56 protein-coding genes, 1 pseudogene and 1 other annotated feature (2 of these 58 running past the window's edge) are annotated in these 57,671 nt (G+C 36.8%); of the genes and pseudogenes, 1 reads left to right on the top strand and 56 read right to left on the bottom strand.

Translation table 11 applies throughout. The features are described 5' to 3' along the window. Window positions 1-2, bottom strand: a 2-nt sliver of a protein-coding gene (locus tag TEPIDINF_RS05590) for a DMT family transporter (protein WP_421691509.1). It extends 892 nt beyond the left edge of the window; just 2 of its 894 coding nucleotides fall inside the window; only part of the start codon is in view: it crosses the left edge, with 2 bases visible at window positions 1-2; its stop codon lies beyond the left edge, outside the window. A 4-nt stretch (window positions 3-6) separates the two neighbouring features. Beyond that, on the bottom strand, window positions 7-942 hold the full coding sequence (locus tag TEPIDINF_RS05595) for a TIGR01777 family oxidoreductase (RefSeq protein ID WP_421691510.1): 936 nt from the start codon (window positions 940-942) through the stop codon (window positions 7-9). 672 nt (window positions 943-1,614) lie between these two features. Between TEPIDINF_RS05595 and TEPIDINF_RS05600 the strand changes: the two genes are divergently transcribed. Further along, entirely contained in the window at window positions 1,615-1,821 is a 207-nt protein-coding gene (locus TEPIDINF_RS05600; RefSeq protein WP_421691511.1) for a hypothetical protein, read from the top strand. A 48-nt stretch (window positions 1,822-1,869) separates the two neighbouring features. On the opposite strand, the pseudogene TEPIDINF_RS05605 reads toward TEPIDINF_RS05600, so the two are convergent. From TEPIDINF_RS05605 to fdhF, 54 genes and pseudogenes are all read right to left on the bottom strand, one after another. Next, a pseudogene (locus TEPIDINF_RS05605) lies at window positions 1,870-2,010 on the bottom strand (peptide-methionine (R)-S-oxide reductase); the annotation flags it as partial. A 212-nt stretch (window positions 2,011-2,222) separates the two neighbouring features. Further along, window positions 2,223-2,306 (bottom strand): putative holin-like toxin, encoded by an 84-nt coding sequence (locus tag TEPIDINF_RS05610; RefSeq protein WP_220126426.1) that lies wholly within the window; start codon window positions 2,304-2,306, stop codon window positions 2,223-2,225. A 606-nt stretch (window positions 2,307-2,912) separates the two neighbouring features. Then, window positions 2,913-3,419 (bottom strand): GNAT family N-acetyltransferase, encoded by a 507-nt coding sequence (locus tag TEPIDINF_RS05615; RefSeq protein ID WP_421691512.1) that lies wholly within the window; start codon window positions 3,417-3,419, stop codon window positions 2,913-2,915. Between the two features lie 329 nt (window positions 3,420-3,748). Continuing rightward, a complete protein-coding gene (gene pyrE / locus TEPIDINF_RS05620; RefSeq protein ID WP_421691513.1) occupies window positions 3,749-4,330 on the bottom strand; it encodes an orotate phosphoribosyltransferase in 582 nt (193 codons plus the stop codon). Window positions 4,331-4,383: 53 nt separating this feature from the next. Further along, the gene (pyrF, locus tag TEPIDINF_RS05625) at window positions 4,384-5,166 is read right to left on the bottom strand and encodes an orotidine-5'-phosphate decarboxylase (RefSeq protein ID WP_255421887.1); all 783 of its coding nucleotides are present in this window, start codon (window positions 5,164-5,166) and stop codon (window positions 4,384-4,386) included. After that, window positions 5,163-6,113 carry a dihydroorotate dehydrogenase gene (locus tag TEPIDINF_RS05630; RefSeq protein WP_421691514.1) on the bottom strand — a complete coding sequence of 317 codons (951 nt, stop codon included), beginning with the start codon at window positions 6,111-6,113 and terminating at the stop codon, window positions 5,163-5,165. The genes pyrF and TEPIDINF_RS05630 overlap by 4 nt, the downstream gene beginning before the upstream one ends. A 1-nt stretch (window position 6,114) precedes the next feature. Beyond that, window positions 6,115-6,924, bottom strand: a complete 810-nt coding sequence (locus tag TEPIDINF_RS05635) for a dihydroorotate dehydrogenase electron transfer subunit (protein WP_069798251.1) — start codon at window positions 6,922-6,924, stop codon at window positions 6,115-6,117. Further along, window positions 6,924-10,133, bottom strand: coding sequence for a carbamoyl-phosphate synthase large subunit (gene carB / locus TEPIDINF_RS05640; protein WP_421691515.1), 3,210 nt, complete (start codon window positions 10,131-10,133; stop codon window positions 6,924-6,926). Before carB ends, TEPIDINF_RS05635 begins: the two co-directional genes overlap by 1 nt. Beyond that, window positions 10,126-11,223, bottom strand: coding sequence for a carbamoyl phosphate synthase small subunit (locus tag TEPIDINF_RS05645; protein WP_421691516.1), 1,098 nt, complete (start codon window positions 11,221-11,223; stop codon window positions 10,126-10,128). Before TEPIDINF_RS05645 ends, carB begins: the two co-directional genes overlap by 8 nt. Further along, a complete protein-coding gene (locus TEPIDINF_RS05650) occupies window positions 11,216-12,511 on the bottom strand; it encodes a dihydroorotase (RefSeq protein ID WP_068724619.1) in 1,296 nt (431 codons plus the stop codon). The genes TEPIDINF_RS05645 and TEPIDINF_RS05650 overlap by 8 nt, the downstream gene beginning before the upstream one ends. Further along, window positions 12,457-13,437 carry an aspartate carbamoyltransferase catalytic subunit gene (locus TEPIDINF_RS05655; protein ID WP_069798242.1) on the bottom strand — a complete coding sequence of 327 codons (981 nt, stop codon included), beginning with the start codon at window positions 13,435-13,437 and terminating at the stop codon, window positions 12,457-12,459. Before TEPIDINF_RS05655 ends, TEPIDINF_RS05650 begins: the two co-directional genes overlap by 55 nt. A 337-nt stretch (window positions 13,438-13,774) precedes the next feature. Next, on the bottom strand, window positions 13,775-15,100 hold the full coding sequence (gene uraA, locus TEPIDINF_RS05660; RefSeq protein WP_069798240.1) for a uracil permease: 1,326 nt from the start codon (window positions 15,098-15,100) through the stop codon (window positions 13,775-13,777). 178 nt (window positions 15,101-15,278) lie between these two features. Then, the gene (pyrR, locus tag TEPIDINF_RS05665) at window positions 15,279-15,824 is read right to left on the bottom strand and encodes a bifunctional pyr operon transcriptional regulator/uracil phosphoribosyltransferase PyrR (RefSeq protein ID WP_421691517.1); all 546 of its coding nucleotides are present in this window, start codon (window positions 15,822-15,824) and stop codon (window positions 15,279-15,281) included. Window positions 15,825-16,038: 214 nt separating this feature from the next. After that, a complete protein-coding gene (locus TEPIDINF_RS05670) occupies window positions 16,039-16,968 on the bottom strand; it encodes an RluA family pseudouridine synthase (protein ID WP_421692145.1) in 930 nt (309 codons plus the stop codon). Window positions 16,969-16,972: 4 nt separating this feature from the next. After that, window positions 16,973-17,431, bottom strand: a complete 459-nt coding sequence (gene lspA, locus TEPIDINF_RS05675; protein WP_069798267.1) for a signal peptidase II — start codon at window positions 17,429-17,431, stop codon at window positions 16,973-16,975. An 80-nt stretch (window positions 17,432-17,511) separates the two neighbouring features. Beyond that, window positions 17,512-19,077, bottom strand: a complete 1,566-nt coding sequence (putP, locus tag TEPIDINF_RS05680) for a sodium/proline symporter PutP (protein WP_421691518.1) — start codon at window positions 19,075-19,077, stop codon at window positions 17,512-17,514. A gap of 346 nt (window positions 19,078-19,423) precedes the next feature. After that, window positions 19,424-20,185, bottom strand: coding sequence for a TraR/DksA C4-type zinc finger protein (locus TEPIDINF_RS05685; protein ID WP_421691519.1), 762 nt, complete (start codon window positions 20,183-20,185; stop codon window positions 19,424-19,426). A 9-nt stretch (window positions 20,186-20,194) separates the two neighbouring features. Continuing rightward, on the bottom strand, window positions 20,195-20,512 hold the full coding sequence (locus TEPIDINF_RS05690) for a DUF5665 domain-containing protein (protein WP_068724652.1): 318 nt from the start codon (window positions 20,510-20,512) through the stop codon (window positions 20,195-20,197). Window positions 20,513-20,633: 121 nt separating this feature from the next. Then, the gene (gene ileS, locus TEPIDINF_RS05695) at window positions 20,634-23,402 is read right to left on the bottom strand and encodes an isoleucine--tRNA ligase (RefSeq protein ID WP_421691520.1); all 2,769 of its coding nucleotides are present in this window, start codon (window positions 23,400-23,402) and stop codon (window positions 20,634-20,636) included. A 117-nt stretch (window positions 23,403-23,519) separates the two neighbouring features. Then, window positions 23,520-23,738 (bottom strand) — a binding site (T-box leader). Between the two features lie 63 nt (window positions 23,739-23,801). Then, window positions 23,802-24,290 (bottom strand): DivIVA domain-containing protein, encoded by a 489-nt coding sequence (locus TEPIDINF_RS05700; protein WP_068724657.1) that lies wholly within the window; start codon window positions 24,288-24,290, stop codon window positions 23,802-23,804. A gap of 70 nt (window positions 24,291-24,360) precedes the next feature. Next, window positions 24,361-25,143 (bottom strand): YlmH family RNA-binding protein, encoded by a 783-nt coding sequence (locus TEPIDINF_RS05705; protein ID WP_421691521.1) that lies wholly within the window; start codon window positions 25,141-25,143, stop codon window positions 24,361-24,363. Between the two features lie 36 nt (window positions 25,144-25,179). Further along, window positions 25,180-25,446 carry a YggT family protein gene (locus TEPIDINF_RS05710; protein ID WP_068724662.1) on the bottom strand — a complete coding sequence of 89 codons (267 nt, stop codon included), beginning with the start codon at window positions 25,444-25,446 and terminating at the stop codon, window positions 25,180-25,182. Between the two features lie 3 nt (window positions 25,447-25,449). Further along, window positions 25,450-25,854 (bottom strand): cell division protein SepF, encoded by a 405-nt coding sequence (locus tag TEPIDINF_RS05715; RefSeq protein WP_068724665.1) that lies wholly within the window; start codon window positions 25,852-25,854, stop codon window positions 25,450-25,452. A 24-nt stretch (window positions 25,855-25,878) separates the two neighbouring features. Continuing rightward, window positions 25,879-26,565: a YggS family pyridoxal phosphate-dependent enzyme gene (locus TEPIDINF_RS05720; protein WP_068724667.1), complete on the bottom strand. Its 687-nt coding sequence runs from the start codon at window positions 26,563-26,565 to the stop codon at window positions 25,879-25,881. Window positions 26,566-26,568: 3 nt separating this feature from the next. Next, complete coding sequence (gene pgeF, locus TEPIDINF_RS05725; RefSeq protein WP_069798221.1) at window positions 26,569-27,399, bottom strand: peptidoglycan editing factor PgeF; 831 nt, start codon at window positions 27,397-27,399, stop codon at window positions 26,569-26,571. Between the two features lie 149 nt (window positions 27,400-27,548). After that, window positions 27,549-27,839: a YlmC/YmxH family sporulation protein gene (locus tag TEPIDINF_RS05730; RefSeq protein WP_082732409.1), complete on the bottom strand. Its 291-nt coding sequence runs from the start codon at window positions 27,837-27,839 to the stop codon at window positions 27,549-27,551. A 194-nt stretch (window positions 27,840-28,033) separates the two neighbouring features. Then, window positions 28,034-28,813 (bottom strand): RNA polymerase sporulation sigma factor SigG, encoded by a 780-nt coding sequence (sigG, locus tag TEPIDINF_RS05735; RefSeq protein ID WP_068724669.1) that lies wholly within the window; start codon window positions 28,811-28,813, stop codon window positions 28,034-28,036. A gap of 64 nt (window positions 28,814-28,877) precedes the next feature. Beyond that, a complete protein-coding gene (gene sigE / locus TEPIDINF_RS05740; protein ID WP_068724672.1) occupies window positions 28,878-29,600 on the bottom strand; it encodes an RNA polymerase sporulation sigma factor SigE in 723 nt (240 codons plus the stop codon). Window positions 29,601-29,629: 29 nt separating this feature from the next. Further along, window positions 29,630-30,541 carry a sigma-E processing peptidase SpoIIGA gene (gene spoIIGA / locus TEPIDINF_RS05745; RefSeq protein WP_421691522.1) on the bottom strand — a complete coding sequence of 304 codons (912 nt, stop codon included), beginning with the start codon at window positions 30,539-30,541 and terminating at the stop codon, window positions 29,630-29,632. Between the two features lie 257 nt (window positions 30,542-30,798). Continuing rightward, on the bottom strand, window positions 30,799-31,893 hold the full coding sequence (gene ftsZ, locus TEPIDINF_RS05750) for a cell division protein FtsZ (protein ID WP_421691523.1): 1,095 nt from the start codon (window positions 31,891-31,893) through the stop codon (window positions 30,799-30,801). 42 nt (window positions 31,894-31,935) lie between these two features. Beyond that, a complete protein-coding gene (gene ftsA, locus TEPIDINF_RS05755; RefSeq protein ID WP_421691524.1) occupies window positions 31,936-33,171 on the bottom strand; it encodes a cell division protein FtsA in 1,236 nt (411 codons plus the stop codon). 136 nt (window positions 33,172-33,307) lie between these two features. After that, window positions 33,308-33,664, bottom strand: coding sequence for a small basic family protein (locus tag TEPIDINF_RS05760; protein ID WP_068724681.1), 357 nt, complete (start codon window positions 33,662-33,664; stop codon window positions 33,308-33,310). Further along, window positions 33,664-34,386 carry a DUF881 domain-containing protein gene (locus TEPIDINF_RS05765; protein ID WP_069798213.1) on the bottom strand — a complete coding sequence of 241 codons (723 nt, stop codon included), beginning with the start codon at window positions 34,384-34,386 and terminating at the stop codon, window positions 33,664-33,666. Before TEPIDINF_RS05765 ends, TEPIDINF_RS05760 begins: the two co-directional genes overlap by 1 nt. 13 nt (window positions 34,387-34,399) lie before the next feature. After that, window positions 34,400-35,131: a DUF881 domain-containing protein gene (locus TEPIDINF_RS05770; protein ID WP_084818734.1), complete on the bottom strand. Its 732-nt coding sequence runs from the start codon at window positions 35,129-35,131 to the stop codon at window positions 34,400-34,402. Then, the gene (locus TEPIDINF_RS05775) at window positions 35,121-35,885 is read right to left on the bottom strand and encodes a cell division protein FtsQ/DivIB (protein ID WP_421691525.1); all 765 of its coding nucleotides are present in this window, start codon (window positions 35,883-35,885) and stop codon (window positions 35,121-35,123) included. Before TEPIDINF_RS05775 ends, TEPIDINF_RS05770 begins: the two co-directional genes overlap by 11 nt. Window positions 35,886-35,964: 79 nt before the next feature. Then, a complete protein-coding gene (murA, locus tag TEPIDINF_RS05780) occupies window positions 35,965-37,224 on the bottom strand; it encodes a UDP-N-acetylglucosamine 1-carboxyvinyltransferase (protein WP_069798209.1) in 1,260 nt (419 codons plus the stop codon). Window positions 37,225-37,238: 14 nt separating this feature from the next. After that, complete coding sequence (murB, locus tag TEPIDINF_RS05785) at window positions 37,239-38,144, bottom strand: UDP-N-acetylmuramate dehydrogenase (RefSeq protein ID WP_421691526.1); 906 nt, start codon at window positions 38,142-38,144, stop codon at window positions 37,239-37,241. An 80-nt stretch (window positions 38,145-38,224) separates the two neighbouring features. Continuing rightward, on the bottom strand, window positions 38,225-39,334 hold the full coding sequence (gene murG / locus TEPIDINF_RS05790; protein ID WP_421691527.1) for an undecaprenyldiphospho-muramoylpentapeptide beta-N-acetylglucosaminyltransferase: 1,110 nt from the start codon (window positions 39,332-39,334) through the stop codon (window positions 38,225-38,227). Window positions 39,335-39,346: 12 nt separating this feature from the next. Continuing rightward, window positions 39,347-40,444 carry a stage V sporulation protein E gene (gene spoVE, locus TEPIDINF_RS05795; protein ID WP_068724698.1) on the bottom strand — a complete coding sequence of 366 codons (1,098 nt, stop codon included), beginning with the start codon at window positions 40,442-40,444 and terminating at the stop codon, window positions 39,347-39,349. A 38-nt stretch (window positions 40,445-40,482) separates the two neighbouring features. Beyond that, window positions 40,483-41,847, bottom strand: a complete 1,365-nt coding sequence (gene murD / locus TEPIDINF_RS05800; RefSeq protein WP_069798201.1) for a UDP-N-acetylmuramoyl-L-alanine--D-glutamate ligase — start codon at window positions 41,845-41,847, stop codon at window positions 40,483-40,485. Between the two features lie 15 nt (window positions 41,848-41,862). After that, the gene (mraY, locus tag TEPIDINF_RS05805) at window positions 41,863-42,825 is read right to left on the bottom strand and encodes a phospho-N-acetylmuramoyl-pentapeptide-transferase (protein WP_068724703.1); all 963 of its coding nucleotides are present in this window, start codon (window positions 42,823-42,825) and stop codon (window positions 41,863-41,865) included. Window positions 42,826-42,872: 47 nt separating this feature from the next. Next, complete coding sequence (locus TEPIDINF_RS05810) at window positions 42,873-44,246, bottom strand: UDP-N-acetylmuramoyl-tripeptide--D-alanyl-D-alanine ligase (protein WP_421691528.1); 1,374 nt, start codon at window positions 44,244-44,246, stop codon at window positions 42,873-42,875. Continuing rightward, a complete protein-coding gene (locus TEPIDINF_RS05815) occupies window positions 44,243-45,730 on the bottom strand; it encodes a UDP-N-acetylmuramoyl-L-alanyl-D-glutamate--2,6-diaminopimelate ligase (protein ID WP_069798197.1) in 1,488 nt (495 codons plus the stop codon). The genes TEPIDINF_RS05810 and TEPIDINF_RS05815 overlap by 4 nt, the downstream gene beginning before the upstream one ends. 143 nt (window positions 45,731-45,873) lie before the next feature. After that, window positions 45,874-47,802, bottom strand: a complete 1,929-nt coding sequence (locus TEPIDINF_RS05820; RefSeq protein ID WP_069798195.1) for a stage V sporulation protein D — start codon at window positions 47,800-47,802, stop codon at window positions 45,874-45,876. Window positions 47,803-47,869: 67 nt separating this feature from the next. Further along, window positions 47,870-49,978 carry a penicillin-binding protein gene (locus tag TEPIDINF_RS05825; RefSeq protein WP_421691529.1) on the bottom strand — a complete coding sequence of 703 codons (2,109 nt, stop codon included), beginning with the start codon at window positions 49,976-49,978 and terminating at the stop codon, window positions 47,870-47,872. Window positions 49,979-49,999: 21 nt separating this feature from the next. Beyond that, the gene (ftsL, locus tag TEPIDINF_RS05830) at window positions 50,000-50,371 is read right to left on the bottom strand and encodes a cell division protein FtsL (protein WP_069798191.1); all 372 of its coding nucleotides are present in this window, start codon (window positions 50,369-50,371) and stop codon (window positions 50,000-50,002) included. Window positions 50,372-50,383: 12 nt separating this feature from the next. Further along, entirely contained in the window at window positions 50,384-51,316 is a 933-nt protein-coding gene (gene rsmH, locus TEPIDINF_RS05835; RefSeq protein WP_068724711.1) for a 16S rRNA (cytosine(1402)-N(4))-methyltransferase RsmH, read from the bottom strand. 17 nt (window positions 51,317-51,333) lie between these two features. After that, entirely contained in the window at window positions 51,334-51,765 is a 432-nt protein-coding gene (mraZ, locus tag TEPIDINF_RS05840; protein ID WP_068724714.1) for a division/cell wall cluster transcriptional repressor MraZ, read from the bottom strand. Between the two features lie 173 nt (window positions 51,766-51,938). Beyond that, window positions 51,939-52,895, bottom strand: a complete 957-nt coding sequence (locus TEPIDINF_RS05845; RefSeq protein ID WP_069798189.1) for a cation diffusion facilitator family transporter — start codon at window positions 52,893-52,895, stop codon at window positions 51,939-51,941. Window positions 52,896-53,128: 233 nt separating this feature from the next. After that, entirely contained in the window at window positions 53,129-53,932 is an 804-nt protein-coding gene (fdhD, locus tag TEPIDINF_RS05850) for a formate dehydrogenase accessory sulfurtransferase FdhD (RefSeq protein ID WP_069798263.1), read from the bottom strand. 2 nt (window positions 53,933-53,934) lie between these two features. After that, entirely contained in the window at window positions 53,935-54,396 is a 462-nt protein-coding gene (locus TEPIDINF_RS05855; RefSeq protein ID WP_421691530.1) for a formate/nitrite transporter family protein, read from the bottom strand. Between the two features lie 104 nt (window positions 54,397-54,500). Continuing rightward, entirely contained in the window at window positions 54,501-54,776 is a 276-nt protein-coding gene (locus TEPIDINF_RS05860) for a heavy-metal-associated domain-containing protein (protein WP_069798187.1), read from the bottom strand. A gap of 18 nt (window positions 54,777-54,794) precedes the next feature. Continuing rightward, entirely contained in the window at window positions 54,795-55,301 is a 507-nt protein-coding gene (locus tag TEPIDINF_RS05865; protein ID WP_069798185.1) for a helical membrane plugin domain-containing protein, read from the bottom strand. After that, window positions 55,276-57,671: the 3' portion of a formate dehydrogenase subunit alpha gene (fdhF, locus tag TEPIDINF_RS05870; RefSeq protein ID WP_421691531.1), read on the bottom strand. 586 nt of this gene lie beyond the right edge of the window; the window shows 2,396 of its 2,982 coding nt (coding positions 587-2,982); its start codon lies beyond the right edge, outside the window; it ends in the stop codon at window positions 55,276-55,278. Before fdhF ends, TEPIDINF_RS05865 begins: the two co-directional genes overlap by 26 nt.

Raw genomic sequence — 57,671 nt, forward strand, 5'->3', positions numbered from 1 at the left:
ATCCCTTCACCTCTGCTTACTCATGATATTCGTTTTCATTATATCGATGAGAGCTGATTCAACACTTGCAAATTGAAATTGAAATCCGCTGTCAAGTAATCTCTTAGGCAATACCTTTTGCCCTTTTAAAACCATGTCAGACATTTCCCCCAATGCTAAACGTAAAAAAAGTGCAGGTGTATACATCCAATAAGGTTTATTCATCGCCTTTGCTAAATATCTGTAAAAATCGCGCATTCTGACTGGATTAGGCGCTGTCGTATTGATCGGACCATCGATGGTGTCATTTTTAAGTAAAAATTGAACGGCTTTTATCAGGTCACTTAAGTGAATCCAAGAAAGCCAATGATCTCCTTTTCCAATGGGGCCACCAATATAAAATCTAAATGGTAATCCCATCTTTTCTAGGGCTCCACCATTCCCCAGCACAACCCCAATGCGCAGGATAACCACTCTAACCCCAAATTCCTTTGCTCGAATCGCTTCTTTTTCCCAGGCATTACTTACCTTTGCCAAAAAGTCTTGCCCAACACCATGATCCTCTGTAATCTCTTCATCTTCGTGCGCACCATAATAGCCTACTGCAGAGGCATTAATAAGTCCTTTAGGCTTCACTTGTAACTTTTCGATGAAGTCAACCAGTGCCCTTGTTGTTTCCGTTCTACTTTTTATAATTTCTTCTTTTCTCCTTTGCGTCCAACGGCCACTGCCAATCGATTCACCAGCGAGATTGATGATATAATCAATTTGATATGTTTTTAACAACGATGAGTTAGCTGCGATGATAGATTCCCATTGTAGGAGTTTCACTTGTTCACCTAACAAAGTCCTTGCTTTTGCTATATTTCTGGTTATAACACTAACATGATGGCCATCTTTTAATAGGGATTTGATCAATTCCTTGCCAACAAATCCCGTACCTCCAACAATTAAAATATTCATTAAATCAACTCACTCCCAAATTATTAAAGTTTCATCTATACAAAAAAGCTTAGCCATCTATAAAACCCGCGATGAACTAAGCTAATCTGTCTATTTCCTTATGTGGAATCGCTTGCTCCAAAACGACTAATCCAAAAATAGTTCACAATACGCTTGGCAAAAATCCATAGTAACAAACTTAAGAAGAAAAGAATTATTGGTCAACTTAATCGTTTGAAGTTGTGGTATGATGGAGCTGTAAATGCGATATCTTTTACCCCACTTTTCCTTTTTTATCATTGTATCATAAAGCAACTCATTATTGTCTAAATGATCTATTTTTTCTTTTAAAGTTTCTATCCATAAACACAGTAATAGCTTTATATTTTTCGTTCAACATATTTCTGTCATAAAAATTTTCGATAAATTTCTACAGATTAAATTTTATTTTTAATAGGAATATGAAGTTTAATATCGGGTTCATCAACTAAAGGATTAAAACTTCAGGATATTCTTCCAGATGCTCTAACGTTTCTTGGTATTTTCTTCTATCCATATTGGGGTTAATTGCATTAGCAATAATTTTTTTCAATCTTTACTTCCATAAAAACAACCTTTCTCTTTTTTTCTTCATGACAAAGTTGATAAAATTTTACTAATGATGATAAAATTGATTAAGGAGAAGGGATGTTGATGATAATGCAGGGATGGCTTGCTTTGATTATCTATGTGATATTAGTGATTTCTTCAATTGCTGCCTGGATAAACACCAAAATTATTTTAGAAGAAATTGATAAAATCAAAAAGCATATAGGAATGCCAGAAGAAAAACCTATTGATTCTCTAATTTCATACGATAACTTGAATGATGATAAAAAAAAAGGTAATGAAAAAATTTGACTATAACGAAAGATTGGTATTTAGCCAAGCTTTCAGCGTTTTCTATTCCTAATTTCTAAACAAAATAAGTAAATCTCCATATCCTTCACGTCCCATATCTTCTTTTGGGATAAACCTTAATGCCGCTGAATTAATACAATAACGTAGTCCTGTTGGAGCTGGCCCATCATTAAATACATGCCCTAAATAATAGTTCTATTTAATAAAATACAAATGTTTACCTTTTCATAACAAAATATATATGTTAACATTGTATTAGAAAATAATTTTTTGAATAAACTTGTAAAGACCGTAAATGTTAATAGCATCTACGGTCCATACAATAGATTGCCTCAAGGGCGATCGGCATAAATTTTAAGCATAGAAGTTAGACCTCTTAGGCTGCTACGCTCAAGGGAGGTCTACTTCTTTTTTAAGTAGGAAAGTAAGGCAAGGATGAACATTCCAAACATAAACATCAAAGCTAAAGCATCCTTAACTTCCATAGCATCACCTCCTTTCCGGAGATGAGCCAACCGCCCTTGAGAGCCGATTCTATTGCAACCATATTATACCATACAATTTAATACGAACATATGATTTTCTTTATTTTTTATCTTTATGTTTTTCTTTATAATTAAGCTTTATGGTTCAGCTGCTACAAATAAATAGTATCTCATTCTTTTCATTTCTTATAATTGCTACAACACTTGGCATAAATACTAGATCAATCCTATTTTATCTCTCAATTTTTATAGTATTCTGACATTGGCAAATACTATCCCCCCTACTTCATCCATGGTTTATAATATGTCTTATTCCTTTTATTTCTAAAAACCAATTTCATGGAACTGCTTATGGCTTAATTTGAAAAAGTTCTCTACAATCCAGATTAGTCTACTCTCAGTTAAATGAATATTGTATTCCCATGATTACTACAAAATCTATTATTTCTGTTGGAATTTTTTCATTCTCATGAAAATTAACTTGGATCATATTAAATCACCCAACTTTCAGAAAATGTTACTCCACTTAAACTTACCATACCCATCAAAAAATGCTTCATAGTCCATTTTTGTTTGAAAAAATACATTGGCTTGAGCCTTATCTCATTAAATTCCTACATCTCCTACTATTTTGCTTCTACGTTCAAGTAGAATTACATCACGCCAAATTCCATTTTTCATCTTACCAAGTTTTTCACGTCTACCAATTTCACGAAAACCACATTTCTTATGTATGGTTATACTTGCCACATTCTCTGGAAAAATACTAGCCTGTAATGTCCAAAAACCGTGTTTTTCAGAACACTTAACCAAATGCTCCAAAAGAGTTTTTCCAATCCCATTACCTCTGTGTTCTGAGGAAATATACACACTTACTTCGGCTACTCCAGCATAAACAGATCTACTGGAAACAGGACTCAATGCCACCCATCCAAGAACCTTATCTTTCAAACTAGCAACCAATCTACAGGTACTTATATGCCCTAAGTCCCATTTTTCCCAACTTGGAGCTTCGGCCTCAAATGTGGAGTTTTCCGTCTTAATCCCTTCGACATATATAGCTCTTACCTCATTCCAATCACTTACAGTCATCTCTCTAATTTCAAAATTCATTTACAGTTCTCCTTTTCTCGATAGATCTTCTAGTTCTTTTCCAGTATTTTCGGGTATAAAGTAACGATCGATTTGATAATCTACATATACGATATAATAATCTCCTTCTTTTTTCAAAACAGCGTACAAGTCCTTATCTTTAAATCTGTAAAATGATTCTTGTGATTTTAACTCATCTGGAAAAAGTTCTATCAGTCATTATTGGTTGGAAAGTCATTGAAAGTAATATTAAGACAGGAAAAAAAATGGCCAGATAATAAAAAAACTTCTTTTATTAACCAATTCTATATTCGAATGAATTTTTCCTTCATCGTAATCTACGATTACAATTATTTCAATTCACGACTACCTGGTTTTATTGCGGGATGCTTTCCTTCAAGACAAAGAGGGCATGATTCTTTTGAAAAAGATTCAACTTCCATTGAAAGCAGGGCATGAAAAGGATAACCAAAATCTACGTTTCCATTGCTTCGATCAACGAGTACTCCTACACCGACGACTTCCCCTCCTAATTGCTCTACAACAGAAATGACTTCTTTGACCGATCCACCAGTGGTAACCACATCTTCTACAACTAAAACGCTTTGACCAGGTTCAATTTGAAACCCCCGTCGTAATGTCATCTTCCCATTTTCTCTTTCACAAAAGATATTTTTGACACCTAATGCTCGTGACACCTCATAACCTACCAATATCCCTCCAACTGCTGGAGAGACGACGACATCAATTTGTTTATCTTGAAAAGGATCAGCTAAACTACTACATAGTTTTGCTGTAATCTGTGGGTATTGCAATACCTGTGCCATCTGCATATAATGTTTAGAATGACGGCCTGAGGTTAACAAAAAATGTCCTTCTTTTATTACCCCTGTCTCTTGAAAAATGGTTAGAATCTCCTCTTTTGTCATCATTTTATACCTCCTAATATTATTTAATGAAATTCTACTGTCTATCATCTAGTATCTTAGTATCTATCTTTTCTTCCTTTTAATCTTTTAATGATGGTGGCAAATACTTTCGCCGGATTTTCAGCTTCTGTTACAGCTCGGCCAATCACAATGTAATCTGCTCCCAATTGAAAGGCTTTTTCAGGAGTTGTGACTCTTTTTTGATCATGGGTTAGTCCTTTTACTAAACGAATACCGGGTGTAACCGTTAAAAAAGATAACCCAGATTGTGCTTTTATTTTTTTAACTTCTAATGGCGAAGAAACAACACCATCAAGGCCAGCTAGTTGAGCCAATTTGGAATAATGGAGAACAGATTCTTCTACTGTTGAAGGAATACCTATTTCATTTTGGAGCATCGATTGATCTGTGCTTGTCAATTGAGTAACACCGATAAGAAGTGGACGTTTTTGTCCAACCGCCAATGTGTTCTCCATTTGATTTCGTGCAGCTTCCATCATCTTCATACCACCAGCAATATGAAGATTAAACATATCTATCTCTAATCGAGTCAATTGAGCTGCTGTTTTTCCCACTGTGTTAGGAATATCGTGCATTTTTAAATCTAAAAAAATATTTAATCCTTGTTTTTTCAATTTTTCTATCAAAGGATAACCTGTTGCATAAAAAAGTTCCATGCCTACTTTAACATAGCGTAATTGTCCTTCAAAGCGAGAGATAAGCTCTACCGCTTCTGTTTGATTTTTGACATCAAGGGCGACAATCATTCGTTTTCTATAATCTTCCTCTTTCAAAGAGCCGATTTCCATTCTATCAACATCAGTCTGCTCTATCTTCATGCTAGATTCCACCCTTCTCCAGTAAGTTCTGAGATGTAACGAACACCCATTTCATCTAAGACACGATCTAAATCTTGAATCACTTTAGGCATAATATATGGATCGATGAAGTTTGCGGTACCAATAGCAACTGCAGAAGCACCAGCTAAGAAAAATTCCATTACATCTTCTGCTGTCATGATTCCTCCCATACCAATAATTGGGATAGACACATGTTTATAGACTTCGTAAATCATTCGTAAAGCAACAGGCTTAATGGCAGGTCCTGATAATCCTCCCACTTGGTTGGCCAAAATCGGCTTTCTGGTTTTTAGATCAAATCTCATCCCTATTAAAGTGTTTATCATACTTAATCCATCTGCTCCTGCTGCTTCAACTGCTTCTGCCATAGAGACAATATCTGTTACATTAGGTGATAATTTAACAAAAACCGGTACCTGACTAACTTCTTTCACTGCTTTTGTTAGATCATGGGCTGTTTTGGGATCCGTACCAAATGTTATCCCGCCACATTTTACATTAGGACAAGAGATATTGAGTTCGATCATGGCCACTTCAGTTACTGCAGAGATTCTTTTTGCTACCTCCACATAATCCTCTGTCATAGTTCCTGCTACATTCACAATAATCGGTACTTGGTACTTTGCTAACCAAGGTAATTCTTCCTGAATAACTGCATCGATTCCAGGATTTTGCAAACCGATTGAATTCAACATTCCGCTTGGTGTTTCAGCAATTCTTGGTGTAGGATTTCCTAGCCTTGGTTCTAAGGTTGTCGCTTTAACAATCACTGCCCCAAGTTGACTCAAATCATATAACTTTGCATACTCTCTACCAAAGCCAAAACAACCAGAGGCAGGCATAATCGGGTTTTTTAATTCAATCTTACCAAGCTTTACTTTTAAACGGGAATTCGTTTGATGATTTCTATCTGATGATAATTCCATCTTACAATTTCACCTCCCGGAAGGAAAAAACAGGTCCATCAGCACAAACTTTTTTATATCCTCTAAGATCTACAGCTTGGTCTACTTTAACCACACATCCATAGCAAGCTCCAATGGCACAACCCATTCGTTCTTCTAATGAGAGATACCCTTCGATCGGCTTATCCATCCATTTTTGTTGAATGGCTTTCATCATCGCTGTTGGACCACATGAATAAAATAGATCCCAATGCTCTTCTTCTTTGATCAGATCTAGAACTGTTCCTTTAGAACCCAAACTTCCATCCATGGTAGCCACTCGAATTTCGCCAAAGCTTGAGAATTGTTCAAGCAAAAAGATATCCTGTTTTGATTGAAAGCCTAGCAATGTTGTGATTTGATGTCCTGTATGCTTTAATTGCTTTGCCAGATAGTAGAGTGGAGGAATGCCAATCCCACCACCTATAAGTAAAAACTGTTGTTTATCTGTTTTGGAAACTGGGAATCCATTTCCTAATGGTCCAAGAACATCAACGATTTCGCCTCTTGTCTTTTGAGTTAGCCTTTTGGTTCCTTCTCCATTCACTCGATAAATCATTGAGATTCGCAGTGTATTTGGGTCAAAATCATGAACACTAATCGGTCTTCGAAGAAAAGGATGATTGGAATCATTTACCCGAATATGGAAAAATTGTCCTGGTTGAGGATACCATTCATTTAGAAAGTCCTCAAAATTTGTATTTGCTTGTAATGTTTTTGGTTCTATCACGATCTGGTAGATTTGATGTGCAATCTCTTTGTTCTCTAACACTTTCATCAGCGATTGTTTCATCAGGAGATCAACTCCCCTTTCCGAACCATCGGTTGAGTAGTTAAAGCAAGCGATTCAAGAACATGCAATAGGGCATAAGCGGTATCTAATGAGGTAAAACAAGCAATCCCATATTCCACTGATTCTCTACGAATACGAAACCCATCCCTTGCTATATCCCTTCCCCTGGTTAAGGTATTGATTACAAACTGAATGTTTCCTGAATGAATTTCATCGATGATATTGGGTTTACCTTCTCGTAGTTTTTTTACTTCGATCACTGAAATTCCATTCTCCTTTAAAAATTGAGCTGTTCCCCTTGTTGCTTTTACCTGAAATCCTAGTTGGACAAAACGACGTATTAAGCTTAAGGCTTCATCTTTATCTTTATCAGCAATCGTTGCTAAAATCGTACCCGATTCAGCAACCCTTACTCCTGCAGCGATTAATCCTTTATATAATGCTTTGGCAAAATTTTGATCGATACCAATCACTTCCCCGGTTGACTTCATTTCTGGACCTAATGTCGTATCTACCCTTCTTAATTTGGAAAAGGAAAAAACAGGAACTTTTACAGCCACAAGATTTGTTGTTGGCGTTAAATAACCAGTTTGATAATCCAAAGACTGGAGTGTTTCACCTAACATGATTTTTGTAGCCAGATTAGCAATCGGAACTTGGGTGACTTTGCTTAGAAAAGGTACAGTCCGAGACGACCTTGGATTTACTTCAATTACATATACTTCATGCTCATGAATGACGAATTGGATATTAAGCAATCCTTTTGCTTGAAGTCCTAATGCCAGTTTTTCAGTGATAGTTACAATTTGTTTCATTTCCGATTCTGTCAATGATTGAGGAGGATATACAGCGATAGAATCTCCTGAATGCACACCTGCTCTTTCGATATGTTCCATAATCCCGGGAATAAGTACTTGCTTCCCATCACAAATGGCATCAACTTCTACCTCTTTACCGATGAGGTAGCGATCAATCAAAACAGGATGTTCAGGTGAAACTTGGACAGCTTGTTCCATGTAATGTGTCAATTCTCCCTGATTATAGATGATCTCCATCGCCCTTCCACCTAGAACATAAGAGGGTCGAACTAAAACAGGGTATCCAAGCTTTTCTGCTACTTGTAACGCTTCTTCTTGTGATAAAACGGTTGTCCCGAGGGGTTGTTTAATTTGTAAATCCTTTAAAAGCTGTTCAAATCGCTTCCGATCTTCTGCTTGATCAATCCGATCTAGTGAAGTTCCGAGTATCAGTATTCCTTCATTTGCGATTCTTTCTGCTAAATTGATTGCCGTTTGGCCACCAAATTGTACAATCACTCCAACCGATTGTTCTTTTTCGATCACATGAAGCACATCTTCAATAGTAAGTGGTTCGAAATAGAGCCGGTTTGACACATTAAAGTCGGTAGAAACTGTTTCTGGATTGTTATTGATAATCACTGCATCATACCCTGCCTCTTGAATCGCCCAGACGGCATGAACGGTGGAATAATCAAATTCTATTCCTTGACCAATTCGAATAGGACCAGAACCGATGACGATTACAGATGGTTTTGTTCCTCTTATCACTTCATCTTCTAGCTCATAAGTAGAATAATAATAAGGGGTATAGGATTCAAATTCTGCTGCACAAGTATCCACCATTTTATATACAGGTTTGATATGCCAGTTTTCCCGTAATGTTCGAATTCCTTTTTCATCTTCTCCTCTCAATAGGGCAATTTGCTGATCGGAAAAGCCGAGTTTTTTCCATAAGTAAAGCTGATCTTTTGTGATTGGTTCTTGACGAATTTCTTGTTCGATTTCTACTAAACCTTTGATTTTTACTAAAAAGAAAGGATCAATTTGTGTCCATTCATGAACCTTCTTCCATTCCCCACCCCTTCGAAACCATTCAGCAATCAACCACAAACGTTGATCATCTGTTCGCTTGATTCTCTCTTGGATTTGTTCATCATCAAGTTGATCTAAATGTAAGGAGGGTGAAAAAAGACCCACATGTTGATCTTCCATAGAACGAATCGCTTTTTGTAGGGACTCTTCAAAATTCCTCCCTATCGCCATCACTTCGCCTGTTGCCTTCATTTGTGTTCCTAATTTACGATTTGCTGCTTGAAATTTATCAAAGGGCCAGCGAGGAATCTTTGTTACCACATAATCTAAGGCTGGTTCAAAACAAGCATAAGTTGTCTTAGTGATAGGATTTTTTATTTCATCCAAGGTATAACCTAAAGCAATTTTAGTCGCTATCTTCGCAATTGGATAACCTGTAGCTTTTGAAGCTAAGGCACTAGAACGACTTACTCTTGGGTTCACTTCAATCACTTCATATCGTTCACTGTTTGGATCTAACGCGAATTGAACATTACAGCCCCCTTGAATTTGAAGAGCCTCTACAATCTTTAAAGCCGATGTTCTAAGTAATTGGTATTCTCGGTCAGATAACGTTTGACTAGGGGCAACGACGATACTATCACCAGTATGAATGCCCACTGGATCTAGATTTTCCATATTACATACGACAATCTTATTGCCATGCTGATCTCGAATCACTTCATATTCAATTTCCTTATAACCTAATAAACTTTGCTCAATCAGAACTTGATGAATAGGGCTTGCTTCCAACCCACTTTGTACAATTTCCTCTAATTCTTCTAGATTATAAGCAATACCTCCTCCTGTTCCACCAAGTGTGTAAGCAGGGCGAATAATCACTGGATAACCTACTTGCTCAACAAATGTATAGGCTTCCTCTAATTGATAAATAATTTGACTCTCTGGAACAGGTTCCCCGATTTGTTTCATTAGTGAACGAAATCGACTTCGATCTTCAGCATCTTGAATCGCTTTGATGTTTGTTCCAAGCAATTGAACTCCTACTTCGCTTAAAACACCATCATTCTCTAGCTCTACTGCTAAATTCAGTGCGGTTTGTCCACCTAATGTTGCAATGATTCCATCTGGTCTTTCCATCCGAATAATTTTTTTCAAAAAATCAAGGGTTAGCGGTTCCATATACACTTTGTCAGCTATTTGTGTATCAGTCATGATCGTAGCAGGATTACTATTGACTAATATTACTTCCATTCCTTCCTCTTTGAGTGCCTGACAAGCTTGTGTACCAGCATAATCAAATTCTGCGGCCTGACCAATGGTAATCGGACCTGATCCTATCACCAAGACTTTTTTAATTCCATATCGTTTAGGCATACTGTTTCTCCTCCTTTTCCTTTCTCATCAGTTGAATAAATTGATCGAAAAGATAACGACTGTCATTAGGACCTGGTGAAGCTTCTGGATGATATTGTACGGAAAAAGCGGGTACATTAGTATGAGCCAAACCTTCAATCGTCCCGTCATTTACTGCAATATGAGTCACTTTCAATGGACAGATGGCTATGGACTTCGTAGTAACGGTAAAACCATGATTTTGTGAAGTCATGTAGATCCGGTTTGTTGCCAACTCTTTTACTGGATGATTTCCACCTCGATGGCCAAACTTCATTTTCTCTGTATTTGCCCCATTAGCTAAAGCAAACAATTGATGACCTAAACAAATTCCAAATAAAGGTATTCTTTCCTGCATTAAACCCTGTATCATTGGAATGGCTTCTATCACCTCTTTTGGGTCACCAGGGCCATTGGATAAGAGGACCCCATCTGGATTTAAAGTATTAATTTGTTCAACCGTTGTCGTATAAGGAACGATGGTCACTTCGCATTGTCGTGCTAATAGTTCTCTTAAGATCCCTTGTTTATAACCATAATCGACTAAGACGACACGTTCGCCTCTCCCTGGAATGGTGAAGGGCTGTTTAATTGAAACCTGCTTAACTTGATCATTGCTTAAAGGAGATTCTAAACGCTTCAAGGCCTCTTCCCTTGTCAAAGAATTTGTGGTTAACAGAGCTTTCATCGTCCCTTTTTCCCTTATTTTCTTCGTGATCATCCTCGTATCGATCCCAGCAATTCCTAAGATTCCATGTTGTTGCAAATAAGAAGTAAGACTCTCATTTTTACGCCAATGGGATGGGAAATCTGCCACTTCTTTAACAATAAATCCAAACACCCTTGGTTGGACTGATTCAAAATCCACGTGATTAATTCCGTAATTCCCGATTAAAGGATAAGTCATCACCACAAATTGTCCATAATAAGAGGGATCTGTCAAAATTTCTTGGTAACCTGTCATACCCGTATTGAAAACAATTTCAGCGATAGATTCTCCAGTACTGCCAAATGATACACCTTCAAAAGAAGTTCCATCTTCTAAAAATAATGTGGCTTTCTTCTTATGCATAGCGGTTCTCTACCTCCTGCTCCCATGAAATCTTACCCTCTACGATGGTCATGACTGGCCATCCATACAAATTCCAACCTGTAAATGGCGTATTTTTCCCTTTTGAAGCAAATGTTACTGGGTCAACCGATTTGGATTGTTCCAGATCAATCACCGCAAGATCTGCTGGTAAACCCACCGCAATTTCCCCAACTTGCAAGCCAAAAATTTCTGCCGGTTTTCTTGTAACCCATTCAATCAATTGTTCTAATGATACGAGCTTCTTCATTACAAGATGGGTGTATAACAAGGGAAAAGCGGTCTCAAGTCCAACAATTCCAAATGGTGCATCCAATAATCCCCTTTGTTTTTCATCCTCAGTATGTGGCGCATGATCCGTTGCAATTACATCGATCGTTCCATCGATCAATCCTTCTATAAGAGCGAGGCGATCTTCTTCGGTTCTAAGTGGCGGATTCATTTTATAATGACCATAGGGTGGTTGGATATCCTTTTCTGTTAACAGCAGATGATGTGGGGTAACTTCTGCGGTTACGTTAACCCCTTTTGCCTTTGCATTTCGAATAAGCTGTACTGATTCCTTTGAACTTACATGGCATACATGGTAATGAACACCAGTGCTTTCTGCTAACATTAAGTCCCTTTCTAACTGCAGATACTCTGCTTCAGATGGGATTCCTTGTACCTGCAATTGTTTGGCTGTTTCACCCATGTGAATAACCCCTTTTCCAGCCAAATGATGATCTTCCACATGTGCAATGATTGGCATGTCTAAAAGCTTGGCCGTTTCCATCGCTTTAATCATCAAGCTAGTTGATTGGACCCCTTTACCATCATCAGAAAACCCAACCGCACCTTGTTTTTTCATCCCTAACAGATTAGCTAATTCTTTTCCCTCTTGCTTATGAGTAATCGCACCAATCGGATAGACCTTTACATATCCTAATGCTTTACTTTTTTCTTTGAGAAAAGTAATTAGGTCAGGACAATCCATGACAGGATTTGTGTTTGGCATCGCAAAAATCGTAGTAAAGCCACCCTTTGCTGCAGCTTTTGTTCCTGTTTCAATGGTTTCTTTTTGCTCAAACCCCGGTTCTCGTAAATGAACATGAATATCGATTAACCCCGGGATTATTATTTTTCCTTTTGCATCAATCACTTGATGGAGGTGATTTTTATTGTCAAGCTTTTGCTCGATTGCTTGGATCATTCCTTTTTCAATCAAAAGATCCCCTATAAACCACTGATTTTTACTCCAAATTTTCCCATGTCGAATGATGATTCCCATTTTGCTTCCCCTCCTAAGGCTCTCTCTATCACTGCCATACGAATCCATACACCATGACGAATTTGTTCGAAGATTTTCGATTGAGGATGCTCAACAACAAGATCATCCATTTCTATCCCTCGATTTACTGGTGCAGGATGCAAAATAATGGTTTGTGGTTGTAAATAACGAAGTCTCTCTTCCGTAAAGCCAAATTCTTGACGATATTCTTCAATTGGATATAAAGATTCCCCCTGTATCCGTTCAAATTGAACACGTAACATCATGACCACATCTGCATGTTTTATCGCCTCATCAATTGGTAAATAGTTACCTTCTAGTGAAAAATCCATATATTTTGCTGGGCCGCTAAACAGGAGCTTGGCACCCATCCTTTTCAATAATTGCACATTGGATCGAGCGACTCGGCTATGGGCAATATCACCGATTATAGCGACATTTAATCCTTTGATCTCAGAAAAATATTGCTGAATCGTATAAAAATCGAGAAGGGCTTGAGTAGGATGAGCCTTTTTACCCTCACCAGCATTGATGATCTTTATAGAAAGTTTTCGTAACAATGGTTTTAGCAGATCTTCCTCTTGTAGACGAATTACAACAGCTTCTATACCAAGAGATTCGAGAGTCTTTAAGGTATCAAAAAGCGATTCTCCTTTTTGCATACTTGATACAGAAGGTTGAAGATTGACCACTTCAAGACCTAACTTCTTTTCAGCTACTTCAAAAGATATTCTCGTTCTTGTACTTGGTTCTAAAAACAAATTAGCGATAAATGACTTGTGATATTGCTTGTTTGAAAAGAATAACCATGAATCGTTCTCAAGTGAACTGGTTTCTTCTATCTTTTGAAAATAATGAGCCCTAGCTATTAATTCTTTGATTTCTTCCAATGTTAACTCTTGAATGGATAACAAATGCTTTCCCATTTCTCTCATCCTCTTTTTCCAATGGAATTCTTAATAAACTCACAAAAGTGACAACTTGTTCGTAGCTCATTCCGATTACTTTTGTGGGGAACTATGGAACTGTGAATAATGAATACAAAAAAGGTCTTCCTACCGTTCGATAAGAAGACCTTCTAATTCCTTACACCATTTTTCTAATGGTTCCCATTTCATTTGCATGCTTAGAAACTAGTACCATTTTCTGGCCCTTGCGGCTAGCATTTGAAGATAAAACCGTCATTAGAAGATATCCTTATCAGACTCACGGGACTGATTTAAAGGATTCTATTCTTTTGTACTTCTTTATTGTTGAGGCTACTTAAACCCCTACTTTGACAGTTTTTCTTTTAACCTCTTTTGTTTGTTTAGTGACAATTTCCATTTCTAATTCTTCACTTTCTTTTGCTTGCTTAGGCAATACTAGGTTTAGGATAATACCAACGATTGTAGCTAAAGCCATTCCTTCGATATCAACATGAATTCCTTTTAATTTTAATGCTGCATTTCCAACACCAATCACCATGATGACAGATGAGATTACAAGGTTTCTTTTGTCACTATAATCAATGCCATTATCAACAAGCATTCGTAAACCAGCTGATGCGATGATGCCGAAAAGTAGAATAGAAACACCACCCATGACTGCTGTAGGAATCGTGCTAATTAAGGCACCTAATTTTCCAATGAAGGCAAAGCTTGTAGCAAAGACCGCTGCCCCAGCAATCACATAAACACTATATACTCTTGTAATAGCTAACACACCGATATTTTCTCCATAGGTGGTATTAGGTGGGCCACCAATTAAAGCAGCGATAGATGTAGCAACACCATCACCTAAAATTGAACGATGCAATCCAGGATCCTTTACCAAATCTCGTTCCATAATACTACTGGTTACCATTAAATGGCCAATATGTTCAGTGATGGTCACTAATGCTACAGGAAGCATGACAACAGCAGCTTTCCATGACAATTCTGGTGTTGTAAAAATAGGCAATGCAAACCAACTTGCTTCTTTTACAGGTGTTAAATCAACGATTCCTACGATTAAGGAGATGATATAACCACCAATGATTCCTAAAAGAATGGGAATCACTCCTAGAAAACCTCGGAAGACAGTACTTGCTATGACAGCAATCGCTAAAGTACTTAAAGCCACCATGAAATGTTTTAAAGAATAAACGGTTTGACCATCCACTTTAATATTCATTGCCATATCTACTGCAACACTTGCCAGCCCTAATCCAATCACAATTACGACAGAACCAATCACAACAGGTGGCAAAATTTTATTTAACCAATCTGAGCCAAATTTATAGATCATTAATGCGATCACACCGTATAATACCCCGGCTAGGAAAGAACCAAACATGGCTGCTCCTAATCCCTCTGATTGAGAGAGGGAAATAATCGGTGCGATGAAGGCAAAAGATGAACCTAAATAGGCAGGGATTTTTCCTTTGGTAATCAGCAAATAAGCAATCGTCCCTAACCCACTGCTTAATAAGGCGATTGAAGGACTTAACCCTGTTAAGATCGGGACTAGAATAGTTGCCCCAAACATAGCAAACAAATGTTGAAAACTTAATGCAATCCATTTCATTCCCTTTGGCATTTCATTGACATCCATCACTTGTTGTTTCATTTTTGTTTTCCTCCTCTTTATTTTTCCACCAATGATTCGGTTTTTTTAAGATCAAAAAAACCTCCTGGCTTCAGCTAAGAGGTTCGCTAGTGAAAGAGAAGGATTAAATGAGACACCATATTTATTCTCATTCATTTCTCTTATCCTATTGAACCCTTGCCAGCCTCTCTGGACTGAGTTAAAGGGTGGTTTTTGGTTGAATGGTCACTTGTTCTTTTTGGTCACACTCTTTTAATTGAACGGAAATCATTTCTTGCTTAGAGGTTGGTACATTTTTCCCTACATAATCAGGTCGGATTGGAAGTTCCCTATGTCCACGATCGATTAGTACTGCAAGTTGAATCAGTTGCGGTCTACCCATATCTATAATGGCATCTAAGGCTGCTCGAACGGTTCTCCCTGTGTACAATACGTCATCGATAAGAACAATTTTTTTCTTCTTGATCTCAAAGGCAATTTGACTTCCCTTTACAAGAGGTTGATCGCTCTTTTCCGTCAAGTCATCACGGTATAAGGTGATGTCTAGTTCCCCAACAGGAATATCATGTCCTTCAAATTGTTTAATTTTATCTGCGATTCTTTGAGCTAAGTAAATTCCACGAGTTTTAATCCCAATGATCACTAAATCTTCAATTCCTTTGTTTTTTTCCAGGATTTCATGGGCAATACGGGTCAACGCTCGATTGATTGCTGTTTCGTCTAATAAAACCCTTCCTTGTTCCAACCTAGGTTCACCTCCTTAAGAAATGAAAGAATAAAAAAGCTTTTACCTAGAGGCAAAAGCGAATCGATATTGCTTGAATAGAATTTAACCTATTCAATACCCGTTCACCTTGTTAGCCTCTCTGGACTACATTTAAAGGACATTTAAATTTTCTATTTCATTATGGATGAAAGTGAATCCAATGTCAACCATTTTCTTCACTTTATTCGTTCCTTTATCTGTTTGCTCGTAACTCTTCAATGAGCCCTTGCATATCTTCTGGCAATTCAGAGTCAAATTCCATATATTCGTTAGTTCTTGGATGCTTAAATCCTAAAGTTTTGGCATGCAGCGCCTGTCCATCGATTTTTAACGTCTTTTTCAGACCATATAAAGGATCTCCTACAAGGGGATGGCCGATGTATTGCATGTGGACTCGAATTTGATGAGTCCTGCCTGTTTCTAATTTACATTCCACCAATGTAAACCCTTGGAAACGCTCTTTCACTACAAAATGGGTAACAGCATGCTTACTATTTTTATGGATCACCGTCATTTTTTTACGATCATGAGGATCACGGCCAATAGGTGCATCGATCGTTCCAAGATCATGAGGGATTTCTCCATGAACTAAGGCCAGATATATTCGATGCACATCATGATCCTTGAGTTGTCTAGCAAGAGATTCATGAGCCAAATCATTTTTTGCAGCCATCAATAATCCAGATGTATCTTTATCAATGCGATGAACAATTCCTGGTCTTAAAACACCGTTTATTCCAGATAAATCTTTACAGTGATAAAGTAAAGCATTAACCAAGGTACCAGAATAGTGCCCTGATGCTGGGTGAACCACCATTCCTCTTGGCTTATTTATCACAATTACATCTTGGTCTTCATATACGATGTCAAGAGGAATCGATTCAGGCTCAATGTTCAATTCTTTTTGTGGTGGAACCTGAAGCACAACCTCATCGTCTTCTTGTATTTTGTAATTTGCTTTCACCATTCTACCATTGACTGTTACATTTCCTTCTTTGATCCATTGTTGTATTTGTGATCTAGACCATTCTTCGAACTGTTCAGAAAGAAATTTATCAATTCTTTCTGTTGCCTCCTCTTCTTCAATGATCCAATCATATTTTTCAAAAGCTTCCACTGCAATTCTCCTATACTTGATCTTTTTTTGCTTCTTTAGAAAAAAACATTTCCCAGATCATTAAAATGACTCCAACCACAATCGCTGAATCAGCAAGATTAAAAATGGGATAGTTAATAATCCTTACATCTATAAAATCTACTACTTCCCCAGTTGTTATACGGTCAATCAGGTTACCGATCGCCCCACCTAAAATAAAAGATAGAGATAAGGCAAACAGTTTTTGTGCTTTATGGATCTTGTAAATGTAATAAATAAGAAAAAGAATGACAATCAATGTTAAGATGATAAAAAACCATTGCTTATTTTGTAAAATTCCAAAGGCGGCGCCTCTATTTCGACTAGAGGTAATATGAAACCAACCCTTAACAATAGGGATGCTTTCATATAAATCCATATACTGCACAATCGCCCACTTACTTAATTGGTCAAGAAAGATTATGAGTAATGAAATGAAGTAATAAATCAAACTGTCTCCTCCTTGTGCTTCTTCTCTTGCCCATTGTAGCATACGTTCATCCAAATAAAAAGAGCAATGGGAATGACCCATTACTCATTTACTAAAGCTTTTTGTGATTGCTCAAATTCATTCAAAATCTCTTGGCTCGGTTTATTATCAATTAAGCTCACAATGAAAATGGTAAGGGCTGAAAGAATGAAGCCAGGGATAATCTCATACCATCTTGCAAAATTAAAGTTAGGAAATAAGGAATTGAGTCCAAAACTAGTATAGTTTTTCCAAACAATAACCGTTAAACCACCAACGATCATACCAAAGAGAACGCCATTTCTTGTGGTTCGGTTCCAGAATAATGAGAAGATAATGGCTGGCCCAAAGGCTGCTCCAAATCCAGCCCAAGCATAAGCCACCAAATCTAATACTTTTCCACCACTCATCGCAAGGTAAATCGCAATGATTGAAATTAAGATAACCGCTCCACGGCTAACCCAGATCAATTCTTTTTGACTCGCATTTTTTCTAAATAGTGCTTTATAAAAATCTTCTGCCAAGGCACTAGATGAAACTAATAATTGAGAATCAATCGTACTCATAATGGCTGCTAAAATCGCAGCAAGTAAGATCCCTGCAACCCATGGGTTAAATAGAATTTGTACCATTTGGATAAACACTTGCTCTTGGTCAGCCAACCCATTTTCAAAACCTGTTATACCTGCTTGGTGATAGGCGATTCCAATAAACCCAACAAATAAGGCTCCCCATAAAGCAAGTACTACCCATGTAACAGCAATCAAACGTGATTTTTTGATCTCTTTTGCGGAACGGATCCCCATAAAGCGGACTAAAATATGAGGTTGCCCAAAATATCCTAGTCCCCATGCCATTAAGGATAAAACGGCAATGAGGTCAAAATTCGTGTTAGTTGTTACCCAAAAAATTTCCTTCGCATCATCATAACTGACGGTCTTAGTTGAATCTAACAGATCCGGATTTAATGCGCCTAAATGATTCCAGAGCTCTCCAATCCCACCAATCTGTGTAATCGTCACAATCGGTACAAATAGTAACGCCAAAAACATTAGACTTCCCTGAACAAAATCTGTCCAGCTAACAGCTAGATAACCACCTAAGAATGTATAGGAAATAATAACAAATGCCCCTACAAAAAGTGCAATTTTATAATCCATCCCAAAAGTACCTTCAAACAATTTACCTCCAGCTACAAGTCCTGAAGCTGTATAAAATAAGAAGAAGGTTAAGATTAAAAATGCGGAAATAATACGAAGTAAATGAGTACGGTCTTTAAAACGGTTTTCAAAGTAATCGGAAATCGTAATTGAATTCACTACTTCTGTATAACGACGTAAACGCTTTGCAACGAATTGCCAGTTTAAATAAGTCCCTATAGCTAAACCAATCCCAATCCACATCGCACTTAAACCTGAAGCATATGCGGCACCAGGCAGTCCTAATAAGAGCCATCCACTCATATCGCTTGCTTGAGCGCTTAAAGCTGTAACCCAGCCATTTAATGATCGTCCACCTAGCACATAATCATCAATGGTATTCGTCTTGCGATAACTCCAAATACCAATTGCAATCATTAATAAAATATAAAAAACAAAGGAAACTACTGTTTCTATCGCCATGTGCATCTTTATTCCTCCCTCCTTTCAAGAAAATAACTAATCATGGAAAATACAACAAGTAAACTCATTGGCACATAAAGCCAGAACCAAGTAAACGTAGGTAAAGAATACTCCATCCCATCCTGCACCTCCTTGATTGTTTCATTTAAGGTGATGTCGCAATTTTGTAAAATAATTATATCATACCACTTAAGATCTAAATAAACTGAAAATTTAAAAAATAACATATCTAATTTTTATTCTCTTTAAGATTATATTTAATCAAAAGCTTTTTCAGAATCAGATTGTCATTTCAACTCTCAAAATAAAACCCTAGTTCTAAGCTAGGGTCATTTCATCTTTATTATAAATTTTATTGGAATGGATTGATTTTCTTATCCTTGTTCTTGATCCTCTTTATGCACTTCAGAGAATCCTTCTTCCCTTCTTCATTTTCAATGTATGCCTCATACGCTTCATTTCGAATCACATCGATTTGATCATCGCTTGGATTCCCATCCATGTCGGTAATAATAAAACCTTCAACTGGTTCGACATACCCATCTGGTTCCCGACTCTCTATATATAAATGGTCATAATCAGTTCCATCACGAAAATAATCTGGCGGATTAGAAGTACCGTATCTCGCTACCGCTTGCCATGTATCTTCTCCATCAAATCCAACCGTTTGATCTTCTTTTTCATCTAAACTTGTATGTCCAAATGGTGGGGTAAGAACTCCCTCCTCAATCGGTCTCTGAAGTGAAACTGAATTATTAGTTTGATGTTTAATACAATATTTAGCATAAGGAACAGCTTGTAGACGTTCAAAGGGAATCTCTTTATGACAAGTTAGACAATAACCATAGGATCCTTGTTCCATTCGTTCTAACGCTTCGTTAATTTGTTCAAGTAAATGGAAATGATTCTCTTCTAAAGCAATATCCTTCGACCTTTCAAAAAGCTCAGTACCAATATCCGCTGGATGATTATCATATCCTGATAATTCTCCAATTGAATCATTCATATTTTCATCTAATCCATAACTGTTATTATGTTTCATTTCCTCTAGAATTTCATTTTTTTCTTCAATCAATTGTTTTTTTAACTGTTCTAGTTTGTCCTTTCTCACCATAACCACTCCTTACCTTATGCTTGCATCCACATTTAATTGAGCTTGGACAATCTTTACTATTTCAGCGATATAATCACCAATAATCGGTAAATTAAGAGCACCAAGTTTTTGTAAAAAATAAATAATCGTCGCCGCAAAAATGGTAAATCCTAAGGCGATGCCTATACCCCTGGCAATTCCTGTCATGAGATTAAGAAAAAATAGTCGTCTTGGTTTATTTAATAAGGCGATATAATCGGCGATCTGAACCCGTTCCATTTGAATGGCTAATTCATCTAATTTTTTTCCAATGGTTTCAATCGTATGTGAGTTGGATTTATCTGCCATCTAATTCCCTCCTAAATCATTAAAGATAGTTTACTCCTTTTATATTAAATCTAAGCATCTTTTGGTTATAAAAGAATAAAAAGCTTAGGAATTTATCTCCTAAGCTTTTTATCACAAAATATTATTCGGTTACTAAATCGTGGTAGTGCTCTTCTACAATTTCAGCACAAGTTGGGCATAATTCTGGGTGCTTATGTCCGACTTCAGGACTAACTACCCAGCATCGCTGACATTTTTCTCCTTCTGCTTGAGTTACATAAACACTTAATCCTTCAAGTTGCATCGCATTTTCTGGTGCCTGTTCTTCTTTCACGTCCACATGGGAAACAATAAATAATTTATCTAATTCATTAAATTGATTTAATAATTTTGCGACCTCTGTTGATGGATAGATCGTAACAGCTGCAGCAAGTGAATGGCCGATTAACTTATCCTTACGAGCCACTTCTAAAGCTTTTAAAACCTCATCGCGGACATCTAAGAATTGTTCCCATTTCTCCATCAATGACTGGTCTACTTCAATATGAGACCAATCCGGAAATTCAGTAAGCTGAACGCTAATCTCGTTCACTTCAGGGATGAATTTCCAAATCTCATCAGCTGTGTGAGGGAGAATAGGTGCAATCAATTTCACTAATACCAATAAAACTTCATATAATACGGTTTGAGCTGCTTTTCGAGTTGGTGAATGAAGTGGTTGGGTATATAAACGGTCTTTAATAATGTCTAGGTAAAATGCACTCATGTCGACGGTACAGAAATTGTGAATCGATTGATAAACACTATGAAATTCATAAGCATCATAGCCCTTAATGACTTTATCAATCAATTGTTTGGTTCTCATCATGGCAAATTGATCAAGTTCGTTCATCTCTTTCAAAGCGACTTGATCTTTTTGCGGATTAAACCCTTCTAAATTACCAACTAAGAATCTTAAAGTATTCCTAATTTTTCGGTATACTTCTGAGATCTGTTTCAAAATATTATCGGAAATCCGAACATCTGATTGATAATCAACAGAAGCAACCCAAAGACGGAGAATATCTGCTCCCAATTGATCAACAATCTTCTGCGGCACAATCACATTCCCTAAGGACTTAGACATTTTTCTACCTTCGCCATCCAAGGTGAAACCATGACTTAAGACTGCTTTATAGGGTGCTTTTCCCGTTACAGCAACGCTGGTAGATAGGGAAGAATTGAACCAACCACGATATTGGTCAGAGCCTTCTAAATAAAGATCGGCTGGTCTTCGTAATTCTTCTCTTGCTTCTAAAACACCTTCATGGCTTGAACCAGAGTCAAACCATACATCCATAATATCTGTTTCTTTTCTAAAATGAGTTCCCCCACAAGATGGACAAGAAGTGCCTTCTGGTACCAACTCATCCGCCTCTTTGGCAAACCATACATTAGAGCCTTCCATTGCTACTAAATCTGCAACATGGTGAATGGTTTGATCGTTAAGAATCGTTTCTCCACAATCCTTACAATAGAAGATTGGAATCGGTACGCCCCAAATCCGTTGGCGAGATATACACCAATCTCCTCGATCAGCAACCATATTATGCAACCGTAGTTCTCCCCAATGCGGAACCCATTTCACATTTTTAATTTCTTCTAACATCGTTTGACGAATCGGTTCAATCGACGCAAACCATTGTTCAGTTGCCCGGTAAATCACTGGTTGTTTTGAGCGCCAATCGTGTGGGTATTGGTGTTTAATAAAGCCAAGTTTGAGAAGTTTACCAACTTCAGCTAGCTTTTTTGTCACCTCTTTATTAGCATCTTCATAGAACAAACCTTCAAAGCCGGGTGCTTCTTTTGTAAATTTCCCTTGGTCATCGATTGGCGATAAGACATCTAAACCATATTTCTGGCCAACATAAAAGTCATCTTCTCCATGACCAGGTGCAGTATGAACGCATCCTGTTCCAGCCTCTAATGTTACATGCTCACCAAGAATAACAGGTGAGATTCGATCATAAAATGGGTGTTTTGTGACTACCCCTTCTAACTCTTCACCCTTAAATTCCTTAACAATTTCTACATGCTCAAAACCAATTTCTTCTTTCACATGGTCTAATAGTTCTTTAGCCACTAAATATTTTCCAGATTCTACTTTGTATAGGACATAATCAAATTCCGGATGAATAGAAATAGCAAGGTTTGCTGGTATGGTCCAAGGTGTTGTCGTCCAAATGACAACATTTGAACCCTCTGGAAGTTTACCTTTTCCATCAACGACTTCAAAAGCTACATAAATCGAGGCAGAACGTTTTTCTTTATATTCAATTTCCGCCTCGGCTAGTGCAGACTCAGAAGAGGGTGACCAATAAACAGGTTTAAGCCCCTTGTAGATGAGTCCCTTTTTTGCCATTTCGCCAAATACTTTTAATTGTCTTGCTTCATATTCTGGCTTTAGGGTAATATAAGGATTTTCAAAGTCTCCTCTTATACCTAAACGTTTAAACTGTCCCTTTTGCTTTTCAACATAAGAAAGAGCATAATCTCGACAACGGTTTCTAAACTCAATCGGTCCAATTTCATGACGGTTAATTTTTTCATTTTTAATAATAGCATGCTCGATTGGTAATCCGTGAGTATCCCAACCAGGAACATAAGGTGCATTATAGCCCTGCATGGTTTTAAAACGAACGATGATATCTTTCAAAATCTTGTTCAGTGCATGGCCAATATGGATATCTCCATTCGCATAAGGAGGACCATCATGAAGAATAAATGTTGGCTTCCCTTTTTTTGATTCCTGCACTTTTTGATAAATATTGATCTCATCCCACCATTGCTCAATCTCTGGCTCTTTATTTGGAAGATTTCCTCTCATTGGAAAATCTGTTTTTAACAGATTTAATGTCGTCCCATAATCCATTCAACTCACTCCTTCTTACAACTTTTCAGCCCATAAAAGCAACGGCTCACTTAAAAGCCAATTCCAATCCCTTTTATAAGGCTTCACGAATATGAAAAAAAACCTTCTCATCCAAAATCAAGGGACGAGAAGGTTACCCGCGGTACCACCCTAATAGCCTATATAGCCACTTATAAAAGATAACGGATTAAACCGACTTTTCTTACTTATTTTACAATGCATTCAGAAAAGTAACTCATGGGTGATATTCAACATAGTCCAAATTACTAGGCTCACACCAACCCTAGCTCGCTTAAATCTGGGGTCTAGTTGACAGATCCCAATCCTCGTTTCATATTCGTTTCATTTGTTTATTTAATGATATGCAGTATACCTAATTATTGACTCAAAGTCAATGGTTTATACGCTAACCCGATCCTCTTCTTCAGTTCTCTCAAGCTCTTCCCAGCTTTGAGATTCTAACATCTCAAGCTGTGCTTCTAAAAGGGTACGGAATCTCGTACGATAAATGGCTGCTCTTTTTTTCAATTCTTCAATTTCTAGGGAAATCGTTCTTGATTTCATTAGAGACTCGTTGATGATACGATCTGCATTTTTTTCAGCTTCTTTGACAATCAATTGCGCTTCTTTTTTTGCATTTGCTTTCACTTCTTCAGCTGTTTCTTGCGCTACAATAATCGATTTACTTAAGCTTTCTTCAATATTAGAAAAATGGCTAAGTCTTTCATTTAATTGTATTATCTTTTCCTCAAGGTCTTTGTTTTGGCGAATTAAAGCTTCATAATCTTTAATCACTTGATCCAAAAATTCATTTACTTCATCTTCATTATACCCACGAAACGCTTTACTAAATTCTTTGTTATGTATGTCCAATGGTGTTAAAGGCACCAAAAACACCTCCAAATCATATTTTGTCATACTTATTTCGACATAGAATCCAAAAATCCTGCAATTTTTTTTAGCTCCATCGACCTATTTTTACACGGATACGGCCTTTTTTGGTGATTCCTTCGTCCTCTAAAAACTTAAAGCGACCAAATCCATTTAAAGAAACGATATCACCTACTTGAAGCTTATAATCGGTTTGATCAATGATTTGCCAATTTACTTTTAAATGTTTCCCTTTAATCCATTCAGATATTTTTGTCCGAGACAGTCGAAAAACATCACTCGATATCGCATCAACTCGTAGCGAAGAAACGGTCAAAAACATTTCCTCAATCTGTTGAATTGGGGGTTTTACATTTTCTCTAGCGATTTCCTCAAGTCGAACAGAAACCCTTCCTACATGAGTAAGCTGCATTCTGATATAATCAGCAACTTCACTAGCAACAATGTATTGTTTATCCGTATCTGAAACAAGGATATCTCCAAATTTTTCACGTTTTATTCCAATATTCAAAAGCGCACCCATGTAATCTCTATGAGTTAATGTTGTAAATTTATTCTCCCCAATCACTTTAAAAAAGGTTAGCCCCATTACCTTAGGATCATAGGAAAAATAATAGGGTGCAATCAGTACTCTACCTCTTTCAGCTTCAGCATATCCCCCATCAAAAAACATCGTCAGATCCATAGAAGAATTGACGATGTTTTGAATGATTTGCTTTTGCCTAGGGTCAACAAAATCAGTCCGGATAGAAGTATGAGTCTTCTCTGCTCGCTCTACCCATTCAATCACCCGTTCTACAAAAGGCTGCTCTTCTTTACGATAATGATGCATAATATGATCATGTGACATGTAAGTTCCCCCAAAGATGATTACTTTACAAATGCTTTATAAGAATAAAAATCTTAAAACAGTTTTTAGCCCTTCTCGGATAAAATCAAGTGCGAAAAAGGCAACGATTGGTGAAATATCAATCATCCCAATAGGTGGGATAATTTTTCTAAAGGGTCGTAAATAAGGTTCGACAAGTTTACCTAATAGTTCTCCTACAGGCGTTTCTCTCATTTGCGGAACCCATGACATCAAAATATAGGCAAAAATAAGCCAAAAATAGATTTGAAAGATTGTATCTACGATTGAAATAATAGAGTACATTTGTTATTCATCCTCCTGAAGAATTTCAGTAATCGCTCCTTCAATATCAATATTTTCTGGAGTGCATAAAAAGATACTTGTACCAATTTTTTTGATGTCACCATTCAAAGCATAGACACAACCACTTAAAAAATCTACTACTCTTCTCGCTTGATCTGGTGAAAGTCGTTGTAAATTAACAATAATCGGGCGATGAGACCGTAAATGATCAGCAATCTCCTGTGCTTCCTCATAGGATCTAGGTTCAGCTAAAACCATTTTTACATTTTTCTGAGTATGTAAGCTTACGACATTATTATTTTTGTTTCTTCGACTTAAAAAAACCTCATCTTCAGATTCTTGACCTTCTATCTCTTCTACAACCTCTTCATCCTGAAGGCCCAAAAAACCCATGATTTTCCCCATCATTTTTTCATTCCTCCATTCAAATGTTTATACTTCTCCTTTAAAAAGAACTGTACCTAGACGAATAAATGTTGCCCCTTCTTCGATGGCAACCTCAAAATCGTTGGACATACCCATTGATAATTCATGAATTGTGTATCCTAGAATGCCATTATCATTAATCTCATCTCTTAATTCCCTTAATCGACGAAAAATAGGCCTTATTACCTCTTTTTCTTCAACAAAGGGAGCCATTGTCATTAAACCAACAATGCGAATAGAATCTAATAAACGAACTTTTTCTACAAATTCAAGCAATTCTTCTGGTGCTAAACCAGATTTAGTCGTTTCTCCAGAAATATTCACTTGAATAAAGGCTTGTACTTTTAGATTTTGTAATTTTGCCCGCTTATTGATTTCTTGAGCCAAGGAAAAACGATCAAGGGAATGAAGGTAATCAAATTTTCCAAGTAATTGTTTTACTTTGTTAGTTTGTAAATGCCCGATAAAATGCCATGTACCTTGATCTTTAAGTACTTCATATTTTTTTAGTACCTGTTGAACTTTATTTTCTGCAATATGGTCTAAACCAAAGTCTAATACTTGTTTGGTTTGATCGATATCTAGATATTTTGTAACTGCAATCAATTGGATCTCCTTTGGGTCTCTACCACTTCGTTCACAAGCAAACCGTATCCTTTCTTTTACATTCAGTACATTTTCTTTTAATTGCACAACTTACTCATCCTTCCTAAGTCCAATCCAAGCAGCCATACGCCCTGTTTTTCCCTGTTCTTTTCGATGTGAAAAAAATAAATCAACATTGCAATTAGTACACCATGATGAAATTTCGATATTTTCCGGCAAAATTCCTGCTTCTAATAGTATTTCTTTATTTATTTTTTTTAAATCTAAATCAAAATGCCCATTTTTCTTGTCGATCACCATTTCTGGTGGAATAAATTGAAGCGAAGATTGCATTGGATTGATGACTTGATCATTGACTTCATAGCAGCACTGACCAATCGCTGGACCGATCGCAACTTGAATATCATTGACGTTTGACTGAAAAGAATCTACAAACGTTTGAATCATTTTTTCTGCAATTTTTAGAACCGTTCCTTTCCATCCTGCATGAGCCAATCCTATAATCTGTTTGATAGGGTCATAAAAATAGATTGGAACACAATCTGCAAAATAAACCGTTAATACGATATCTGGAATATTTGTTACTAGGCCATCTGTATCTTGAATCGCATCTTCGCGAATTCTCCGTCCTTTTCCCCTCTCAGCAAGGGTAACCACTTTGATATTGTTCCCATGAACCTGTTCAGCTGAAGTCCAAGCATCAAAGGAAAACCCTAATGCTCTGGCTAGTATCTGGCGATTTGCTACGACATCTGTTGGGTCATCCCCTACATGGAGTGCCAAATTCATAGATTGGTAGTTGCCTTTACTTTGACCACCCTGTCTAGTAGAAAAACCTACACTTAGATTAGGATTCTCTTGTTCCCACTTTTTGATCACAAGATAAGGTATCGGTTTGTCTACTTGTACAAACGCTTCCATATCAACACTCCTTTTCTCCTATATTATCATAGAATATGGGTCGATTCACCAAATAAAATAACCCACAAAAGTGAAGACTTCCTTCGAAGCCTATTCATATTACTTTTATGGGATCCATGAATATTTTAAAAGAAATGCATAATGATATTTTAATTTGTTTTTCTAAAAGGGTCATACTCATCCAATTCAGTTGAACGATAGGATCGATCATCTAATTTCACTAAAATTACATCTAATCCAATTTTTACAATATTTTTCCAAGGAATAATATACTCAGCCCCATTTGCAAAAAGTCCGAATAATTTTCCTTGACTGGGGACGATCAATGCTTCAACTCGTCCATTTCTTAAGTCTATATCTAAGTCTTGTACCGATCCTAATTTCTTACCATCAAATATATTAATGACATCTTTCGTTTGGAACTCTGAAATTTTAATCATTTTCAGCTCACCCAATCTTTTTCTTCTTTCCTAATATATATATGTGAAGATTGCCAAAAATGTACCATTAAGAAAAGGTTTGTATATTCATCTGCTTATGGAATATACAAACCTCTAAATGACAAGTGGAAGAAAGTTTCTTATTTTTTAATAAAGGTCAACCTTATCAGATTGACCTCACTAAGCAAAATGATTTATGTTTTGATATACTTATGCATTTGCTGAATAGCGGCCTTTTCTAACCTTGACACTTGGGCCTGAGAAATGCCGATTTCTTCAGCTACTTCCATTTGGGTTTTTCCATCGTAAAACCTCATCGATAAAATCATTTTTTCTCGATCATTAAGACGATTTAGCGCTTGTTTTAACGCAATTTCTTCTACCCAATGGATATCCTTATTTTTATCATCACTAATTTGATCCATTACATAGATCGGATCTCCTCCATCATGATAAATCGGTTCAAATAAGGATACCGGATCTTGAATTGCATCTAAAGCAAAGACCACGTCTTCTTTTGGCACATTTAATACTTCAGATATTTCATAAATTGTTGGCTCAGAAGACTTTTGGGTAGTTAAAGCATCCCTTACTTGAAGTGCCTTGTAAGCAATATCGCGAAGGGAACGTGATACTCGAATTGGATTATTATCCCTTAAATAACGTCTAATTTCTCCTATAATCATTGGGACGGCATAGGTGGAGAATTTCACGTTTTGGCTGAGATCAAAGTTATCAATAGCTTTCATTAACCCGATACACCCAACCTGAAATAAATCATCTACAAATTCGCCGCGATTATTAAAACGTTGAATGACACTTAAGACAAGGCGTAGGTTTCCATTCACCAATGTTTCCCTAGCCGAATGTTCACCCTGTTGCATGGCTTGAAAAAGTTTTCTCATTTCCTCATTTTTCAAAACAGGTAATTTGGATGTATCTACTCCGCAGATTTCAACTTTACTTCTAGACAAGATTCTCCCTCCTATCGGAGTTACGTTACTGTAAAGTATCTCCTTAGAGGGAAAAATTTATGCTTTAAATCATTTTATTAAATTCTTTTCGCAATCGTTTGATAATTCTTTTTTCTAATCTTGATATATAAGATTGAGAAATACCAAGGATATCAGCAACGTCCTTTTGAGTTTTTTCAATCCCATCATTAAGGCCAAATCGGAGTTCCATAATCACTTTTTCTCGATCATTTAATTTTTCTAATGCTTTCTTTAATAATTTTTTATCAATTTCATCTTCAATGTTACGAAAAATGGTATCATTTTCTGTTCCTAAAATATCTGAAAGCAATAGTTCATTACCATCCCAATCAATATTTAATGGTTCATCAAAAGATACTTCAGTTTTCACTTTATTGTTACGTCTTAAGAACATCAAAATTTCATTTTCAATACATCTGGAAGCATAGGTGGCTAATTTGATTTTTTTATCAATATCAAATGTGTTTACCGCCTTAATTAGCCCGATCGACCCAATAGAGACTAAATCTTCTATATTTACTCCTGTGTTATCAAATTTTCTTGCAATGTAGACAACAAGACGAAGATTTCGTTCGATTAACATCGACTTTACTGCATTATCTCCTGTAGGCAGCTTCTCTAATAGAAGTTCTTCCTCTTCTCTTGTCAAAGGAGGTGGAAGAGTTTCACTTCCTCCAATATAATAAATCTCCTCTGTTTTCAATCCAAGTAGAAATAATAGACGATACCACAATAAAATCAACTGGATCTTCCACTTTGCTAACATATGAGACCCCCTTGAACAATGAATTAGGATTATCCTGCTAATAATTCAGGATGTATAATAGCTGAGTAGCTGTGGTCATTGGAAAGATGACCATAATCAAGACCGATTAAAACTTTGGTATGTGTCCAATGTGTTTGGTTCTTTGAAGAAATCACCACCTTATCAGGACGAATACATAATAAAAACTGCATCTCTTTTGATACGCTGCGAAAGGGGACTAGATGAATTCTAGTCTGCCATGCTGGATCGATATTCTTCGTTATTTCTTCAAGCGATTCCAAATGAAATTGTCCATGTTGATAAGCTGTCTGGAAAATAGTAGGTAAAAATGACACGGATTTAGCTTCTAAAATCATCACTGGTTTTCGAGTAATTGGATCATAAAGCCGATTCCCGGTATCCACCAATCCTTTACATTGATGACGATGTTCGAGAACCTCTATCTCAACATCTACAAAATGTTGTTCGACATTTCCTTTCCGTTCAAGGGACAGGAATGTACGATTAGAGAAAAACCATACCCCTAAAACAGCAATCACGATAAAAAGGAGCAAAAAAAATGGATTTGATGAATGAGTCACATACACACCTTTTATGACTTCATGATCAATTTGAAAGAGGTATTGTAAAGCAAATACCCCACCGCCCATGAGAAAAGACACAAAATAAAAGGTGGCTAACGTTCTAACCATTTGGATCAAATGTAAAAAACCAAATGAGACCCATACCATTAAAATTGAGATTAGAATTTTTGTTAGTAAAAGATGTGCAGTACTTAAATAAGGAATAAAAAATACCATCGTATACGCTGCTCCGATCATTGCTCCTAGCGTGATGCGGATCTTCTTGATTTTTAAGTGAAGAAACTTGGCAGTCGTTAATAAAATTAGCGTATCGATCATAAAATTAAGTAAAAGGATTAGATCCAAGTAAAAGACCATCTTCTCTTTCTCCTTTTCATTCATAAAGGAAGAAGTGAGAATAGTATATAATATATCTATATTCAAAGTCTGTCTAAACTTGCCGACAAGCTATCGATTTTTTTGTCGAAAAAACATTTTTTTAGCAGAATAGAAAGTGATGCTTTCTTTTGCATATAAAAAAAAAGACCTAACACGAATAAAGTGTACCCTTTGTAAAGGACATTTTAGAATGTGTTAGATCTTTTTTTATTCTTTAAATGAAATAATTTATGAAATTATTTATTACGGTTTCTTAAAAAGGTTGGGATGTCTAAGTTGTCGTGGCTATTAGCAAATGGCTTAATATTGATTTTTCCTGAAGAATTTTGACCTTGATCCTTTGTAGTTGTTTTAGTTGTAGCTTGTATTCGATTAGGATCATCATCAAAGCCAGTTGCAATGACTGTAACAATGATTTCTTCTTTTAAGTTCTCATTGATTACTGCACCAAAAATCATATTCACTTCCGGATCTGAAGAAGATGCAACAATATCAGCTGCCTCGTTTACTTCGTATAAACTTAGATTTGCTCCACCTGTAATATTCATAAGAACACCTTTTGCACCATTAATTGACGTTTCCAATAATGGACTGCAGATTGCTTTTTTAGCTGCTTCTGCTGCTCTATTTTCACCAGTTGCAATACCAATGCCCATCAATGCAGAGCCTTTTTCCGTCATAATGGTTTTTACATCGGCAAAGTCCAAGTTAATTAATCCAGGTACTGCAATCAAATCAGATATTCCTTGTACTCCTTGACGAAGTACGTTATCTGCTTGACGAAATGCTTCTAACATCGGTGTGTTTTTGTCGACGATCTCTAATAAGCGATCATTTGGAATCACAATCAGTGTATCCACTTTTTCCTTTAATGCAGCAATTCCTTGTTCTGCTTGTAGAGACCTTTTTCTTCCTTCGAAAGAAAAGGGTTTAGTAACTACTCCGACTGTTAAAGCACCTAATTCTTTGGCAATTTCTGCAATAACAGGTGCTGCACCAGTTCCTGTACCACCACCCATACCAGCAGTAACAAACACCATATCAGCGCCTTTTAGACTATTTTCAATCGTTTCTCTACTTTCTTCTGCAGCTTTTTTCCCTATTTCCGGATTTGCTCCTGCCCCTAATCCTCGTGTTAACTTTTCTCCAATTTGCGATTTAGTTACAGCTAAAGAACGGTGAAGGGCTTGTGCATCTGTGTTCACTGCGATAAATTCAACGCCTTGAACGCCAGCTTCAATCATGCGGTTAACAGCATTACTGCCTCCGCCGCCAACACCTATTACTTTAATTTGGGCTAATTGCTCCATATCCAGATCAAATTCTAACATTCATTATCCCCCTCACTTATCGTGATCGCTTTTCTAGATGTTCTAAATAAATTCGCTAAACCAGTTTTTGATCCGTTCAAATGGACTTACACTTCTAGATTTTCGCTTTGGCTTAGATGATGCTGTTTTAACCACGTGTCCATGATTTGCTTTAATCATTTTTGTTGCGTATTTAATTAAACCCACTCCACCAGTGTAAGATGGGTCTTTTACACCAATGTAATCTGGAATTGCAATACGAACAGATGGCTTCAAAACTTCTTGGGCCAAACTCAGAATTCCATTCATCCCCATCACTCCACCAGTAAGGACAAACCCACCTGCTAGTTCCTTTGTGTATTCTAAACGATGAACTTCTTCTTGGATAATTTCAAACATTTCTCTAAGTCTTGGTTCAATAATATGAGCTAAATCTTCTTGGTTAAATTCCTTTTCCACGTTACTGCCAATCCGAGCAACTTTAAATACTATCTCGTTATTAGATTCCTCAATACTTGCAATTCCATATTTTAATTTCACTTGTTCCGCGATATCTGTTTGGGTTCTTAGCCCTATGGAGATATCATTTGTAATATATTCCCCTCCAATCGGAAGTTCCGTGGTTTTTACAATACTTCCTTGTTCAAAAATAGAAAGGGTTGTCGTTCCTTTCCCTATGTCTACTAATGCCACACCAAGATTCATTTCATCTTTAGAAAGGGCTATATGACTAGCTGCTAATGGCATTAAAATAAATCCTGCAATTCGAAGTTCAGCTCTTTCAATCGTACGCATCAAATTATGTATGATCGTTTTCGAACCGGTAACAATTGTTGCTTCGACTTCAAGTCTTACACCATACATCCCTCTTGGGTCTTTGATACCTGACAAACCATCAACAATATATTCTTTAGGAACGACATCGATGATTTCTCTTTCAGGAGGTAAATTAATCAATTTAGCTGCTTGAATCACTCGATCTATATCTAATTCACTGATTTCCTTGTCTTCACTAGATACAGCGACGACTCCATGACTTGTTTGTAAATCTATATGGTTACCAGAAATCCCAACATAAACCTCATCTATCGTAATTCCTACCATTCGTTCAGCATGGTCAACTGCCTTACGAATCGACTGTACGGTTTGATCAATATCAACAATTGCTCCCTTTTTAACGCCTTCAGAATCTGCAGAACCCACTCCAATAATATTTAATGACCCATTATTCACTTCGCCAATGATGACTCGAACCTTGGACGTACCGATGTCTAGACTAACTATACTATCGTTGCTCAAATCTTTGGCACCCCCCTCAAAAAATATCTAGTAATCTCGTTAGTTCATTTAAAGATAAAAGGCTTTTTATAAATTATTCCACACGTTTTAGTGTTTTCCTTTTTTTTTCTATGATTTTTTTCAACATTTTTTTGTCTTATGATACTTTCTTATGTCTTTCGCTAAAGTTTGTCAATAAGAGTCTGCGAATGACTGCTAAATTATTAAATAATCTTACACCAAAAGCAAAAATAGCAGCTAAGTATAAATCCACACCTAATTGAACACCTAAAAATACGATCCCTGCAGCTAACAAGGTGTTAAAAAAGAATCCTGAAATAAAAATCTTCGTATCAAAAGAATGTTCTAAACTGGCACGAATTCCCCCAATTACTGTATCAAGAGCGGCTAAAACAGAAATAGATAAATAATGACTATATTCTTCTGGTACACGAAGATCAGAACTAAAGCCTAAAACTAATCCGATAATAAGTCCAAGAATAGGCAACCACATTATTTTTCACCTACCTTTACCGGTTTCATATATCTGGGATTAATATCACCATTATATGCAGGGATTTGAATTTTTTCTTGTTCAGCAATAATCAATTCTTTGTTAAGAATTTTAAAATAATCCTGCAGCCCGGCAATCTGGATTCCAGCTTGAATCATTTTTGCATCACCAATTGCTTTAATTTCATAAGGAAAGGTAATGAATCGATTATTGACTTGAATTCGATTTCCTACATTTCGAATCGCAGAAACAGATACCAATCGTTGATCATTGATCGAAATCGCTTGTGCCCCATTACCAAACATTTCATTCACCAATGTTCTTAAATCGTCATCTACAATTTCATTTTCGTCCTCTTCACCAATCTCTGAAAAAGAAGAATCCATAGCTGTAATTCGAACAATTAATCCTTTTCCTTCAACAGGAATAGTTCCTGCTAAGAGCTTCGCATGACCTAATTCATCCGAGATGATTTGGGAAATTTGTTGATTTTGGTTGTTATTTTTGTATTGGTTAAGCAATTGTCGTTTTTTAGACAAATCATTTAAAAGATTATTTTTCCGTTCTAATTCTTTACTTAAATTCGAACGTAATTCTGTAATGTCCCTAGCTTCCATCTTAAACGTATTTTGTGTTGAATTAAACTGAATAGATAACATAAATCCAATAATGACACTAATGAGTGTAATTGTATATGAGATCTTTCGTTTATGAGCTTGCATATAAATTCTTCCTTTACGGATTAAGTATTGTTAATCGATCAGTATTAAGTGTTCCAATAAAACCTGGGATTACGATATGATCCATCTTTTTTGTAGAGATTTGAATATTCCATAAGCGTAATGTCTCTAACACTCCCCCAGGCATTTCTAATCCAGCTAATAAGGTATCAGGATCACCAATGGCTAGTATTTCAAAAGGGGGTGCTTTTTTAATAGAATTCACAAGAATGGTTGGCCCTACACAACGAATCGAACTAGAAGCAATCATACGTTCACCATTTACACTTATCGCCTCTGCACCAGATGCAAATAATTCATTCACAACTTTTCGTAAGTCTTGTTCATGAACTATATAACTAGAGACATCACCCTCAACTTCTTTTGCTTGTTTGCTATCGTTTAGAGTCACCGAAAGACCTGGCCCCTCTACAGAGATCAGGCCGGCAATCATCCGGGTGTTATCTAATTGTTCGCGAATTTTATTAGCCTCATCTTCATTGCTAATCAAAGATTGTTCAAATCCACGAATTTCTTCTTCAATTTCTTGAATCTGCTTTTCAAGCTCTTGATTTTCTTTTTTTTGATTGACAATCTTTTCTTGTAATTCCTGTTGTTTGTCCAATGTTGAAAAAGAAAAATTACTATTAAATCTTCTTATACTTGTGGATTCATACTGAAAAGCGATTAAAAAACCAAGGAATAAAAAAACAATTGTGATATAAATTTGCCATCTATTAATTTTCATTATTTGGTTCACCACTATTTTTATATTCTTCAAATCGTATCGAATCTAGTAAATAAATATCGCCTAGATTCTTCGTTTTCGCTTTTAAGTTTTCGAGAATACTAGAAAGTAAGTTTATTTTTTTACTTAATTCATCTAGATGGACATGCAAGCGATAACCCTCTCTTGTATAAATCAACACTTGATTGGTATCAATCATATTGGGTTCATTTTTTATCTCTGATAATTCATCCAATATGGCTGGGTCTACCTTTGCAAGTTCTCTTGCTAAAGTAGGAAGCTGATCATTATTCTTCCATTCGGAAATAAGAGGCCGATTCATAACGATTTGATCAATTTTTTTCTGAACAAGATATCCATTCTCTAAAACAGGAACCCACTGTTTCTTTGAATATAGAAAAGCGATCGGTTTTTGTTCTAGAATTTGAATCCGTAATTTCCCAGGATATTTTTTCTCAACCTCTACTTTTTTGATTTCTGGTAACTCCAACAATCTATTTTCAAGGGAAGAAGCTTTTAAAAACCAATAATGCATGTTTTGATGTAATTTTCCTTTTTCGTAAATCTCTTTTTCGGTTAATAGATTCAATCCTGTGATTTGGATCGAAGTGATTCTACTAATGGGTAAATTAAAATAGGTGATCATAGCAATCAGAAGAAAAAATAAAAAAAGATACCGTAACAACTTTCTATTTTTCTTTGGTATCATTACCTGTTTTTTGAACTGCGGAATTGTTTGATAGGATTGGTACATTTCTTCTCATTCCTTTATATCCAACTCAGTCTTCACTTTATCTCTCATTTGATTATGAAAAGCGGCATATAAAATGCCGCTAATTTTCAGATTCTCGCAAAATTTTTGCCCCAATTGCATTTAAAGACTCTTCAATACGCTCATAACCACGATCTACGTGATGAACCTGATGAACAATCGTTTTACCTCTAGCAGCTAAGCCAGCTAAAATGAGAGCAGCTCCTGCCCTTAAATCGGTTGCTTCAACATGAGCTCCTGTTAAATAGGGAACGCCGCGGATATATGCTGTGCTTTGGTCAATCCTGATATCAGCACCCATTCGAATCAATTCGTCTACATGCTTAAATCTAGAATCGAATACCCTTTCCTCCATGATGCTAAAACCCTGTGCAAGCGTTAACAGTGTCATCATTTGTGCCTGCATATCTGTTGGGAAACCTGGATAAGGTGAGGTATAGATCTTTTCAACAGCTTTTAGAGGGGTCATCCTTTTTACGACCATTATATCATTGTCGGTTTCAATTTCAACACCAACACGTTTTAAATATTCGATCACAGATGTTAAATGCTCAGGTATGACATTATTTAGTTCGATACTTCCTCCAGCAATACCTACCACAGTTATAAATGTTCCGGCTACAATCCGATCTGGAATGATTTGATAAGTAATTGGTACAAGTTCTTCAATACCCTTGATTGTAATCACATCTGTTCCTGCCCCAGAAATTTTTGCCCCCATTTGATTTAAGAAATTCTGCAAATCAACAATTTCTGGTTCTTTTGCTGCATAAATGATCTTTGTTTCTCCCCTAGCTTTTACAGCTGCCATCATAATATTTTCAGTTGCGCCTACACTTGGATAATCTAAAGTAATGACCGTTCCTACTAATTCCTTTGCTGTACAGGTAATCAAACCGTCACGATCGATAATCTTAGCACCAAGAGCCTCTAAACCTTTCAAATGAAGATCAATTTTCCTTTCACCAATCGCACAACCCCCAGGTTTTGAAACGCTCACTTGGTTAAATCTAGCTAGTAAAGGACCCATGAGGAAGATCGATGATCTCATCAAACGCATGAGTTCTTCAGGAACCTTTGTTGATAAAATCGAACGAGTATCAATCATCACCGTATGATGGTTAAAATCTACTTGTGCCCCCAAAGAACGCAAAATTTGAATCATCACATCAATATCTAGTAAATGTGGAACATCTTGAATCACATGTGTTCCTTCTGCTAATAGAGAGGCTGCCAAGATAGGAAGTGCAGCATTTTTAGCACCCTGTACTTTTATTTTACCAGACAGAGGCCTTCCACCTTCGATGATCAACTTCTCCAAAGTTCCACCTCCGTTTACCCCTCACCTACCACTTCAATTTCTGTAGTCAATTTTATTTGGTAAACTTCATACACTCGTTCTTTAACATGTTCAATTAATGTGAGCACATCCTTTGCCGATGCCTGACCTATATTCACGATAAAGTTAGCGTGCATCATAGAAATTTGGGCTTCACCCACTTGATAGCCTTTAAGACCCAGCTCTTCTATTAATCTACCTGCATAATCATTTTCTGGATTGCGAAATACACTTCCAGCGCAAGGCAAATGATAGGGTTGAGTTTTTCTTCTTCGATCCTTGAATCGAGCCGTATCTTCTGCAATTTTCTTTTGATTCCCTTGTTTTAATTTAAACGTAGCAGATAGAATGATGCCTCTTTTCTGTTGGAGGATCGATGAACGGTAACTAAATTCAAAGTCTTGATTTTTCCAAGTAACGATTTGTCCGTTCTCTAATAAGACCTCTGCCTCTTCAAAAACATGGGAAATGTCAGAACCGTGGGCACCCGCATTCATATAGATGGCACCCCCAACCGTTCCAGGAATTCCACCAGCAAATTCAAGTCCTGTTAATCCTTGTTTTGCTGCTAAATTTGCTAACCGAATCAGAGAAACACTAGCTCCTACGTGAATATAAGATCCATCAAAGAGGATTTGATTAAACCCCTTATTCATATGAATAATAGCACCATTAAACCCGTGATCCAAGAATAGGAGATTAGAGCCTTTACCAATCACTTTCCAAGGAATCTTAGCTTCGTTTAAAATCGTTAAGGCATCTAATAACCCTTTTTGATTGTCAGGCTCAATGTAAATTCTTGCAGGTCCACCAATTTTCCATGTGTTATGCTTTGATAGCGGCTCATTTTCAACAATTTTACCAATAGGCTGGTCTTTCAGTTTTTGAATCCAGTCTTGCATCTTCTATCCTCCTAATCACGATATTCTCTCACTGGGCTATACGATATACTATGCCTAAATCATTATAGTGTGACAATCGCCTAATTTTTATGATCCATGAAAGTCATCATTTCTTGGTAAAGGTTCGTCGCTGCATCTGGTTTCCCAATCTTTTTAGCTGCATGAGAAAATTTCTTCCTTCTCTCATCATCCATTAGCCAGCGAATTGTTGAAAGTAAATGTACACCATTCAACTCTTTTTCTCGAATCATTTTTGCAGCACCTTGGTCTTCCATCCATTTAGCATTCTTCTCTTGATGATTATTCGTAACATAAGGAGAAGGAATAAGAACCGAAGGAATTCCGAGAGCAGTAATTTCTGCTAAAGAAGAAGCACCTGCACGACTCACAATGAGATCTGTTGCTGCCAATACCTCTGGCATATTGTATAAATATGGATAGATAGACACATTGCTTAAATACTGTTCATCAACCATTTTTAATTGCTCATTGATTGTCTCAAAATGAATTTCTCCTGTAACAAAAACAAAGTGATACTCTGGATATTGGTGCAATTCAGGTAACATCTCAAGAAATGCTTGGTTAATCGCCTTTGCTCCTCTACTCCCCCCAAAGACTAAAATGATTTTTTTATCCGCAGAGAGATGTAAGGCCTTTAAACCATTCTCTTTGTTCGCATGAACAACTTCAGTCGCTCTTGGATTCCCTGTAAGACGAATTTTTTTGGCTTTCTTAAAATGCTCTCTTGCCCCTTCAAAACTGATAGCTACAAGATCTACATAACGTGATAAAAATTGGTTGGTAAGCCCAGGAATCACATTTTGCTCATGAATGATCGTTCGTACTTTTTTTTGACTTGCTGCATAAAGAACTGGTCCGCAAACATAGCCACCAGTTCCTATAACAAGATCAGGACGAAATTCCTGTATATATTTCTTTGATTTTTGAACCCCTCTTAAAAACCGAAGTGCCGTTTTTATATTTTCAAAGGATAATTTTCTTTTAAATCCTGAAATTTCAATTTCAACAAAAGGAATCTCCGCATTTTGAACGATTTTTTTTTCTAAGCCATTTTTAGAACCAATATATAGAAATTCTGCATTTGGCTCATGCTTCTTTATCTCTCTCACCATCGCCAATGCTGGATAAATATGCCCACCGGTTCCTCCACCAGATAAAATAACTCTCATATCATCACCTATTTAACGCGAATACCGCGAAATATTTAATAGAATACCAATTGCAGTTAACGTGAGTGTTAATGAAGATCCTCCGTAGCTTAATAATGGTAATGTAATTCCAGTTACTGGAAACATTCCTGTGACAACTCCGATGTTAATCACCACTTGGATCATGACCATCCCAATGATTCCTACTGCTAAAAAACTACCAAATAAGTCAGGTGCAGTAATGGCCACTCGAAAACCTCTCCATAGTAAAATTAAAAAGAGAATAAGAACAAGTCCCCCGCCAATAAAACCTAATTCTTCTGCAAGAATTGAAAAAATAAAATCTGTCTGTGGTTCAGGAACATATAGATGTTTTTGTCTACTCATTCCTAACCCAAGTCCTAGTAACCCCCCTGGTCCTATCGCGTAAAGAGATTGAATCAACTGATAACCAGCCCCACGCGGATCTTGCCAAGGGTCTAAAAAGGCTAAAATTCTTTGAATTCGATAAGGAGCTGCTAGAACAAGACCTGTAAAACCCGCAACTCCAACCATCATTAAACTTAATAAGTGTTTTATTCTTGCTCCAGAAGTATAAATCATTAAGATCGAAGTGCCAACCAATACTGTCCCTGTTCCTAAATCAGGTTGCATCATGATCAATGCAAAAGCAAGGCCAAGAATAGCTAAAGGTGGCATAAGTCCTTTTGTAAAATAAATAATTTCTTGCTGGCGTTCAGATAGACGTTTTGCCAAAAAAATGATCATTGCTAATTTCGTAAACTCTGAAGGTTGAATACTAAACGCTCCAACACCTAACCAGCTGGTTGCACCATTTCTTGTTATCCCTACACCAGGGATGAGAAGGAGAATCAATAGAAAAAAAACAATCAGCAAACCAATCTTGGCCCATTTTTTCCAAACCCAGTAGTCTATGTTCATCATAAAATACATGGAAACGATCCCTAAAATAGCAAAAAACAATTGGCGCTTAGCATAAAAATACCAATCTCCCATTTCTCGATAGGCTAAAACCGCACTTGCACTATAAACCATTATCACTCCAATTCCTAATAATAAAAGGGTAGCAAGTACAATCCACCAATCGGGATTTGATCTTGATTTTATCATACAGGAACACCTCTTTACCGTCGTTTAAAAAGCTTGTATCACTCTCTATAAAGTCTATGCACAGCATCTTTAAAAATTCGTCCCCGTTCTTCAAATGAAGTAAACATGTCCCAGCTTGCACATGCTGGAGATAATAGAACCGTATCGCCAGCTACGGAGAGTGAATCTGCTAATTTCACAGCATTAGTAACATTATCGACGGTATAAATCATTTGTATCCCTGCAAGTTCTGCCACTCGCTTTAATTTTTCTGCTGTTTGACCAAAGGAAATCAAAGCTTTAACACTTTGTTTAAAAGGTTCGATTAGTTCATAAAAATCAATTCCTCGATCTAGACCCCCAGCGATTAAAATCACTTTTTGATCAAATGATTTTAGCGCCGAAATCGTGGCTTGAGGATTGGTGGCTTTCGAGTCATTAAAATAACTCACTTTCTTCAGGGTGGTTGTCACGAATTCTAAGCGGTGTTCAACTCCTTTAAATTGACGTAATACTTCACGAATTGAATCCCAATCTGCTCCATATAATCGGCTAGCAGTAATTGCAGCTAATGCATTTTCTAAATTATGACCCTTTATAAAAACATCTTTCACGTCAATGACTTCTACTAGGTTGTCGTCATCCTGCCAATAGATTTTGTCATCTTGTAAATATGCCCCCTGAGATACAGGATTTTTTGTGGAAATAAGATAAACTTGGCTCTTAATCGAAGGTAGGAGTTCCATACATTTTTCACATTCAGCATTGATGACAGCATAATCTTGCTCAGTTTGATTTTGGAATAGTTTTGCTTTTGAAGCAATATAATCATCTATCGTTTGGTGATAATCCAAGTGGGCAGGATATAGATTTAATAGTACTGCAATGTTTGGTCGAAAAGAAATCGTTCCTTTTAATTGAAAAGAGCTTAATTCGCTGACTAACACTTGATCACTTGTTGCGTGTAATGCTTGTTCACTAAGTACCGTTCCAATATTTCCAGCTACAATCGGTTGCCGTTTGGCTTGCTTAAGGATCTCACCAATCAATGTCGTTGTTGTTGTCTTTCCATTCGATCCAGTAATTCCTATCATTGGTGATTTCGAAAGTTGATAAGCGATTTCTACTTCAGTTACAATGGGTATTTTTAGTAGTATTGCCTGTTCTACTAGAGGAATGGTATAAGGAATTCCTGGATTTTTTACAAGTAGGTCCGTTTCCTCCGTCAATAAATCATCTGGGTGTCTACCACAAATGACCTGAATCCCTAATTCCTCCAATTCCTTTTTCTCAGGACATTTTTCTTCTGGTTTCACATCGTTAACAATCACTTTTGCCCCTAATTGATGTATAATTTTTGCGATCGTTGTCCCACTTTTTGCAAGCCCCAAAACGACAACGTTTTTCCCCTCAAACTTGACCATGTTTCATCTCTCCTATTAATGTAGCACCTCTAGATAGATACCTAATCCTGCAAATATAAATCCAACTATCCAAAAGACCATCACTACTTTCCATTCAGACCAACCGGACAACTCAAAATGATGATGGATTGGACTCATACGAAAAACTCGTTTTCCTCTCGTCTGGAAGGAAATGACTTGAATGATGACGGATAGCACCTCTAATACATAAACACCACCGATAATGACCAAAAGTAATTCCGTCTTCGTTAAAATGGCCATCGTTGCAAGAGCCCCACCAATCCCTAATGAGCCAGTGTCTCCCATAAATAACTTAGCAGGATGAGCGTTTTTTACAAGAAAGCCTAAAACTGCCCCTACCATTGCAGCACCAAAAATGGCGACCTCAAACTGAGTAGTACTCAAAGCGATAATTGAAAATGCACCAAAAGAAATGGCACTACTACCTGCAAGTAAACCATCTAATCCATCAGTTAAATTCACTGCATTTGAGGTTCCAATGACCATAAAGAGAATAAAAGGAAAATAAAGCCATCCCATATGAATTTCCCAAGGTAAGCCAGGAATATACAATGTGGTATCATGGCCTTGCTTAAGTAAAAAATAAGATAAAAGAACCGAGATGAATAATTGTCCAAGAAGTTTTTGTTTTGCTGTTAGTCCTAAGTTTCTTTTCTTGATGATCTTGATAAAATCATCAAGAAAACCCAAAAAACCAAATCCTAAAGTTACTAAAAGTAAAAGAAATAAGTTCTGGTTTAAAGGTGAAAATTTTAAAACTGTAAAAATAAGGGCTAAATAAATAATGATGCCACCCATAGTAGGAGTTCCAGCTTTTTTTTGATGTAATTGTGGCCCTTCCTCCCTAATTGACTGTCCAAATTTAAGTCTTCTTAAGATCGGAATAAATAAAGGGCCAAGTAGTGTGGCAATCAAAAATGATGCGATGATGGTATAAATAATAATTCGTAGTTCCATAATTGTTTTTTCCCCTTTTTCATCCCTTTATTTTTCAGTAAGAGTGGTTAAACCAAGCTTTCGACCACTTTCTCTAAATGTACTCCTCTAGAGGCTTTTAGCAAAATCATGGTTTTTGGGTTTGAATGTTGTAATACAAATTCAGATAAGTGGTTAAAATCTTTAATATAATGAACCTGTTCTTCAACCATTCCAGCTTCTTGTGCCCCTTCAGCAATCCATCGCCCATCTTTACCCGTTGTAACGAGTAAATCAATCTGTAAGCCTGCACAGACTCTTCCAATTTCCAAGTGATATTCTTTCGCATATTCACCTAATTCTAACATATCCCCTAATACCGCTATTTTTTTATCGTTTTGAAATGTAGAGAGTAATTGTAAACTAGCTTTCATTGAAGTGGGACTGGCGTTATATACATCATTCAAAAGGATCGCTCCATTTTTAGCGATCATCTTTTCAAGGCGCATGCTAGTCAACTGAGGATCTTTCAACCCTTGTTGAATCTTCTCAATCGAAATATGAAGACACTTCCCCACTTCAACCGCCATTAAAGCATTGATCACATTGTGTAGACCTAATAATGGTAAAGAATAAGAAACTTGATCTTGGCTATTAAATTGAATTCCCTTTGTTCCATCTAGATTTACTTTTACAGGGTAAACATCATTTTCTTTGTTTTCTCCTACCCATTTTAAATGAAAATGAAGATTTTGGTTGGCTAAATAGTCGCGTAGTAAAGGCTCATCTCCATTTAAAATAAGTGTACCATTTTCTTGTAAACCTTCAATGACTTCTAATTTAGCTGCAGCAATTGCTTTTCTTGAACCCAAAAATTCAATATGGGACTCTCCGATATTTGTTATCACTGCAATCTGGGGCTTAGCAATTTCAGAAAGAAGCGCAATTTCTCCTTTATTGCTCATTCCCATCTCAATCACAGCCAATTCTGTTTCTTCGGGCATCGTTAACAAGGTTAAGGGTACACCAATATGGTTATTCAAATTTCCTTTTGTTTTGTGAACAGTGTATGTTGTAGAAAGAACAGAAGCAATTAAATCTTTGGTCGTCGTTTTTCCATTACTTCCAGTCACAGCAACAATGGTGGGATTTATCTTTTTACGATAATATTTCGCTAAATCTTGCAAGGCAACCAATGTATCGGCAACAAGAATAAAAGGAATCTTCACATCTTTAGGAATCGTCTTTAACGATTGCCACAAGGCTACCACTGCACCTTGCTCCTCTGCCATTTTGATAAATTGATGGCCATCAAATCGTTCACCAATTAAGGGGACAAATAAATCCCCTTTTGTAATTTTTCTCGAATCAGTGCTTACCCCTGTTACCACTAGCTTTTCAGCAAAAGGTTGATAAAGCCGACCAGAAACGGATTGGATGATTTCATTTAATGTTAACTTCATGAGCGCTTGCTCCTTATCGCATCTCTTGCTATTTCCCGATCATCAAAATGAATCGTTTTATTTTTTAAAATTTGATAGGTTTCATGACCTTTTCCAGCAATGAGAATCACATCGTCTTTCTTTGCTTGTGAAACCGCATATTCGATTGCTTCTTTTCGATCAATGATTACAATATATTTATTCGTATCAACCCCTGTTTTTTCAATTCCAACTAAGATGTCGTGGATGATTTGCTCTGGATTTTCTGACCGAGGGTTATCAGATGTAACTACAGCGATATCACTATATTTAACAGCAATCTCTCCCATGATTGGACGCTTCGTTTTATCACGATCACCACCAGCTCCAAAGACGCAGTAAATTTTGCCTTTTGCAAATTCTTTTACTGTCTTTAAAATATTTTCCAAGCTGTCAGGAGTATGGGCATAATCCACCAAAACGGTATAATCCTGTCCTTCATTCACTGGCTCAAAACGACCGTCAACTCCGGAGATTTGTTCTAAACTTTGCTTTATTTGATCAAGAGAAATTCCTTCGATCAATCCAACAGTCATTGCTGCAAGCGCATTATAAACACTAAATTTACCAATCATTTTTAGTTGAATATCAATATTGCCTCTAAAAGTTTCTACTGCAAAGGATGTACCTTGGGCATCAATATGAATATCCAAGGCTTTAACATCTGCATCATGATCAATTCCATAGGTTATGACTTGTGCAGCAGTAACTTGTTGAAAATATTCACTTGCCTGATCATCGGCATTTAAGACTGCGTATTTATTTTCTTCGAGTAACGAATGAAATGTATTCCCTAATTGAGAAAATAATAATCCTTTCGCATCACGATATTTTTCCATGGTCAGATGATAATCTAAATGATCTTGAGTTAAATTGGTAAAAACACCAATATGATAATTGACTCCTCTCACTCTTCCCATGTCTAACGCATGAGAAGAAACCTCCATAATAGCGTAGTCTGATCCCACCTTCACCATTTTAGCAAAACTTTGCTGTAATAAAAGAGCATCTGGAGTGGTATTTTTTGCCTCGACGATCTCATTACCAATTTTCATCTTGATCGTCCCAATTAAACCAGAAAGATGGCCTTGATCTGCAAGAATTTTTTCGATTAAATGTGTTGTTGTTGTTTTTCCATTTGTACCAGTTACACCGATCACTTTCAACTTTTGTGAAGGATGTTGGTAAAACAGATCCGCAATCATCGCCATGGCAAAGCGTGCATCTTTTACAATGACTTGGGGAACTTGAAGATCTAATGGCCTTTCACAAAGAATTGCCACAGCTCCTTGTTCTACGGCCTTTTGAGCAAAATCATGTCCATCAACTGTAAAACCAGGCAAGCAAATAAATAAGTCACCCGCTTTTACCTTTCTTGAATCTACTTCAACTCCATTTATTTCAACATTGGGATTACCAATCATTTTAGCTGTTAAAATAGGTGCTATGATTTGAGATAATTTCATAATCTCTGTCCCTCCTAAACCTTAGTTCCATTATAGACAAAAACAGATTAAAAAAGACAATAAATAAAGATACGGAGTAAACATATAAACAAAAGAAAAGCCAGGTTACCAAACTTTCTCCTGGCAATTCTATCAGATTTATTTTAATCCCCTTTTTGTTGATTGTCACTAAAATAAATTCGAATCGTTGAACCTTTTTCAACTCTTTCACCAGGTTTTGGAATTTGTTGAACTACCCTCATTCCATCACCCTTTGCTTCTAATTTGAAATTATAATATAGATTACGTATATCATTCCTTGTTACACCAATCAGATCAGGTACCTCCACATAAGGGGTATCGATTCCATATCTATCTTTTCTAGGAAGTTGGTCCTTTCTTGGCTTAACCCCTAGATATTGCAGGCTATCTTCTAAAATATTTTTTACGATAGGGGCAGCAACAACACCACCAAATTGGATTCCCTGTGGGTTATCAATGGCAACATAAATCACAATTTCTGGTTTATCCGCTGGAGCAAATCCAATAAAGGAAACAATATGGTTATTTGCTAAATACCCACCATTTGGTCCAATTTTTTGAGCCGTACCTGTTTTTCCTCCCACTCGATAACCATCGATATAGGCGTTTCTACCAGTACCATTTGCTACAACACTTTCAAGGGTTTCTCTTACCTTTTTTGAAGTTTCAGGTGAGATGACCTGTCGCTTTACTTCTGGACTATTGATCAAAAGCACTTCATCTGTTACAGGGTCATGGACTTCTTTAAGTAAATGTGGCGTTAAGAGTTTTCCTCCATTGATTGCTGCTGAAACAGCTGCAACCTGCTGAATCGGAGTAACCGAAACCCCCTGCCCAAAGGAAGTGGTTGCTAATTCCACAGGACCAATTCGATTCATATCAAACAAGATTCCTTTTTGTTCACCCCTCAAATCAATTCCGGTCTTAGCACCAAAACCAAAGGATTTAATATAAGAAAATAATTTCTCTGTTCCTAACTTTTGCCCCATCACCACAAAACCTGGATTACAGGAATTTTCAACAACTTGTAAAAAAGTCTCTGAACCGTGTCCTCCGCTTTTCCAACAATGGAGATCTGTACCTGCTACATTTATATAACCTGGGTCAAAAAACTGATCAGTTAAGTCTATTTTATCTTCCTCAAGGGCAGCAGCAAGTGTGATAATTTTAAAGGTAGAACCTGGTTCATAGGCCATCCAGATCGGAAGATTACGATTATAGATTTCGCTTGGATAATCTGCAAAGTTAGTAGGATCATAATTTGGCCGACTAGCCATCCCAAGGATTTCTCCCGTATTGGGATCCATTGCAATCGCTATGGCATGCTCTGCTTGATAGGTAAGCATTGCTTGATCTAGTTCTCTTTCAATATAAGATTGGATATTTTTATCAATGGTTAAGATTAGATTATTCCCATCCTTTGGTGGAGTGAAAGAATCACTTTGATTAGGCATTCTTCTGCCAGTAACATCTGATGGAAAGGAAATGGCCCCATCTTTTCCCGTTAACAAATCGTCGTACACCACTTCAATTCCAGCCAAACCTTGGTTATCAATCCCGACAAAACCTAAGATATGGGAAGCAAAATCTTTTTCAGGATAAAAGCGTCTGCTTTCTTCAGCAATTGCAATGCCAGGCAATCTTAATGCTTTGATTTTTTTGGCATCTTCTTCGGAAATTTTTCGAGCCACTTTGACGATCAATGTTCTTTGTGTAATCAGTTTATATATTTTTTCTTCACTCATATGTAAGATATTAGCTAATTCTCTAGCTGCCTTCTGTGGTTCTCTAACTTGGACAGGAATGGCAACTACTGTTGGTGCACTGATATTGTAAGCTAAAATTTCTCCGTTGCGATCGTAGATTTTTCCCCTTTTTGCTTCAACTGGTATATCTCTTTTAAAAAGCTCCTCTGCTTGTTCAGCTAACCATTTCCCTTGAACAAGTTGAATATATCCCAATCTGCCAATAAGAGAAATAAACAGAAAGGTTCCAATGATTAAGGAAAGCCAGATCCGTTTTCTTACTGTGACTTGAGAAACGCGTCTCACCTTTTGTCCCCCTTTTCAAACTCTTTCTATATCAACTTTATTCAGAGTTTGAAATCAATAGAACAAGCTATTGAAGGAGCGAAGGATCTATTAATTCTACTTCAATTTTTTGTCCTTGATAGGGAGTATCAGGTGATAAACTTTGACTTATAACGATACCACTACCCTTAATTTGTATGTTGATATCTAAAATAGAACTAATCTCTAATACTTCTCTTAATGATTTTCCAATAAAATGAGGAACTTTCCATTCACCTTTAGGAACAGTAATTAAGTATGCTCTTTCACCTTTAGCCATTTCTGTATCTTTCTCAGGAAATTGTTGTAACACTTTTTTCCCATTGCCAATCACGATAGGCAATATCTGCTTCTCTATTAAACTATTTTTGGCGTTCACCAATGGCTGATTGATAAAATCAGGAATTTTAACTATTTCTGCTTTTTGCTTTTGTATACTTTCGTTGCTATCAATCGGCACTTTTAGGTATCTTAAGCTATTTTGCATGATTTCTTTAAAAATTGGTGCTGCTACAGTACTACCATAATATGGAATTTCTAAGTCTGGTTCATCCACAGCGACATAAACAATCAGTTTGGGATCATTTGCAGGGGCAAAACCAATAAAGGAAACGATATTTTTATTTTTTAAGTATTTACCATCAGGGCCTATCTTTTGTGCTGTACCTGTTTTACCTGCAACATGGTAACCTTCTATATAACCTGGCTTTTCTCCGAAGTCTACTACCTTTTCTAATACCTCACGTGTCTTTTTAGCGGTTTCTTCAGATATAACTCTCTTTTTAACAATGGGTTCATTTTTCACAATAACTTTATGTGTTTTAGGGTCGCTTATTTCCTTAACTAAATAAGGTTGCATCAACTTTCCCCCATTGGCAACTGCGGAAACAGCCATCACTTGTTGAATGGGGGTGACGGCAACTCCTTGTCCAAAAGACATCGCCGCTACATCTAGAGGGTAAGCTTGTTTTACATCTTTCATAATTCCTACCGATTCATTTGGGAGATCAATGCCTGTTTTTTGACCAAAACCAAAGTCATTGATATAAGAAAATAATTTCTCTTTGCCTAATCTTTCATAGCCTAAGTGAACAAAAGCTACGTTGCTTGAGCGCTGTACCCCTTCAAGAAAGCTAATCGTACCCCATCCACGTCCTCCATTATGGTCCCTAATCACCTTTCCAGGCACCTGAATTCTACCAGATTGATAGGTTTCGTTGGGGTTAAATTTTCCTTCCTCAATCGCCGCAGCAAGGGTGACGATTTTGAAGGTAGAACCTGGCTCAAATTGGAAGTTGATCGCGTTGTTGCTGTAATTTTCAATATTCCAATACTGATTCGGATTAAAGGTAGGGCGATTAGACATAGCCAAGATTTCACCAGTGTGGGGATCAGCAACAATTGCAACCATCCTTTTAGGGTTATACATTGTTTCTGCTTTATCTAATGCACTTTCTACATATTGCTGGATCGTTTTGTCGATCGTTAGTTTTAAATCTTGGCCATCCTTTACAGGTTGAAAAAGTTCTTCACCATCTGGTAATTCGTACCCTTTTAGATCTTTCATTACCTTTAACTGTCCGGGTTCTCCCCGTAGCTGTTGATCATATTGACTCTCTAAACCCATGATGGCTTTATTATCATAATTGATGAATCCAAGAACATATGCAGCCAAAGAATTGTTAGGATAATACCTTTTCGTTTCTTCTTTTAAAATAATTCCTGGTAAATTTAAGGCCTTAATTTTATCAGCAGTATCTTTATCTATTTTCCAACCACCTGGTCTAAGTTCCACTTGAAAAGCTTGCTTCGTTAATAATGTGTAAAGGTCGTTTTGTTCCATTTTAAGAATAGACGATAATTTTAAAGCAGTATTCAAAGGGTCTGTTACATGATTCTTATATTCATTTGAAAGTATAGCAACTACCGTGTAAGCAGGTGCATTGTAAGCTAATCGGTCTTCATTCCGATCAAAAATCGTACCTCTTTTAGGTTCAATTGTTGTATTTCGATTCCAAATGTTTTTAGCCTTCTCTTTTAACATTGTGGCTTCCACTGACTGAATATAAAACGATCTTGAAATCAAGACAAAAAAGAGAAAGGTTATCCCAATCCCTGCAAAAATTGCTCTTCTATTGATCAATTGTTTTGTCTTCATCCTCTTCACCTAAAAGTTACTTCAATTTAGTGTTTTCGATAATATAATGACTTGCTCTTCATTTAATGCCATACCAAGTTCTTCTTGAGCAATCTTAATAATACGTTCTGGGGCACTTAATTCAGCGATTTTTAGTTGCAAAGTATCATTCTCCTCATTGGTTTTAGCAATCGATTTTTCTAGGTTTTGAATCGAATAGTTATATTCAGAAATTTGGGCATAACCGGAAATGATAAAACCTGCTAAAATAACAACAAATAGAACCGTCAGTAAATAGAATAATTTTTCCTTAACAGGAAGGCTTTTTTTATTAACCTTACGAATTCTTTGTTGATGTGGAAGTGATTTTTGTTGTGTTTGATAAGCTAAGTTGCCATTTGTATAAATCGCCATGAAGTTTTCCCCCTATAGTTTTTCAGCTATTCTTAATTTTGCTGAACGTGCCCTTTGATTATCAGCTATTTCTTGTTCCGTTGGTATAATCGGTTTTTTGGTAATGATCTTTACTTCAGGTTGTTGTCCACACGTGCATACTGGGAAGTCAGGCGGGCAAATACAACCTTGTGCAAAATCTGAAAATACTTTTTTACATATACGGTCTTCCAAGGAATGAAAGGTAATCACACTAGCCCTTCCTTGAGGTCTAAGCATTTCTATGGCATCCTTTAATGCCTGTTCAAAAGCATTTAACTCATCATTCACAGCAATGCGAATCGCTTGGAAAGTCCGTCTTGCTGGATGTGGGCCTGATCTGCGAGCAGGAGCTGGAATCGCTTCTTTAATTAACTCTACTAACTCTCCCGTCGTTTTGATTTGTTTTTCTGAACGATGTTGCACAATTTTTTTTGCAATCTGGCGTGAAAATTTTTCTTCGCCATATTGATAGATGATTCGCGTTAAGTCTTGTTCAGGCCAGGTATTAACAATGATTTCTGCTGTTAACTCCTGTGTTTGATCCATCCGCATATCTAACGGGGCATCATAATGGTAACTAAATCCTCTTTCTCCTTCATCCAATTGTGGAGATGAAACCCCTAAATCAAATAACACACCATCTATCTCATAAATTCCTCTTTCATTTAAAACCTGTTTAAGTAATCGAAAGTTGGTTTTGATCAGGGTTACTTGATCTCCATATTTTTGCAATCGATCTTTCGCCGCTTCAAGCGCATGATCATCTTGATCTAAGCTAAACAATTTACCTTCTTCACCTAATTTAGAGGCAATTAAAATAGAGTGCCCTGCACCTCCTAGGGTACAATCCACATAGATCCCATTTTCTTTAATATCTAACCCATCTACCGCCTCATATAATAGTACTGTTGTATGCTTAAACATGTAGATAGCCTCCAATATTACAAGTCAAAGTCAACAATCTTTTCTGCAATTTCATTAAAGGACTCTTCTGATTCTTGATAATAGCTTTCCCATAATTCTTTACTCCATATCTCTACTCGATTAGAAACACCAATAAATACACATTCTTTTATCAGTTCTGCATATTCCCTTAAATTGGGAGGTAAGCTTACTCTTCCCTGTTTATCAACTTCACATTCAACAGCACCGGAAAAAAAGAATCTAGTAAACTTTCTTGCATCAGCTCTAGTAAAAGGTAACGATTTTAATTTTTGTTCGACTTGCTGCCATTCAGATTGTGTATAAACAAACAAGGATTTATCTAATCCTCTTGTAATCACAAAGGTAGATCCTAATTCATCACGAAATTTGGCAGGAATAATGACTCGGCCTTTATCATCAATATTATGTTGAAATTCACCCATAAACATGCCAAGTCACCCCATTTTCCCTCCATTATCATCCACTTTACACCACAATCCACCACTTTCATTTTGTTATTCTTTAAATAAAAAAAAAATCCTGCTAATTTACAGGACTTTTTTAAAAAATAATACTTTATACCTTGTTTTTGGTTTTTGTTAAAAAAAATAAGTCAAAAGACCTAATTTTTCTTCATCAACACCATATTAATTCCCATTTGTGGATCAGCCGATAAATTGGGATCAAATTTTTTCTGAGCTTGATCTGTTTCTTGATATTGAATCGTCTCTAATTGCAAAACAGAATGCCAAATATGAAAATGTTCATATAATGCTTTTTTTACATCATGTAAAAGATCATGCCCTTCTGAAACGGGTTGATTTTTCACCACCACATGGGCTGTTAACATCACTTCTTCTGCTGAAATCCCCCAAACATGAATATCATGAACAGCATGAACCCCTGGTACTTGTTCCATTACCTCCTTGATCATATCCACATTTAGCCCTTCTGGAACGGCTTCTAAAAGGATACGAATGGATTCCCTTAACATACGAAAAGCCCCTCGTAAAATGACACTTGCAAATATTATACTTATCATAGGGTCAATCCAAAGCCATCCAGTGAAATGTAATAATACTCCGCCAATAATGACTCCTGCATAGGAAAAGACATCACCAACAAAATGCAATACTGCACTTTTTACATTTAAGTTTTGTTTTTCTTTTTTTAAAAATAAAACAATCGTCCCTGTTACTAGGACTCCAAGCAAAGCAAGATAGATCATTCCCAATGATCCAACGGGTTCCGGTGTAAAAATACGGGTAATCGCTTTATAATAAATATAAAATGAAATTCCAATTAATGTAACATTATTAAAGAAAGCTGCAAATATTCCTACGCGATGATAGCCAAAGGTTAAACGTTTATTAGCTGGCCTTCTTGTTTGGCGAAGTGCAAACCAACTTACTCCTAAAGCAAGAATGTCACTAAGCAAATGCCATGCATCGCTGAGAATAGCTAAACTGTTCGTGATCAACCCACCAATGATCTCAGCAATAAATAAAATAGATGTCAACCAAAACGCAATATTAATTCCTCTTGTCTTCGTTTCAACCACATGATGAGTATGAGACAACGCAAATCAACTCCTCAGATTGGAACCACTCATAATAGAATACTACAAAATCTTGAACATTTTTCAGTTAAAATTGTGATAAAACAATGAAAAAAAGTTTGTATATTCCAATGCGCTCCGTTGTCCGTGCATTTCTTGGAATAAAACATAAGGTAAGAAATACACTCCCAAAAGTCGCTGCTTATGGAATATACAAACTTCAATGATAAGTTGAAGAAAAATGGATTCTTCTTTCACTTTTGTGGGTTAGTTAAAACTCGTTCTGGATGAGTATAAATGTTTAGATGGTCTCCTCGAATAAAACCAATGGTCGTAATATTCAATTCTTCAGCTAACTGTAATGCAAGATGCGTAGGGGCTGCCTTTGAAAGAAGAATTCCTACACCTATTTTTGAAACCTTGATCAACACCTCTGAAGAAATACGACCACTAAAAGCAATCAATTTATTTCCTAAGTTTATCCCATTTTTGATTGAATAGCCGTAAAGCTTATCTAATGCATTATGTCTTCCAATATCTGTACGGAAAATCATCTCTCCATCTAAGCTACACAAAGCAGCATTATGTACTCCACCTGTTTCTTTGAAAATGGTTGAACTTTCATGTAAGTGATTCATCATTTGAATACTATCTTCAATGGTAATCTTTAAATTCGAATTGATTGTCTTTGCTGTTTTTACATCATTTTCAAAGTAAAAGTTCCTACTTTTCCCACAACAAGAGCCGATAAATCGCTTGATATAATCATGCGGAGAAAATTTTGGCTTGTTTTTGATCTCTACATATGCAAACCCTTTCGATTCGATGATCGTGATGGAGATGACCTCTTCGATAAAACGAATCACACCTTCCGAGGCTAAAAAACCAATTATCATCTCTTCTAAATGAGAAGGAGAGCAAATAATCGTAGCAAACTCTTCCCCATTTAGAAAAATCGTCAGAGGCATTTCATAAGCAATTTCATCCTCCACTTCTTGCCATTGCTGTTCGTGATATTGAATAATATTTTTCTTCACTGATAATGGATGTTCGATCATGATCACTTGTTATTTTCATCCATTTCATCTTCACGAATATAAGTAAACCAATAAGCACTAGCAACAGCAAAACAACCTTCAACGGCATTACCAAGATAGACAGGAACAAAATTACTGATCGTGATCCAAAACCATTTGCGAACGAGCTGAAAACTTGTTATTATTTTGGAATACCAAGCGATAGAGACTGCCATCATATTGCCTGTCAGCAATTCTCCTCCTGCAATCAATACAAAAATAAGACCAACTGGGAAAACTGCAGCTCCCAAAAAAGAGCCGAACGTTCCCCAATCCTTTGGTAAATTAGCAACGACACGAACATCTAATAGAAAACCCATAGCGATAAAGGCTCCTGCAAGAAAGCCTAATACCAACATATTGGATAAAGGAAGTTTTGCTTTTTTCACCCCTTGTTCTACTGTGAATTTTGCAATTCGTTGGGGATTGTGATAATTATAATCCAAATTTCATTCCTCCCTTACAAACCACTTTTATATAACTCCTTGATGAATTTTCCTGGAATTGATCGAGGGTGGTGCCATCGATCGTTCCACATATTTCACAAATCTTAGTCATTCTTATCCTCTTGTAGGTTTATCTGATCATCCATTTTATCTGTTTCTACCTTACCCTTTTTAAGCATTAGATTGTATCCTGCATCAAGTATTGCTTGTTTGAAATCAGTAATAGAAGCGGCATGCTCATCATAGCTAATCAGCGCATTTCCGTTTTTTTCATTGATAACCACTTCTCTTACTCCCCAAACATCTTGCAATACCTCTTTCACTCGATCTGCATCAACTTTTGTATTGATTCCTTGAACAGCGATATTTTCAGTTAACATGGTTAACCCTCCTTTTGCCTAATGCACAGGATTGGCGTCAGATTGCAATTCTTCACCCATACCTTTTAAGAAGTTCATAAATAAATTAAGTGATGCTCGAATTTCAGGATCCCTTGCATCTTTTAACATCGTCCATAAACTTGGTGCCTTTTCGTCACCAGCTTCATTCATCCCTCGTTCAAGCCCTCTAGCTAACCCCTTTAATCCGTTTAACAGTGTTTCTACCTGCCCTGGGTCAAGACTCCCTAGGAATTTTAATCCTTGTATGATATTTTTAACCAAATGGTGAACACCTGGTTGATTCATTTGTGTAATGGCAATTTTTCCTACCTTTTGCCGATTTTTCAATATCCCATCAGCGATTTGAAGCAACCCTGCATCGCTCATTCCTTTAAATACATCTAAGGCAATAAAAATCGTTTCTCGATTTTCCGCTACTTTTTCAAGGATTTGTTGAATGGATTGTTCACGTTCTTCTGCCTTGTTAGGAACTTTCTTGTTAATACGTGTAATCGCTTGGGCCATTTTGATCCCCTCCATTCGTTAACATTTCAGGAATTGGGATATAATCTGAACGCTTCCATTTTTCCTCTACATTTACCCCAATTTGAGGAACACGATGACCAAAACGGTGATTCACGCGTGGTAATGGTGGTTCTCCATCTTTTTCTAAGATTTCCATCTTTACATCCATCTCCTTGTAAGCAGGAGTATGGGTAACCTTATCATGATAACTACTTGTTAAATGGTTCACCGAGGAATTATCTTTTGTTGAGTTCATCGTTAAGTAGAGTTCTTTTCCTTTGACTCGTTCAGTGATGTGTGTTCTCACTTCCACTTTTCCATATGGGGAAGTTAGACGAACCAAGGTACCATCCTTAAGCCCACGTTCCTTCGCTAGTTCTGGGGAAACTTCAAGCCATGGTTCCGGTACTTTGTGCGTAATTCCCTCTGATTTATAGGTCATATTTCCTTCGTGAAAATGTTCAAGTAAACGACCGTTATTCAGATGTAAATCAAATCCTTTACCTGGTTTAAAAGGTGGTGTCCAATCAACCGGGAAGAATCTTGCTTTCCCATCCTTAAATGGAAAACGTTCCTCAAATAGTCGTAATGAACTTGTTCCATCTGGTTTAACTGGCCAGAGTTGGCTATTCCACCCCTCTAATCGATCGTAAGAAACTCCTGCAAATAATGAGGCTAAACTAGCCGCTTCCGCCATAATCTCAGAAGGATGATCATAACGCCAATTGGCACCCATCTTATTAGCCAACTCTTGGAAGATCAACCAGTCAGGTTTGCTATCTCCTAATGGATCAAATACTTGATAAAAGCGTTGAATCCGACGCTCGGTATTTGTGAAGGTTCCTTCTTTTTCTAAACTTGGGGAGGCTGGAAGTACCACGTCCGCAAATTGAGCTGTTTTTGAGAAAAAGATATCTTGTACGACAAAGAATTCTAGCTTCTCAAAGTTTCCTTGAACATAATTCACATTGGAATCAACAAGTCCCATTTCTTCTCCAAACAGGTACATCGCTTTAATTTCGCCCTTTTCTATCCCTTCAACCATTTGATGGTTATCATAACCTGGTTTTTTAGGAAGCTTAACTCCCCATGCTTGTTCATAGCGAGCTCGAACCTGTTCATTTTCTACAGGCTCATATCCAGGAAGAAAAGTAGGCATTGTACCAAAATCAGAAGCTCCTTGGACGTTATTATGTCCTCTTAATGGATACGCTCCTGTCCCCGGTCGGCCATAATTTCCTGTTACTAACAATAGATTGGAAATGGCCGTACTGGTATCTGAAGCTCCCATGTGTTGAGTAACTCCCATCGCCCATAATATGCACATGCTTTTCACTTCATGAATCATGTTAGCAAGCTTAAGGATTTCTTCTTTTGAGATTCCTGTGATTTCTTCAGCATATTCAAGAGTAAATTTCTTTAAGGATGCTTTATATTCTTCATATCCATTCACACGGTTGTTGATGAAATCCTTATCTTCCCAGCCCTGGTCAATCAAATATTTTGTGATCGCTGAAAGTAACACTAAATCTGTGGCAGGATTTGGATGAAGATGAATGTCTGCTCTTTGAGCCATTTCATTTTTCCGTAAGTCAATCACTGCTAACTTTTGGCCATGAAGTTTGTGTGCTCGCTTGATTCGTGTAGCTAAAACAGGGTGAGATTCTGCGGGATTAGCACCGATAATTAAGATCATGTCACTCTCAGCAATATCATGGATCGTTCCAGAATCGCCGCCATATCCCACCGTACGGAATAAACCAGTAGTTGCAGGTGTCTGACAATATCTTGAACAATTATCTACATTGTTTGTACCGATTATAGATCGAGCGAATTTCTGGAAAAGATAATTCTCTTCATTACTACATTTTGATGAGGAGATAAACGCCAAAGAATCTGCTCCACTTTTTTCTTTGATCTCTCTAAATGTTGTTGCAACTAGGGTTAAAGCTTCATCCCATGTGGCTTCTCTAAAATGATCTCCCTCTCGGATCAATGGTTTTGTTAGTCTTTCTTCACTGTTGACAAAATCCCAGCCAAATTTTCCTTTAACACAAGTAGAAATCCCGTTAACAGGACCATCTACATGCGGTTCTACTTTGAGAATTTTGCGTCCTTTTGTCCAGATTTCAAAACTACAGCCAACCCCACAATATGTACATACGGTTTTTGTCCGTTTGATCCTAGTTTCACGCATAGCTGATTCCATTTCAGAAATCGCAAAAATCTCTTGATAGCCTGGTTCAACTTCTTTTGTAATATCTATCATTGGTTCTAATATATCTTTGTGAATTCCAGTAAGGTATCCTGCTTCACCTAGCATGGATTTTTCCATTAGCGCATTACATGGACAAACCGTGACACAATGTC

The organism is Tepidibacillus infernus (assembly GCF_048898065.1).
GTDB classification, from domain to species: Bacteria; Bacillota; Bacilli; order Tepidibacillales; family Tepidibacillaceae; genus Tepidibacillus_B; species Tepidibacillus_B infernus.

Coding starts and splice junctions, on each gene's coding strand:
- TEPIDINF_RS05635 (WP_069798251.1), bottom strand. CDS start 6,924: ATGAAACAATCGCTGATGAAAGTGTTAGAGAACAAAGAGATTGCACAT.
- murD (WP_069798201.1), bottom strand. CDS start 41,847: ATGGTCAAGTTTGAGGGGAAAAACGTTGTCGTTTTGGGGCTTGCAAAA.
- TEPIDINF_RS05610 (WP_220126426.1), bottom strand. CDS start 2,306: ATGGAAGTTAAGGATGCTTTAGCTTTGATGTTTATGTTTGGAATGTTC.
- pgeF (WP_069798221.1), bottom strand. CDS start 27,399: ATGGAAGCGTTTGTACAAGTAGACAAACCGATACCTTATCTTGTGATC.
- carB (WP_421691515.1), bottom strand. CDS start 10,133: ATGCCTAAACGATATGGAATTAAAAAAGTCTTGGTGATAGGATCAGGT.
- ftsL (WP_069798191.1), bottom strand. CDS start 50,371: ATGGCGATTTATACAAATGGCAACTTAGCTTATCAAACACAACAAAAA.
- sigE (WP_068724672.1), bottom strand. CDS start 29,600: ATGTTAGCAAAGTGGAAGATCCAGTTGATTTTATTGTGGTATCGTCTA.
- murG (WP_421691527.1), bottom strand. CDS start 39,334: ATGAGAGTTATTTTATCTGGTGGAGGAACCGGTGGGCATATTTATCCA.
- TEPIDINF_RS05690 (WP_068724652.1), bottom strand. CDS start 20,512: ATGGCAGATAAATCCAACTCACATACGATTGAAACCATTGGAAAAAAA.
- uraA (WP_069798240.1), bottom strand. CDS start 15,100: ATGAAACAACAAGTGATGGATGTCAATGAAATGCCAAAGGGAATGAAA.
- TEPIDINF_RS05645 (WP_421691516.1), bottom strand. CDS start 11,223: ATGCATAAGAAGAAAGCCACATTATTTTTAGAAGATGGAACTTCTTTT.
- TEPIDINF_RS05730 (WP_082732409.1), bottom strand. CDS start 27,839: ATGATTAAAATTTCAGAGTTCCAAACGAAAGATGTCATTAATATATTT.
- TEPIDINF_RS05810 (WP_421691528.1), bottom strand. CDS start 44,246: ATGAAGTTAACATTAAATGAAATCATCCAATCCGTTTCTGGTCGGCTT.
- TEPIDINF_RS05765 (WP_069798213.1), bottom strand. CDS start 34,386: ATGCAAGCTCATAAACGAAAGATCTCATATACAATTACACTCATTAGT.
- pyrF (WP_255421887.1), bottom strand. CDS start 5,166: ATGAAGATAGAGCAGACTGATGTTGATAGAATGGAAATCGGCTCTTTG.
- TEPIDINF_RS05775 (WP_421691525.1), bottom strand. CDS start 35,885: ATGTACCAATCCTATCAAACAATTCCGCAGTTCAAAAAACAGGTAATG.
- spoIIGA (WP_421691522.1), bottom strand. CDS start 30,541: ATGGTCTTTTACTTGGATCTAATCCTTTTACTTAATTTTATGATCGAT.
- TEPIDINF_RS05705 (WP_421691521.1), bottom strand. CDS start 25,143: ATGTCACATGATCATATTATGCATCATTATCGTAAAGAAGAGCAGCCT.
- TEPIDINF_RS05685 (WP_421691519.1), bottom strand. CDS start 20,185: ATGGTGAGAAAGGACAAACTAGAACAGTTAAAAAAACAATTGATTGAA.
- TEPIDINF_RS05825 (WP_421691529.1), bottom strand. CDS start 49,978: ATGAAGACAAAACAATTGATCAATAGAAGAGCAATTTTTGCAGGGATT.
- rsmH (WP_068724711.1), bottom strand. CDS start 51,316: ATGTTTAAGCATACAACAGTACTATTATATGAGGCGGTAGATGGGTTA.
- TEPIDINF_RS05710 (WP_068724662.1), bottom strand. CDS start 25,446: ATGTACTCTATTATTTCAATCGTAGATACAATCTTTCAAATCTATTTT.
- TEPIDINF_RS05595 (WP_421691510.1), bottom strand. CDS start 942: ATGAATATTTTAATTGTTGGAGGTACGGGATTTGTTGGCAAGGAATTG.
- mraZ (WP_068724714.1), bottom strand. CDS start 51,765: ATGTTTATGGGTGAATTTCAACATAATATTGATGATAAAGGCCGAGTC.
- fdhD (WP_069798263.1), bottom strand. CDS start 53,932: ATGATCGAACATCCATTATCAGTGAAGAAAAATATTATTCAATATCAC.
- murB (WP_421691526.1), bottom strand. CDS start 38,144: ATGCAAGACTGGATTCAAAAACTGAAAGACCAGCCTATTGGTAAAATT.
- mraY (WP_068724703.1), bottom strand. CDS start 42,825: ATGGAACTACGAATTATTATTTATACCATCATCGCATCATTTTTGATT.
- TEPIDINF_RS05655 (WP_069798242.1), bottom strand. CDS start 13,437: ATGGGAAAGCATTTGTTATCCATTCAAGAGTTAACATTGGAAGAAATC.
- putP (WP_421691518.1), bottom strand. CDS start 19,077: ATGCACATGGCGATAGAAACAGTAGTTTCCTTTGTTTTTTATATTTTA.
- TEPIDINF_RS05600 (WP_421691511.1), top strand. CDS start 1,615: ATGATAATGCAGGGATGGCTTGCTTTGATTATCTATGTGATATTAGTG.
- TEPIDINF_RS05860 (WP_069798187.1), bottom strand. CDS start 54,776: ATGTTAACTGAAAATATCGCTGTTCAAGGAATCAATACAAAAGTTGAT.
- TEPIDINF_RS05615 (WP_421691512.1), bottom strand. CDS start 3,419: ATGAATTTTGAAATTAGAGAGATGACTGTAAGTGATTGGAATGAGGTA.
- TEPIDINF_RS05770 (WP_084818734.1), bottom strand. CDS start 35,131: ATGAAAATTAATAGATGGCAAATTTATATCACAATTGTTTTTTTATTC.
- pyrE (WP_421691513.1), bottom strand. CDS start 4,330: ATGATGACAAAAGAGGAGATTCTAACCATTTTTCAAGAGACAGGGGTA.
- TEPIDINF_RS05650 (WP_068724619.1), bottom strand. CDS start 12,511: ATGGGAATCATCATTCGACATGGGAAAATTTGGAGTAAAAATCAGTGG.
- spoVE (WP_068724698.1), bottom strand. CDS start 40,444: ATGATAAAATCAAGATCAAATCCCGATTGGTGGATTGTACTTGCTACC.
- TEPIDINF_RS05630 (WP_421691514.1), bottom strand. CDS start 6,113: ATGGAATTATCATCAGATAGAAATCATCAAACGAATTCCCGTTTAAAA.
- TEPIDINF_RS05865 (WP_069798185.1), bottom strand. CDS start 55,301: ATGGCCCAAGCGATTACACGTATTAACAAGAAAGTTCCTAACAAGGCA.
- TEPIDINF_RS05760 (WP_068724681.1), bottom strand. CDS start 33,664: ATGTGGTTGCCTATTCTTGGACTTATTATCGGATTAGTTTTAGGCTTT.
- ileS (WP_421691520.1), bottom strand. CDS start 23,402: ATGGATTATGGGACGACATTAAATCTGTTAAAAACAGATTTTCCAATG.
- TEPIDINF_RS05815 (WP_069798197.1), bottom strand. CDS start 45,730: ATGAAATTATCTCAAATCATAGCACCTATTTTAACAGCTAAAATGATT.
- ftsZ (WP_421691523.1), bottom strand. CDS start 31,893: ATGTTAGAATTTGATCTGGATATGGAGCAATTAGCCCAAATTAAAGTA.
- TEPIDINF_RS05715 (WP_068724665.1), bottom strand. CDS start 25,854: ATGATGGGGAAAATCATGGGTTTTTTGGGCCTTCAGGATGAAGAGGTT.